The following is a 47,435-nucleotide window of genomic DNA, read 5'->3' as shown; positions in this document are numbered from 1 at the left end:
CTCTGGAGGGGCTCTACGGCCTCTCTACCGGGCTGGCTGCCGTGCGAGCTCATCATGTGGAAGTGATCCAATCGGCCGTGAACCGCCTGGAACACCGCGGTCGCACCCAACTGTTGCTGCCTTTGGATCCCACCTTTGTGTTAAGCGGGGAAAAATCCAGCTAAATCTCATAAGAAATCGTTTACATTTTTTGCAAATCCCTTCGAAAAGTAATGAGCTCAAGAAAATTGAGCTAGCCCAAGCTCTCTAGAAATGGGCAAAGCGCAAACCTTAAGCTATGCCGATATTTCTAGATTGCAGACTTCCATTTGCTCTTATACCAGAGACAGAGAGCTGCGGATCCCAGGGCCATGGATGGATTGCGACACCCCTTTCCCGAATCACGAGAAGTGAGGCTGCGACAACTATTGATTCGAGAGCGCTGGCCGGAAATGCTGAAGGGCTGCCGGGCCTGCATCCATTGGGACGACTTCAAGCGACCCGAATGCTGCGGCGACTGTGGCATTGGCGATCGCCGCAGACAAGAAGCAGAAAACCAGCCCAGCAAATCTTCAGGCATTTAGCTTAATCGGCGGGAAGCCCCGCACTGTATGGGTGAATTGTGTTGGCTCAAGAGCCAATCAGTGTCGCGATGAAAGCCGTTCGTGCTGCAATTGAGGCGAACAAGTTAAATCTCTGGAGAGTTTCTCGCCGTGGATCGCACGGTGGCAGCACACTGAGACCTCTGTACAAACAAGTCTGTGAAGCGTGAAGCCCGCACTCTATCAGAGTTGTGTTTACTCAAGGATGATGAGTGACGGGAGTCGTCACGATTCTCCGTAGTAAAAGGCAATTTCCTTAGGTTTAAGCGGGGCAAAATCTGCCGCCACCAGTTTGGCGTTCAGCACCTCTAAGGGGAAATGTTTGGCCCCGATCCGCACGATCCGAGAACGCATGGTATTGGTCACGCCGCTGCGCTGGCGATTGGCTTCCAGAGCCATCACTTCCTGGTAAAGCGCCAAACGCGCTGCCGGAATGGGCGTACCATCCAAGTCCACGCCGCGGGCAATCGCCGCATCCACCGCATCTGCACCCAGAGTTTCAGGATTCATTGCTTTGGCAACCTAATTTTTATCCTCAGGATAATCGAATACCCGGCGGGGATCAAGGGAAACAGGCAATCCTGACACCCCCTTTCCATCCTGGGCCGTTAACGCACATTGTTGCACCAGCAACAGATTCCGGGCTGTCAGGGCCAGATGGGGGTCCAAGTTGTGCGCCACCGCCCAAGCCACCAGCGCAAACAACACCCGCCCCAACTGCTCGGCATCCGGTTGCTGCACCAACGCCTGCACCTGGGCAATCAGGGTGGTGGCCTTCACCGGGTGGGCATCACCATCTGGGAAATGGGCGGATAGTTTTTGATAGATTTTAGCTGCTGCCATCAGGGCCGGAAAAGTCGCTATATAGTGATGCAATTTTGCCGGTAAGGAATGCCCTTGCTCTTGTTGTTTGATCGCCTCCCAATTTTGCCGCACCACCGCCACATCCTCCACTGCTAATTCACCAAAAACGTGGGGATGGCGGCGAATCAATTTTTCGCTAATGCCATTGGCGACTTCCACGAGGGAAAAGTCTCCCGTCTCTTGGGCAATTTGGGCTTGTAAAACCACTTGCAAAAGCAAATCTCCTAGTTCTTCTTGGATGGCAGTTGCATTACCTGTGCCAATTGCCTGTACTACTTCGTAGGCTTCCTCGATAATGTAGGGGGTTAAACTCGTTGGCGTTTGCGCTAAATCCCAAGGGCAACCCGTTTCTGGGTGGCGTAATTGGGCGACAATATCCACCAGTTGCCGGTAACTTTCTCGCACCGGGTCGGCCAGATACACATGCAGGGGATAATCCCAATCCAGATGAGGCAGTTCCGATTTTTTCCCCGCAAACAGATGGGTTTTCTGATTGAACAAAATTAGGGGTTGTGTGGGGCTGCAATAGGGCAAAAGGGTTTGCAATTCTTGAGCATTGAGAAGATGCAAACATAGGGCTGGCAATTGCAGTGGTTGCCCCTGTTGTAAGCGGTCAACCGATATAATATGGAGGCTGTTCATCGGCGTCCCATTTCCCTTTTCAAACGTTCAAATTCCAGTTCTAATTCCATATTTTGAAATTCTTTTTCGACGGCATCTGGAGTGCTGCTGGTGGTCGGGGAATAGCTGGTCTTGGCCTTTTGCCGTTTGGCTTGAATTTGTGCCAGTAACGTTTCCAATTGTTGGATGCGTTTTTTGGTGACCGTCAATTCTGCCCAGTATTGATGGCCTTGGGTCATTAAAACCTGCTGTCGCATCTTGGCCGCCTCAAGCAAATCTGGTCGTTGCGCCCGTTCTGCCAAACCTAACCGTTCCTGCCAAAGGCGAATCTGTTGGCCTGTTTCTAAAATTTTTTGCTCTAGTGTTTGCATTTCCCCCTGCAATTGTTGCAACAGGTGACGGGTTTGGGTTTCCTGTTCCGCCAGGGTGTCCTGTTCCATCGCAGCGGCAATGTCCGGGTGCGCTTGCAGAAAATCGTCCAATTTGGCCGATAAGTACGCCTCTAAATCATCCCACCAACCCATACCTACCCCCCTTGCCCGATAATATATTTAGTTTAATGGTTGTACCGCACTTGGTTCCAGGGCATGTTTTATCAAGGGAACCATCTGTGGATTCACCAAGCCCAAATGGTGGGAGCAGATGGTCAATTACGGCGTTGCAATGTGGGGATTCAAGGGGGCAAAATCGTCGCCATCACCGATGAGGATCACCGGCAACAGTATCCCTATATCTTAGAGGCAGACGGTTGGGTTCTATTGCCGGGAGTGATTGATCCCCAGGTGCATTTTCGTGAACCTGGCCTAGAGCACAAAGAAGATTTTGTCACGGCCAGTCATGCCTGCGCCAGAGGGGGCGTGACCTCTTTTTTAGAAATGCCCAATACCCGTCCCTTAACCACCGATCAGGCAACCTTAGATGACAAACTATGCCGCGCTGCCCAAAAATCCTTAGTCAATTACGGTTTTTTTATCGGGGCAACCCGGTCAAATTTAGCAGAAATTAACCAGGTAAAGCCGGTCTGTGGCATTAAGGTTTTTATGGGTTCCATGCACGGAGATTTACTCATTGATGATGCGGCGTATTTAGAGCGTATTTTTGCCACCGGAACCCGTTTGATTGCTGTACATGCGGAAAACCAACAGCGGATCAATCAACGTCGCCAAGAATTTGCTGACCGATATCATATCCCGGATATTCACTCAGACATTCAAGATGACATAGCGGCACTCCAGGCAACCGAATTGGCAGTCAATTTATCCATAAAATATCGCCGCAGATTACATATTTTGCACTTATCTACTGCTCTAGAAGTAGAATTTTTACGCACCCACAAAAAGCCCTGGATCACGGCAGAAGTCACCCCGCAACACCTACTGTTGAATCGCTCCGCCTATCACACCTTGGGCACATTGGCGCAGATGAATCCCCCCCTACGCACGGCCCGCGATAATGAGGTTTTGTGGCAAGGACTCCATACGGGTTTGATTGATTTTATGGCTACGGATCATGCGCCCCATACGTTGGCCGAAAAAGCCCGTCCCTATCCCGAATCCCCCTCAGGAATGCCTGGGGTAGAAACCCTGCTACCGTTGATGCTCACCCAGGCAAAACAAGGGAAATGTTCGTTACCACAGGTCATCCATTGGCTATCAACAAATGTGGCAAAAGCCTACGGAATTAGAAATAAAGGGCAAATTGCCATTGGGTATGACGCCGATTTGGTGCTGGTGGATTTAGAGCGTACGCAACCCGTGCGACGGGAAGATTTGCAAACCAAATGTGGGTGGAGTCCCTTCGAAGGTTGGGAATTGACGGGTTGGCCGCAGGTCACCATTGTCGGGGGGCAAATTGTCTATTACCAAGGCCAATTCAACGAGCAGGTGCGCGGCCAGGCTTTGCAATTTTCAGAACCCTAAATCCTAGGGCTTCCCGGCATCCACCAAACAGGCTTGCACATCCTGCAACAACGTCTCTTGATCGAGATTCTGCCCGATGAAGACCAATTGATTTTTGGGGGGAATAGGCCGGTCATCCACATCCAAACTGTAGCGCTTACCGCTGAGTTGAAAGATATAACGGAGGGTGCTGCGGTCAAACCACAAAATCCCCTTCGCCCGAAACACATTCGTTGGCAGTTTGTCCGTTAAAAAGAATTGAAATTTTTCCAGGTGAAACGGTTGCTCGCTTGTAAATGAAACCACCATAAACCCGTCATTTTCTAAGTGATGCGAGTGGTGGTGATGTTCGTGATGCTCGTGGTCGTGGTCATGATGAGCCGATGATTGGGCAGCAGCCATTAAATGGGTATGGGGGGCATCAATTCCCAAAATCAACGGCAGAGGCACTTGCCCATGCACCGTAGTCAAGATGCGGGCGCCGGCTTTCATGTCACAGATGCGCCGGGTCAACTCCTGCACCCGCTCTGGAGAAACCAAATCCACCTTATTCAACAAAATAATATCCCCGTAGGTCAGTTGACTCAAAGCCGCTTCACTGTTGAATAAATCAGGGGCAAACGCTGAAGCATCTACCACCGTTAAAATCGAATCCAAGTGGGTCAAATCCCGCAATTCTGTCCCCAAAAACGTGAGCGCAACCGGCAGGGGATCGGCGACGCCTGTGGTTTCTACGACCAAATAATCAATGCGCTCCTGCCGCTCCAAAACGTTATAAACTGCATCCACCAAACTATCATTAATCGTGCAACAAATACAGCCATTGCTTAGTTCAATCATCCCCTCATCCACCGACACCAAAAGCTGGCTGTCAATGTTAATATCCCCAAATTCATTCACCAATACCGCCACCTTCAAATCCTGCCGGTTCCGCAAAATATGGTTGAGCAACGTGGTTTTGCCACTCCCTAGAAACCCCGTAATAATCGTCACCGGTAACCCCCGCTTGGGCAATTCCAACGCCAAGGGCGCAGACATAGACTGGGCCATCATCCCTCGTTATCCCCCAGAACTGATAATGATTCTCATTGTACCCCTAACGGTTCGGGGTCACCAGACTTTCCCCCTGCAACAGCCGCCGGGCCGCTTCTAGCAGGGTTTCTTCCAGGTACGGTTTGGTAAAGTAGGCATTGGCGCCCAGTTGGATGGCCATTTGCCGGTGCCGTTCCGCCCCCCGCGACGTCAGCATGGCAATCGGCAAATGCTTGAGGTTGGGATCGCGGCGGATTTTCGACAACAGTTCCAGCCCATCCATCCGCGGCATTTCAATATCACAAAACATCAAGTCGCAAGGAAGACCATCCCGCAGCTTTTCCCAAGCTTCCTGCCCGTCCCGCGCCTGCTCCACCCGATAGCCCTTGTTGCTAAAGGTCATCGAGAGCATCTCCCGCACCACAATCGAGTCGTCCACAATCAGCACCGTCGGTTCATCAGTGGTCTCCGGCTCCACCGGGGCAACACCTTGCCACAGCGGCATACTCGGCGGCGGCATTTGCCCCAGCGCCAAATCCACCAACTCCAGGATGTCGGCAATCATCATGATCCGCCCATCCCCCAAAATGGTCGCCCCCGCAATCCCCAGCGGTTTTTTGACCGGCCCGGTCAGTTGCTTGATCACCACTTCCTGCTCGTTCAACACCTGGTCCACCTGGAAGGCCACGTGTCGTCCCAAACTATGCACAATCACGATAGCCATCCCCTCTTGCGCCGTCGCACCACCGTAGATATTCCCCCGGCCAATCAACCGCCCGTAGTGCAACAGTTCGCTCAAAGACCGCAGGGGAATCCGCTGCCCTTGCCAATCCAAGGTCAACTTGCCATCCGCGCCCGTATGAATCATCTCCGGCGTCACATCCACCGGCACATCTGCCACCCCATCCATCGGAAACGCCACCCGCGCATGGCTGACCACACAGGGCAACGACTTGGAAATACTCAGGGTCAAAGGCAGCCGAATGGTAAAGGTCGTTCCTTTGCCCAACTCCGAATCCACCACCACCGTCCCCCGAATTTCCGCCAAATTCTGGCGCACCACATCCAGCCCGACCCCCCGACCGGCAAACTCATCCGCCTGATCCTTGGTACTAAACCCAGGCATAAACAGCAGTTGGTAAATGTCCTGCTTGCTCATGGTGGCCGCCTGCTCCGGCGTAATCAAGCCCCGCTCAATCGCCTTGGCCTTCACCCGATCCGGATTGATCCCCACCCCATCATCGCTGACCGTAATGACCGTTTGGTTCCCCTGATGGGATGCCCGAATCACGATTTTGCCGACCGGCGATTGCCCCGCCGCCTGCCGCTGCGCCGGTAACCCAATCCCATGCACAATCGCGTTGTTCACCAGGTGCGTCATCGGGTCGGTCAGCTTTTCCAGAATCATCTTGTCAATCAGCGTATCCCGCCCCTCAATTTCCAACTTCACCTGCTTCCCGCACTTAAGGGCCACATTCCGCACCGCCCGCGGCAACCGGTCCGTCACCCGCGAAAACGGTTCCATCCGTGCGCTGTTGATCCCCTCCTGCAGCCCCTGGGTAATGCGTTGGAAACTGCGCACCACCTCATCAAACGCTTCCACCATAAACCCAATATCCTGGGCCGCTTCCCGTACCCGCAACACCCGCTCGGCAATCTCCTGCGACAGGGTATGGAAGCCTGTGAAGCGATCCATTTCCAGGGCATCAAATTCTGCCCCCGTACTGTGCTGGGCCCCCCCTGGGCCACTACCGACAACACTGCGCGTCCCACTCCCACGGCCCGCACTCAAAGCCCCTTCCAAAAGCGAACGTTCGTACAAATCCTGCATCCGTTGGCTCAGGTCATTGAGCTGATGCGCCTGATGCAACAAATTCTCCAAAAACTGCCGCAACTGGTTTTGATCCTCGCTGAGGGTATTCCGGGAAACCACCAACTCCCCAATCAGATTGCTGAGATTGTCCAATTGGCGTATGGGCACCCGCATGGTCTGCTCCATGACCGGGGCGCTGGCTGAGGCAGTAATTCGAGGTTCTGGCTCAGATACCGTCGGTCGAGGCGGTGGGGGAGCCGCCGCTGGCTCTTGAGTCTCAAGTCCCAAAGACTTAGCCAGCTCATCCAGATTTTCCGTCACGTCAGGTTGCCCCTCAGCAGGCGTTGTTTCCGTGGTCAGAACCGCTTCCAGGGCGCTCAAATCCTCAGATAAATCCGGCAGTTCCAAATCAGCTAAAGCCAAATCACCACTGGCATCCGTTGGTTCCAGACCCGGCGTCTCAGGAAAATCTAGTTCCGCCAGTTCCGTATCAATTTGCTGCGCCAATTCAGCATCAATGGCAGCCAAATCATCCAAAGCCCCAATTTCGCTGTCCAAAGCTGCCAGCTCTTCTAGCTCGGTTTCCTGCCAGGGGTCGGTATCCGCTTGCTCAGTCGTCGGCGTCTCCGGTTCAGGGTTGGCAAAGGCAGCCAGCGCCGCCTCCCAATCCACCCCCAAATCGCCAACCAACCCTGAATCACCTGAACTCAATTCAGCAGGAATTTCCGGCACATCCGGCAATTCACCTGCAGGTTCTGTCTCAGGAGCAATATCATCAACACCCAATCCACCCAAATCAGCCGCCGTTTCCGCACCCAAATCCAGCGTCGGAATATCCCCCAACTCTTCCCCAAAAGCAAACTCAGCCGCTTCCCCGGTAGCCGCACCCACCTCAAAAGCGGCAGAATCCTCCGCAACCTCACCCAAATCAGCCGCCGTTTCCGCACCCAAATCCAGCGTCGGAATATCCCCCAACTCTTCCCCAAAAGCAAACTCAGCCGCTTCCCCGGTAGCCGCAGCACCCACCGGTTCCGCCGTTTGCCCTTCCTCCGGCACAGCAAATAAATTCGCCAGGTCACCCAATTCTGCCGCCGCTTGCTCCACAGGCAAGGCCGTTTCCGCATCCCCAGCCGCCACCGGCGCTGCTTCCGACCCTAACGAAAACAACTCAGCCAAGGAAGCCAATTCCTCCACTGCACTGGCAAGTGGAGCCGCCGCTTCCCCCGCCGGAACCTCAGCAACCGCTGCCCCCGCCTCCAAATCGGCAAACAACTCCTCCAAATTCAATTCTTCGCCATCCCCGGCCTGAGCAGCCGTAGCCCCCGCCTCCCAGGCCGCCGGAATCCCTTCCCCTTGCACCAAAATCTGCAACAGCGCCTCCAATTGGATAAAATTCGGCTCCTGGTCAATCACCGCCTGCTGCCCCATCTCAAAGGGAATATCCCCTTCCTGCTGCAAATGGTTGACCAGCCCCTCCAACGCCGCTACCCCCTGCCGGAAGCGCTCGACCATTTCCGGGCTAAGTTGCACCCGCCGCGCCACCCCTTGATCCCGCAGAATCTTCAAACAATCCTCTAGCCGCAGCGCCATCTGCTTGACGGCATCCAAACCCAACATCGCCGCGCCCCCTTTGATGGAATGGGCCGCCCGGAACCAACTGGCCACCTCCTCCGCATCCGCCAACGGCTGCGCCATCGCCGTTAGCGCCTGATGCAGAATCGCCAAATGTTCCTGGGTCTCCTGGAGGAAATATTCCAGAATCCGTTTTTGTTTGGCCGCATCCATACCGTATCTCCTATAGGTTTAAAGGGGTTCGGTTGTCCCTAAACGGAACCGTTCAACAGAAGCTTGCAACCCACGGGCAACCTCCGCCAAATTCTGCAACGCCACCGAAACCCGCTGGGCCTCCTGGGACGTCTCTTGCGCCGTCAATTCCACCGACTGCATCACCTGCGTCACATTGCGGGACACCTCCGTTTGCCGTACCGTATCCGCCGTAATCGACTGCACCAGCGTATCAATCTGTTGCGACACCTGAATAATCTCTTCCAACGCCCGCTTGGCCTGTTCCGCCACCCGCGTCCCCCGAATCACCTCCTGGGTACCCTCCTCCATGGCCGTCATCACCAGCCCCGTTTCCCCCTGAATCTGCAACACAATTTGCTCAATTTCCTTGGAAGCACGACTGGTTCGGTCCGCCAACTGCCGCACCTCGTCTGCCACAATCGCAAACCCCCGCCCCGCTTCCCCCGCCTTGGCCGCCTCAATACTGGCATTCAACGCCAACAAGTTCGTCCGCTGGGCAATCTGACCAATCGAGTTCACAATTTTGTTAATCTCCTGCGCCGATTCCGCCAACCGCTTCACCTTACGCGTGGTTTCCGCCACCGACTCGCGAATACTCTGAATCCCCGCCACCGTCTGATCCACCGCTTCCCCACCCCGCAAGGCAGTCTCCGAGGCCGTGCGTGCCACCTGCGCCGCCTCCCGCGCACTCTCGGCCACCCGCTGGATCGAATCGGTCATCATCTGCACCGAATTCAACGTACTGGCCAATTCCTGGGCCTGCCGCAACGCATTCGCCGACAACTCCCGCGCAAAATACTCACTGTCCGCCGCCGCCCGCCCCACCTGCAGGGTCGAGGTTTTCACCTGTTGCACAATCTGGCGGATGTTTTGAATGATGAGGTTAAACGAATCCGCCACCGCCCCCAAAATGTCCGCCGTAACCTCCGCTTGCACCGTCAAATCCCCCCGCGCTGCCCCCTCCACATCATCCAGCAACCGGATCACCTGCCGTTGCAAATCCTCCCGCGAACGCTCTACCTCCTCCGCCGTCTTTTGCAATTCCTGAAACCGCTCCCGCACCTGCTCCAACATCCGATTAAAGGCCAGCGCCGCTTCGGTAAAATCATCCTGGCCCACCACACTCAACGCCGACTGAAATTCACCCCGCCCCAACGCCTCACAACTCAAACGCAATTCCTCAGAAAATTGCCGCACCCGCTGGGCTTTGACCCCGCCGCCCCCATTACCCAAGGCCACCGCTGCACCCCCGCCCAACACGGCAGCCAAAAGCGCCCCCCAAGGACGCTGGGGCACCACCAAAGCCGCCCCCCCGGCGACCACCGCCACCACAGCCCCCACCCACAAGGACTTGGGTAAACCTGAAGACGACTTGCGCACCGGCGTAACCGACACAGGCGGAGCCACCGGAGTCACCGCATTTTTCAAACTCGGACGGGTCGCCACCGTCTCCGGCGTGGACACTGCGCCCAATGTATCCGTCTGCTCCACCGCCGGGTCAGCCGCCTGGCTCCGTGGCCTTCCTCCCGTCAACGGGTCATCCGCAAACACCGCCTCAGCCGCCTGAAAACTAAACAAACCCGGTTCTGTCGCCGGTTCACTCGCCCCCGCCGACTTGGTCACATCCATCAACAGGGTATCCGCCCCCTCCCCTGTCTCCCGTTCCGTCACCCCTGGGGGGTGCGACCTCTGGGAAAACGGCGTATCCATAATCAGCGTGTGATCCCCGCCATACCCATGCTCCGGCTCCTCCGGCATCGCCAAAGGATGTTCCTCTGCCATGGGTTCGCTCACAGGCGTCTCTGTCACAAAGGGATTGACCGCCGCCGCAGCCAGATCCTCTGCCGCTGCCGGTTGCCGAAACACCAGGGTCTCTGGCTGGGCAGGACGTTCCTCTTCCACATCCTGCACCACAAACGGGTTATCCATCCCTTCCCCATTCATTTCCAGCCGCTGTACCGGTGCGGTAAAATCCTCCTGCGTCCCACCGGCCAAACACTGATTCACATCGTTTAGCCCATTGCGCGCATACTCCACCAATTCCGGGTCATTGGTCAACTCCAGCACCCGCTGATAATGCGCCCGCGCCTGGACATAGTCCTGGGTACAAAGATAAATGTGCCCCCGCAACAGATGCAGGTTGGGCATATCATCATATTGCCGCAACAGGGCATCCGCAATCGTAGCCGCCTCAGCATAGTCACCCTTGACGTAGGCATTCGTGGCGCGCTCGTAGTCAACATGATAATTGCTGGTGGCCATTGACCCTGACTCCTTATCAGCGATCCATAGCGGGGTAGTGCATTGGCGACGGCAGGATAGTAACAAAGCTTGAGTGCAACTCTAGGCGAACCTCAGCAATTGCGCCATTTTAGTTATAACTTGTGAACCCCCCCTTCCTCAATAGCCATCTGGAGGTTCCCCCCTTAAACCGCAGCCGACCACACCTGGGGATCCACCAAGGCTTTTGGTGCCAACAACTGCACCACCGCCCCATCCGGCAACGACCATTCCCCCTGCACCAAAGATGGCCCCTGGGCTGGGTTCTCGCCGCTCAACGGGGGACGCAACTGCCGGGGGTCGAGAAATTCCGCCCCCACCACCCGGTCAATCGCCAACCCACAGGCAACCCCCTGCTCTGACACCACAATCACCGACAGTTCTGGCCGGTTGGTATTCAACGGTGGCAACCCCAAAAACATCCCCAAATCGCCGATCCAAATCACCTGCCCCCGCCAGTTGTACGCCCCCATCACCGTGGGCGGCACGTTGGGCACGGCACTGATCCGTTCGGGACTCACCCCCACCACTTCCTGCACCCCCATCGCCGGCAGGGCAAATTCCGCCCCCGAATTCAGAACAAACCGTAGATACAGTTCCCCCTGAACCCTACCCTCGTCAGGACGGCTTTCTCCCCCACCCGCCCCCAAAAAATCGGTTGTCGCATCCACCATCATCCCGATCCCCGCGGCGTTCGCAACAGATGACGCACAGTGCCGAGCAAATCCTGGGGTTCAAACGGCTTGACGATGTAGGCGTCCGCCCCCTGCTTCAAACCCCAATGCTTGTCAAACGTTTCGCCCTTGGAAGAACACATCAACACAGGTATTTGTTTGGTCTGCGGGTTGTCCCGCAACCTCCGCACCAATTCGTAGCCGTTCATGCGGGGCATGACCACATCCATCACCACCACATCGGGAATTTGCCCCCCACGCACCAGTGCCCAGGCCTCGTCCCCATCCTCAGCCGCCAACACCTGAAAGCCATCCTGCTCCAGCAGCGACACAATCATTTCCCGCTGGGTGCGTTGGTCTTCCACAACTAACACGGTTGCCATCGCCTCACCGCCCGCGCCTGCCCCCATTGTACACCGTTTCCCGGCAATCTCAACCCTCCTTGGCAGTCACTTCCACCCATTCATCTACCCGCTGGGGCATGGCCAAAGGCAGGCGCAGCGGCTGCAATTCCTGCAAGGGGCTGGCGGTCTGGGGCAAGGTGTGAACCAAATCCTCCAAAGGCCGCGGAATAACCATAATGGCGTGCAATTCCCCAATCCGACTGGCGGCTTCCATCCCCGCATCAATGGCAATCGTGACATCTGTCACCCGCCCCCGCAAAATCACCGTACACAGACCCGCCCCCAACTGGTCATAACCCACCAGATGCACATCGGCAGCCTTGAGCATGGCATCGGCAGCCCCCACCAGGGCCGGAAAACCCCGGGTCTCCAGCAACCCCACCGCCTGTCCCCGCTCAGGGTCAGGCGTGCCCAGGCGCGCCAAGACGGCCATGCTCGGACTAATCGGCAAAACCCGTTCCAAATCGGGCAGAGGCCGAGGCACCACCAAACTAGAAACGTACTGACCAAAGGCCGTAGCCGTTTCGATGCCCGTTTGCACCGCCAACCGTACCGAAGCAATATCGCCCCGCACCACGGCTGTACAATAGCCGCCGCCGGTTTTTTCGTACCCGACCAAATGCACCCCCGCCGCTTTGAGCATGGTGTCTGCCGTCCCGACCAGCGCGGGAAAACTTTGGGTGGAAACCAACCCCAGCGCCATGGATTCGTAGGGATTGACCGGGGGTTGGGTGCCCAGGGCGAGTTGGTTCTGGGTTTGGGTCGCAGGGGATGTAACCATAAATGACTGTCAGGTCACTAACCCTACTTTAGCGATAAACGGCAAATATCGTCCTGTCCAGGCGCAGCCTCAACCAACTTCTGCTTGGCTTAGAAGTGTTGCATCTTAAAATCTTGAGGGTTTGGGCCCAAATCTGCAGCGAACCTCATGAGACAAAGCTTGAAGCACGCATTCTCATCTATAGCTAAGCATACAAAGGTTGACATGCTGTGGGTCGCTGGGCGTAGCCCCACAATGGCGTAGCCATGAATCTTAAGGCGACAACCTTAACCTACCTAGCTATAACATCCTTCATCCCCTATAACTCAGTATAGGACTTCATTTCTATCCCCTACTTACACCAATAACAAAGATGGCATGGTTGCCTATTCCACAGTGACCGATTTAGCGAGATTACGCGGTTGATCCACATCTAAACCACGATGGGCAGCAATGTAATAAGCAAGTAGTTGTAATGGCATAACGGTCACTAAGGGGGAGAGCAATTCCGGCACTTCGGGGACGGTTAAATTCACCTGAAATAAATCGGGGATTTCTCGATTGGCTACTGTGCCCACCCCAATAATATGCGCTTCCCGGGCGCGGGCTTCTTGCACGTTGCTCAACACTTTATCGTACACACTCCCTGGCATGGCAATTGCAATCACGGGTACGCCTTTATCCAGTAAGGCGATCGGGCCATGTTTCATCTCGCCCGCCGGATAACCTTCGGCGTGAATGTAGCTCACTTCTTTGAGTTTTAAGGCGCCTTCTAGGGCAATCGGAAAATTAATACCGCGGCCCAAATAAATCACATGTTGGACTTCTGTAAATTCATGGGCCAATTGCTCAATAAGGGGGGCTTGGGTTTCTAAAATCCATTCCAGATGGTTGGGGATTTTTTGCAAATTGGCTAAGTATAATTCCAGCTTTTCTTGGCTGAGGATGTGCCGCTGATAGGCCAAGTCAAAAGCCAAAAGATAAAAGGCCACCACCTGAGCCATAAAGGTTTTCGTGGCAGCCACGCCAATTTCTATCCCGGCACGGGTGTCAATCAGATAGGGAACAAGGCGCCCCAAACTGCTTTCCGGACGGTTGGTAATGCCCAGTAACCAGGGGGTGCCCGTAAGGTGGCGAGAAGACGCCAAGCTCAAAGCGGCCAAGGTGTCGGCGGTTTCCCCGGATTGGGTGACGCCAATCGTGAGGGTGTGGGGACGGTAAGGAGGCGGCGCGTAGCGAAATTCGGACGCGTAGTGGACGGTCGTGGGCACCTGCGCCACCTGCTCCAACAGGTATTTGCCCACCAAACCGGCATGCCAACTGGTGCCGCAGGCGACGATTTGAATTTGCTCCAGGCGGGGATACAGCTCCTGCACCGGCCCTAAGGCAATCTGCCCGTCCAACAGATGGGACGCCAACCCCTGGCGCAACACCCCCGGCTGGTCGTGGATTTCCTTGAGCATGTAGTGCTTGAAGCCGCCTTTTTCCACCAGCACGGGGCTCCAGGTTAAGCGTTCGGGATACCGCTGCACCCGCTCGCCGCTGAAGGTGTAAAGTTCCACCCCCAGGGGCGTCAGCCGGGCCAGTTCTCCATTTTCCAGGCTCAAAAACGCCTGGGTATGGTGAATCAAAGCGGTCGTATCGGAAGCGCAAAACAATTCCCCCTGCCCCAACCCCACCACCAAGGGCGCCTGCTGGCGGGCAATGATAATTTCATCCGGAGCATCGGCGGTAATGGCGGCAATGGCAAAAGACCCTTCGAGTTGGGTCACCGTCAGCCGCATGGCTTCCAGGAAACTGTAATTTTTTTGTAAATACCGGCTCAGCAGGTGGGGGATCACTTCCGTATCGGTGTCGGACGTAAACACGCACCCTTGGGCAATCAGTTCCTCCCGCAGGGAACGGTAATTTTCGATGATGCCGTTTTGCACGACTGCCACCCGCCGCCGGTTGTCCACCTGGGGGTGGGCGTTGCGTTCTTCTGGTTTGCCGTGGGTGGCCCAGCGGGTATGACCAATGCCCACATGACTGACCGTGTTGGGCAAACGGGCTTGGAGATTGTGCAGCTTCCCTGAGGCCCGCAGGATGTGGAGTTCGCCGTCGCTGTACCAGGCCAGACCCGCCGAATCGTACCCCCGGTATTCCAGCCGCCGCAACCCTTCCATCAAAATCGGGGTAGCCGACTGTAACCCCACATAACCCACAATGCCGCACATACCTACCCCGCCGGAAAAGACATGTTCAACCACGGCAGGAACGACCAGGTTCTCCCTGCCTGCAACCCTACACCAACCATGGGCTTGCTTGTGACCTATTCCCCACCAGACAGGGAATGCTCCCAAGGTCACCCGGTGAGATGCCTGGTTCTACGGCCACACGTACCGTTTTGGGTTTCCCCACCACAGCCAAAGTGTCCGTCTCCCCAGTCGTGAATTCCCGCATGCCTTTCGGTACAACCTTCGTAATCAGGTCTGTCTTAAATTTTATGCCCTCTATCCCCCTGCCGCAGCGTTAGCCGGGCTTGGTCACGTTGGCGCACCCATTTCTAGGGCGATGCTGCGCACAATGTCCCCGCGGGTGAGAATGCCTACCACCCGCTGTTCCGAATTGACCACCGGCAGGCGGCGAATCCGGTGCTGGTGCATTTTGTGGGCAGCCACCGTCAGGGATTCCTCCGGGCGAATGCTGATGGGGTTGGGGGTCATCACATCTGCGACGGTTGCTCCCAATACCTTGTGCAGTTCTTGCCGGTAATGGTGGGGATTCTCCAGCCAAATCACCGCATCCATAAACCAAAAAAATACCGGTGGGCGCAGCCCCGCTTGGCGTTGCAAGATGTCTTGTGTGGACAAAACCCCCACCAATTGATGCCGTTCGTTTACCACCGGTAGGCCGCTGAATTTGTGTTCCCCCAAGATGGCTATTGCCTCCTCAATCGGGGTTTGCGGGTACACCACCACCGGGTTGGGGGTCATTGCCTCGGCAACGGTTTTGGTCATAGGATGCGCTCGCCTACAGAAATATAGTGGATTTTAGCGCAGGCTACTTCCCCGCGCGGGGAGAAATGGCGGCGGCACGCCGGGGGTTTGCGCGACAACCTGCCGTTCCCGGTCGAATAATATCACTTCGATCCGGAGGGGACGACCGCCGTGCGCCCGCAGGTAGCTCTGGGTGCGCTGTTGTATCTGCGCCAGGAGAATGTCATACAGGGTGCGGACTTTTAAGGGCTGAACCTGTTGGAGATAACGCATGGCCGCTTCCACCGTCGGCTGGGTGAGGAGCTTGTGCAACACCGGCAAGGGCAACCCCGCCCGCAGGCCACAGGCGGTGAGAATTTCCAAGCGGGCATCGGCCAGGTGGTGATGGGTGTGGAAAATGCCCCCTGCCAGTTTCAGCAGTTTGCCGTGATACCCCAACAGCACCAGGGTTTGCACCGGCCATAAGGCTGCTTCTAGCAACAAAGGCCCCAGCCAGTTGCCCGTTTTCACCAGATACTCGCCGGGAATGCCCCAAGCCCGCGCCAAATCTAAACCGTTTTCGCCAATGCAAAAAACCAAAGTGTCGTGTTGACCGGCCTTCTGCCGCAATTCCTGGCGAAATTGGTCAAGTTGCTCCGGGGCGCTCAACGGGTGGGCCATGCCGCTGGTGCCCAGCAGCGCTAAACCTTCGACCACCCCAAAGGCGGCATTAGACGTGCGTTCGGCCAGGCGGCGTCCCTGGGGGAGAATGATGGTGACTGTCAAAGGACGAGACGGACGCAGATGGTGGCGCAGCAAGCGTTGGGCGTAGCGGTAAATCGCCGGTTGGCCGCTTTCTCGGTGCCAGCCCACCCCAAACCCCCCTCGAATCGTCAGGAATTCCTGGTCCTTTTCCCCCGTGCCTGCCCAAGCCGCCACCGCCCACACCGGCGTATTCCGGGTGATATCCAAATTGTCGCCCGGCTGGGAATGGGTCACGGCCAATGCCCCCCCATCCGGCAAAGGAGCCACCTGGTCAATGGGAATGACGGCCGTTTCCGGCGGTTCGAGCAAATCTAACGTGACCGTTTCTAGCGGTTCTTCCGTTTGTAGGAAGTGACATGCGGCCACCGCACTGGCACAGGCAAACACAGGCAGGGTGTAGCCGGATTTAGCTGCCATCGTAGTAGCCCCGGAACTGCGTCAAAACCGCCACCAATTCCTCCAGTTGCGCGGGTGTATGGGTACTGGTCACCGACAGACGCAGGCGACTGGTAGGCACGGTGGGGGGACGAACCACCGCCGCAAACACCCCTGCTTGGAGCAAGGCGGGTTCCAAGGCCTGGGCCATCGCCGCACTGCGCACCGGCAGGATGAAAATGGGGGAGACGCCCCGGGAACGCAAAGGCAACCCCGCCTGGGTCAACCGTTCCTGTAGCGCCTCAATGTTGCGCCACAGTTGGGCTTGCCGTTCCGGTTCCTGCTGGACGATGGCCACGGCCATTGCCGCTGCTGCGGTATCGGGAATGGATAAGCCGGTGCTGTACATCCAGGTGGGGGCACGATGCCGCAGGTATTCCACCAGAGCCGCACTGCCGGCCACATAGCCGCCCATACTGCCGAGGGCTTTGCTGAGATTGCCCACCTGGATCAAGGGCCGCCCCTGACAGCCGGTTGCCTGCACCCAACCTGCCCCCGTCGCCCCGAACACCCCGTTGGCGTGCGCCTCATCCACCAGCACCATGCACTGGTACTGCTCGGCCAAATCCAGCAATTCCGGCAGGGGGCAGAGATCCCCATCCATACTAAAGAGGGTTTCGGTGACGATCAAACAGCGGCGGTACGCGGCGCAATGGGCGGCCAAAAGAGTTTGCAAATGGGCCAGGTCGTTGTGGGGGTAAGGATAGCCCTGCGCTTGGCTCAAGCGGACGCCCTGCTGCAAACAACTGTGACTGAATTGGTCGTAAAAGACCACATCCCGGTGGCCCACCAGCGCCGGAATGGTTCCCAAACAGGCTGCGTAGCCGCTGCTGAACACCAGGGCCTCTTCTGTGCCTTTCCAGCGGGCAATCTCCTGTTCCAACTGCCAATGCAAGGGACGATGCCCACTCAACCAACGGGAACCCGTGCTGCCTACCCCATACGCCTGCATGGCCTGGGTCGCCGCCTGCACCAAGCGGGGGTCACCGGCTAAGCCCAGATAGTCATTGCTGGCGAAATTGAGCACCTGACGGGCCTCGAGCGTCACCATCGCCCCCGGAGGACTGGCAACCGGTTTCAACCGCCGCCGCCAATGGGCGCGGTCCAAAGCCTCCAGGGCGGATGCCAACCAGTTGTAGGCCACCTGCGCCGATGCTTGGGCCATCGCTGTTGCTTCCCCCCGCACCTAGGCCGATGGCGACTCCGCAGTTGGGGGGGGCGGAGCCGGTTTTGCGGCAAACAGTTGCTTGAGGTCCATGCCCGTCGCCGCCCGCACCTGCTCCAACAGGTTCACCAGACCAGTTGCCAGCGCCGCATTGTCCAACACGGTCACCTGCTGCAGATGCACCTGGGGAACCGTCGCCGCCAGGGCTTGCAAAAGGGGTTCCAGTTTTTGCAAAAGGAGAATCTGCCGGGCATGGGCACCCCCCTGTTGCCAGGCAGCTGCCAAGCGTTGCATCCCCGCCACCAACGCCTTGCCGTTTTCGATAATTTGCGCCGCGGCGGCTTCTGCCTGTTCGGTCGCCTGGGCACATTGGGCTGCTGCGGGGGCCACCACGTCTGCCTGGAGTTGTTGGCGCACTTGCTCAATCCGCTCCCGTTGCACCGCCAAATCCGCCTGGGTCCGCACCAGTTTGGCCCCCACCTCCGCCTGGATTTCCGCAATCAGGGCTTCCCGGCGGCTGACCGCATCCCGAATCCGCCGTTGCGCTTCCGCCTGGATAATCTGCATTTCCGCCTCAATCTGGGCAAACCGGGTCAGCCGCGCATTTTCCGCCGCTTGGATCGCCGCTTGGGCCCGGGCTTGGGCTTCGGCAATCCGGGCATCCCGCAACAAATCCGCCCGCTGTTTGCGCCCTAGGGAATCCAAATACCCCACATCATCGGAAATGTTTTGAATCTGCAACGTGTCCAACACCAACCCCAACTTCCCCAAATCTTCTTCCGCCTCGTCTTGCAAACTGCGGACAAACGCCAATTTATCCTGATTCACCTGTTGGGGCGTCAGACTGGCCAAAACCCCCCGCAAATTCCCCTCTAGGGTTTCTTTGGCAATCCGGCGAATTTCCTCCCGATTTTTGCCCAACAACCGCTCAATGGCATTGTGGATAATGGGTTCTTCCCCGGCAATTTTGATATTCGCCACCCCTTCAACCCGCAGGGGAATGCCCCCTTTGGAGTAGGCGCCCGTAACTTTGAGTTCAATAATTAAGTTCGTCAAATCCAAACGCAAAACCCGCTCAAACAGGGGCAGCCGCAGACTGCTTCCCCCTTTAACCAGCCGATAGCCCACCCGCCGGTTCAAGGCGGGCACCCAACGAGTTGTCCCTGCAAAAATCAATACTTCGTTGGGCTGGCAAATGTAATACAAATTGCGGATGGCTGTGGTGATAATGACCAGCGCAATGATGGCAATAACCAGAAATTCCATAGCTGCCACCCCCAGGCGCGCCAAAGCTGCTTTTATGATACTGGTTCTTGGGCAACCACCTCGCCAACCACAATAATGGCCGGTGCGGTCACCCCCGCGGCCACCACCTGGTCGGAAATCGTTGCCAGCATCCCGTACACCCGCCGTTCCTGGGGCCAGGTGCCCCACTGCACCACACAGACCGGGGTGGTGGGAGCCCGTCCCCCCGCCATCAAGGCCGCCGCAATCTGCGCCAACCGGTGCATCCCCATATAGATCACCAACGTATCGGCAGCCTGCGCCAACCGGTGCCAATCCACCGCCGGTCGGGATTTGTCCACCGCCTCATGGCCCGTAACCAGAACCACACTGGAACTCACCAGGCGGTGGGTCAAGGGCAACCCCACCGCCAACCCAGCGCTGATCCCCGGCACCACCTGCACCGGAATCCCTGCCTGCCGCAACCCCGCCAACTCTTCCCCGCCCCGCCCAAAGATAAAGGGGTCCCCGGCCTTGAGCCGCACGACCGTTTGGTACTCCTGGGCTTTCGCCACCAGCAACGCCGTAATTTCCGCCTGCGGCCAACTGTGCCAGCCCCGATACTTGCCCACAAAAATCCGCTCCGCCTGGGGGTTGATCATCGCCAGAATGGCCGGGCTGACCAGGGCATCATACAGCACTACATCGGCCAACTCCAAAAGGGTTTTCCCCTTAAGAGTCAGCAAACCGGGGTCCCCTGGCCCTGCCCCCACCAGATAAACCGTGCCTGTCATGCCCCCAACACCCAGCAGCGAACAGGGAATTCCTATGATAGGGCAATTTGCTCCTGGGAGAAAACCGCCAGGGCCATCCGCTCACCGTTTTAGTCGGTAAAAGTCACGAACCCCTTGGCAATTACCTTTCCTTGCCATGGGGGGGGAGAAACCCGCACCCAAGATGGCTCGGAACCTGCGACAGCCCCGGCCATCCCAGCCTGCCGCCGACCCTATTGCAAAGCCCGCAAGAGCGCCACAAGGCCCTTGCCGGTCAGCAACTCCAACACCAACAGGGACACAAACCCAATCATTGCCAAGCGCCCATTCAACCGCTCGGCATACTCCGTAAACCCCACCCGCGCTTCCTCATCCACGTACATCCTGGGTTCAATGGCAAAATTATTCAACCGCCCCCCATCCTCCACGGTGTAACTGCGCGGACGCACGACTTCCGGTTGACTCGTCATGGTAAAACTCCTGAACTTTCACGTATGGTATCACTTTATCACGAATGTTAACTTTTGTAAAATTTTGGCCCGCCGGGGTACCGGCGCAAAAAAAGCCAGCGGCTTGGGCCACTGGCCGGAAGATTCATGGCCGTATCGGGCAGGGGTTATTTGCCTTCCGAGAAGTCGGCATCAATCACCTCCCCGTCACTGCTGCCGGGCGCTTGGGTGCTGGTGCTACTCCCTGCCTGTTGGTAGAGGTTGGTGTTGACGGTGTGTAGGGTTTGCTGCAGGTCGTTGCTGAGGGTTTTGATCCGCTCCCAGTTTTCCTGGTTGATGGCGTCGCGCAGGTCCTTGACCAGGGTCTCGATTTTGTTTTTGTCCGCTGCCGGGAGTTTGTCCCCCAGGTCCTTGAGTTGCCGCTCGGCTTGGTAGGCCAGGGAATCGGCCTGGTTTTTCATGTCCACCCGCTCCCGGCGCTCCCGGTCCGCCGCCGCATTCATTTCCGCCTCCCGCACCATCCGTTCCACCTCTTCCTTCGACAGGGTTGAGGAACCGGAAATGGTAATCGATTGCGCCTTCCCGGAGGCCTTGTCCCGGGCCGTGACGTTCAAAATCCCGTTGGCATCAATGTCAAAGGTGACCTCGATTTGCGGTACACCCCGCGGCGCTGGCGGAATACCATCCAACCGGAAGGTCCCCAGACTCTTGTTGTCCCGGGCAAACTCCCGCTCCCCTTGCAGGACGTGAATTTCCACGTTGGTTTGGTTGTCCACCGCCGTCGAGAAGATTTCCGTCTTTTTGGTGGGAATGGTGGTGTTGCGGGGAATCATCTTGGTCATCACACCGCCAAGGGTTTCCACCCCCAACGACAAGGGCGTGACATCCAACAGGAGAATGTCCTTGACCTCCCCAGAGAGCACCCCGGCTTGCACCGCAGCCCCCACCGCCACCACTTCATCCGGGTTGACGCTCTGGTTGGGTTCCTTACCCAGCATCTGCCGCACCAACCGCTGTATGGCCGGAATCCGGGTCGAACCCCCCACCAACACCACCTCGTCAATTTTGCTCCGATCCAACTTGGCATCCTGCAGGGCCTGCTCCACCGGCACCTTGCACCGGTCAATGAGATCGGCGCACAGCTCCTCAAACTTGGCCCGCGTCAGGGTCATCTCCAGGTGTTTGGGGCCGTCTTGGGTCGCTGTGATAAAGGGCAGGTTGATATCGGTTTGGGTGACGCTCGACAGCTCAATCTTGGCCTTTTCCGCCGCCTCCGTCAGCCGCTGCAGCGCCTGCTTGTCCTTGCGCAGGTCAATGCCCTCCTTGGCCAAAAAGTCCTGCGCCATCCAGTCCACAATCTTCTTGTCAAAATCGTCCCCGCCCAGGTGGGTGTCCCCGGAGGTGGCCAGCACCTCAAACACCCCGTCGCCGACCTCCAAAATGGACACGTCAAACGTCCCACCCCCTAGGTCAAAGACCAAGATGGTTTCATTCGACTTTTTGTCCAACCCGTAGGCCAACGATGCCGCCGTCGGTTCATTGATAATCCGCAGCACCTCCAACCCGGCAATTTTCCCCGCGTCCTTAGTCGCCTGCCGCTGGGAGTCGTTGAAATAGGCCGGCACCGTAATCACCGCCTGGGTCACCGGTTCCCCCAAATACTTACTCGCATCGTCGGCCAACTTCCTAAGCACCTGGGCCGAGATTTCCTCCGGGGCAAACTGCTTGCCCAACACCGGGCATTCTAGCTTGACATTGCCATTACTATCCCGCAGCACCTTGTAGGGGACCTGCTTGGCTTCGCCCGTCACTTCATCGTACTTACGCCCGATAAACCGCTTCACCGAATAAAACGTATTATCCGGGTTAATGACCGCCTGGCGTTTGGCAATTTGCCCCACCAGACGGTCGCCGTTTTTGGTGTAAGCCACAATCGAGGGCGTGGTGCGAAACCCCTCGGCGTTGGCGATCACGACGGGTTGCCCCCCTTCCATCACCGCCACGACAGAATTGGTGGTCCCTAAATCAATCCCTACGACTTTAGCCATGAATCCCTACCACTCCTAAAAACGCAAAATTTCGGCGGTATAACCCCCGCACTTCCTATGATGGGCAAGGAACAGGCGGCTTAAAAGGTGGGGTTCCCGAACTTAGCGCCGTTGCTGAAACGCCTCCACAATGTCCATATAGGCCAATTGCCCCTGCACCGGCACCAAATCCAGCAGGGGAATTTGCCGCCGCCCGCCGCCAATATCCACCATGATCTCCCGCAACAGACCCAGGGCATCCTCCTCCCGCACCGGTCCCTTTTGCGCCTGCTCGTAGAGGCGTTGGGCCAGGATTTTGTCCAGCCGCGCCTCCCGCAAGTACAAGTGCCAGCGGGCAATGTCCATATAGACCCGGTCGCCCAGCTCCGCCGCCAGCCGTTCGATCACCTCGGTCGCCTGCGGGTCAACCGCCATCGTCGCCCTTACCCTACCGTCCCTTCCAACTTCAGACTCAACAGGCGGTCTGCCTCCACCGCAAATTCCAGCGGCAATTGGTTAAACACATCCCGGCAAAAACCGCTGATCATCATCGCCACCGCCTCTTCCGTCCCCAGCCCCCGCTGCTGGCAATAGAACAACTGCTCCTCCCCAATTTTTGAGGTTGAGGCCTCGTGCTCTACCCGCGCCGTGGGATTGTGCACCTGGATCACCGGCAAGGTATGGGCCTGGGAATGATGCCCGATCAGCAGGGAATCACACTGGGTATAGTTGCGCGCCCCTTCTGCCTTCGGGTTCACCCGCACCAGCCCCCGGTAAGTGTTGCACGAATGCCCCGCTGAAATCCCCTTCGAGACAATCCGGGAACGGGTGTGCCGCCCCACATGCACCATCTTACTCCCCGTGTCCGCCTGCTGGTAGTGGTTGGTCAAGGCCACCGAGTAAAACTCTCCTACCGCATGGTCCCCCACCAGCACACAACTGGGGTATTTCCACGTGATCGCCGACCCGGTTTCCACCTGCGTCCAGGAAATCTTGGAATGGGCACCCTGGCACAGCCCCCGCTTGGTGACGAAATTATAAATGCCCCCCTTGCCGTCCTTGTCGCCCGCATACCAATTCTGCACCGTCGAATACTTAATTTCAGCGTTGTCCAACGCCACCAATTCCACCACCGCCGCGTGCAGTTGGTTGGTGTCATACATCGGCGCCGTACAGCCTTCCAAATAACTCACATAGCTGTCCCGGTCGGCAATGATCAACGTCCGCTCAAACTGCCCTACCTCCCCATTATTGATGCGGAAATAGGTGGACAACTCCAAAGGACAGCGCACCCCCGGCGGAATATACACAAACGAACCGTCGCTAAATACGGCAGAATTCAACGCCGCATAATAATTGTCCCCAATCGGCACCACCGAACCCAGATACTTTTTCACCAAATCCGGGTATTCTTGCAGCGCCTCCGACATGGAGCAAAAAATAATTCCCAACTTGGCCAAATCCTTCTTAAACGTGGTGGCTACCGACACACTGTCAAAAATTGCATCCACCGCCACATTCGCCAGCCGTTTCTGCTCCGACAGCGGAATCCCCAACTTCTCAAAAGTCGCCAGTACCTCCGGGTCCACTTCCTCCAAACTGTCCAGTTTCTTCTTCGGCTTCGGCGCGGAATAGTAAATGATGTTTTGGTAATCAATCGGTGGATAATGCACCTGCGCCCAGGTGGGAACCGGCATCGTCAACCAATGGCGGTACGCCCGCAGACGAAATTCCAGCATAAATTCCGGCTCCCGCTTCTTGGCCGAAATCAGCCGGATCACCTCCTCATTCAACCCCCGCGGGATCACCTCCGCCTCAACCGGCGTGACAAAACCATACTCGTAGGGACGACTCACCAAATGATCCAGGGCGGATTCCTTGGCAGGTAACGGCGTAGATACCATAGGCGCTCTGCAACTTAGGAGTTTCGCAACGTTGGTGTTGCTTTAGTTTTGATTATAGACGAATTTAGCAACTTGCGCCGCTCTAAAGTTACCCTACAATAAAAATAAATCGGTAACGTATGGCACCGACTACGGTGGGGGGTGAGCCTGTGGCACCGATGGGGCAAACATCCACCAAGCAAGATATATTAATGCATTTGTTGCGGCAGGGGCAGGCGACGGCCCAGGATTTGGCCGAGCAGTTGCGGGTGACGCCGCAGGCGATTCGGCGGCATTTGAAGGATTTGCAGCAGGAGGGTTTGATCCAGTATGTGGCGCGGGGGGGGGCGATGGGGCGGCCCCAACACCATTACACCCTCAGCCGCAAGGGGCGCGCCCAGTTTCCCAACCGCTATGGCGAGTTTGCGGTGGATTTGTTAGCGACGCTGCGGCGCACCTTGGGGCAGGAGCAGTTGGGGCAGATTTTGGCGCAACAGTGGCAGGCCAAGGCCTTGGCGTACCGGGAAGCCCTGGGGGAGGGGGATTTGGCGACGCGGTTGCAGCGGTTGGTGCAGTTGCGCCGTTCGGAGGGGTACATGGCGGAATGTCAAGCCCTGCCCCAGGGGTTTATGGTCACGGAACACACCTGCGCCATTGCGGCGGTGGCAGAAACCTTTCCCCGTGTGTGCGACTACGAACTGGAGTTGTTTGCGACGGCCTTGCCGGATTGCACGGTGGAGCGCACCCATTGGATCGTGGATGGGCAACACCAGTGCGGTTATTTGGTGCGCCCCCGTTCCTAGGCGTTTACTTCGCTGCTGCCAGGGTGTAGGGTTGCCCCAACTGCTGGAGATGTCGCACCAACAAACTCAAAAATAGGCCCACGTCGGTCACCACCCCCACCGATTCCAAAGAACCCCGGTCGGCCAATTTGGTCACCACCGCCGGGTTGATATCCACGCAGATCAGTTTCACCCCCGCGGGCGTCATATTCCCCACCCCAATTGCGTGCAGCATGGTAGCAAGCATCAGGATCATATCTGCCCCCCGCAGCAGTTCGGCGTATTCGGCCTGGGCTTGGATGAGGTCCATGCGGGTTTCCGGCAGCGGGCCATCATCCCGAATCGAACCGGCCAGGCAAAACGGCACCCCCTTGCGGATACATTCATAAAAAACGCCCGACGTAATCACCCCGGCCTCCACCGCCGCCTTGATACTGCCGTAGCGCCGGATGAGGTTAATGGTTTTCAAATGGTGCCGATGGCCGCCTTTGACCGCCCTTCCCCTGGCCAAATCCACCCCTAACGACGTGCCGTAGAGACTTTGCTCCAGGTCATGCACAGCAATCGCATTGCCCCCCAACAGGACCTGCACATAACCCTCGCGAATCAGGGTTGCCAAATGGGGACCCCCCCCGGTGTGAATTGTCACCGGTCCGGCCACCACCACCGTTTTGCCGCCCCGCTCCCGGATACGGCGCAACTCCCAGGCGATTTCCTCCACCACCAGCTCCACCCGTCGCTCGCTGGAGACCCCCGACTCCATAAAGCCGAATTCCTGGCCCCGCTCCTGGCTGGGTTTGTGCAAGGTGCGAATGCCATCTACACCGCAGACCACCGCATCCCCCACCTGCAAATCCCGGAGCAACCGACAGGTCGCCCCTGTGGCCGTCACCACAATCACCCCGTCCATGCGCTGGTTTTGCACCCGCCACCACCGCCCTTGGTGGTAAACCTCCGTCGGGTAAATCGTCGTCACATAAAAATCCTCCGGCGCCACCCCCGGCTGGGTCACCAATTCCAACCGCACGGGTGTTTCCGGTGCATCCACAAGACGGGCGCCCAGGTCAATCAAATTGTTCAAGATACTGTCTAAAAGGGCTTCGGTCGGGGCCGACACCCACAGATGAATCAAGGATGGGTCAGGCCGATGGGCACCCAGTTGAAACTGCTCAATCTGGAAGCTGCCCCCCCCATCCACAATCCGGTCCAAGGCTTCCGTCAACAAATTGCTGTCCACCAAATGCCCGTGGAGCGCGACCAACCGCTTGGCCACCCCCGCCACCGCCGGCACTTGCGGCACCGGTTCATCCAGGCGCAAGGTCAGGCATTTGGCTGCGCCCCCCGCTTTGAGAAACTCGCTCAAATCCGTCGTGATCACGCGAAAACCCAATTGTTGCAGCCGCTGTTGCAGTTCCCTGCTCATGAAATTGGCAATAATGACCCGCTCAATTTCCACCGCATTACAGGCAAACCCCAGGGCGTCTGCTTCACTGACGGGAATCCGTTTTTCCGGGGGAATTTTGCGCTCAATCAAGTGATTGGAATAGGTATCAAATGCCGGTGGGTAATAGAGCAAATAACCATCACTCAAGGGACAAAAACAGGTGTCGAGGTGATAAAAACGCTTATCGATCAAATGCAATGACAAAACTTCGAGGGACAACCATTTTGCCAAGTAGGGATGGGCTTCCAACATGGAGCGAAACCCATAGCCGCACCACAGCCACCCCTGCCCCCGGTCCAACAGGGCATCCCCGGCCCCTTCAAACGCAATCCCGGCGGGCAATTCCAACACCTGATACCCCTGAGCCACAAACCAATCCCGGAAATAGGGCTGTTCTCCCTGCCGCTGGGGGTAATAGAACTGGCTGAGCACCACCGTTTGATTGACGACCAACCCCGCATTGGCGGTAAACACCATATCCGGCCAACCGGGTGCGGGCGTGAGGCATTCGACCTGGGCGTACTGGCTGAGCAGTTGATACAGTTTTTGCCACTGTTCCTGTGCCCGTGGGTGCGACGAACGCTGGACATTACCTTCCATCCAAGGATTAATCACATAATTCACCTGATAGTAATCGGGCGGGCACATCAGATAGCGCAAACGATTCATAAAGACTTAACAAATCCTCACGCAGGACAGTCCCCATTCTAGCCTCAGGATTGCCCCCACCGTTCCGTTCACCCAGAACATTTCTGCACTTGCCAAGAGAGACTTTTTGGTATTGAAAAATACAGATGAACAGACGCCGATGTGGGTAGTGCAGGGGTTGCCCCCCAACCGGTGGCAATGCCCGTGCGGTCTGCTAGCGTAGTGACCGTCGGGGGGGGGATGACAACGATGTTACCCGTAGCCTGGCGACCGGTACTGGCGATTGCCCTGGGGGCGGTGTTGGGGGCTTGGAGCCGCTACTACGGCGAAATGGGCATCAGTTACTTGTGGGGGAGCGACACACCCCTGGCAACGTTGGTGGTGAATCTGACCGGTTGTGGGGCGATGGGGTTTGCAACGCGGGTGTGTTTTGCCCCACGCGTACACCCAGAAATACGTCTCCTGTGGCTCACGGGATTTATGGGTTCCTACACCACGTTTTCCGGTTATGAACTCGACAGTATCCATTTGCGGGCGGCGCCGCTTTGGGGTGCGGACATCCTCTACTGGGCAGGCAGTATTCTGGGGGGCTGGCTGTGCCTGGAACTCGGTCAGGGGTTGGCCGGGCGTTACTTGGATGGCCGTAGGCATGACCCGCCACCGCCAAACAAACAGGAATAAAAAATAACAAAACGGATACACCGGTGCCGGCGATTGCCCCAACCCAGCACCCTCATTTTTTAATAAATTCAACAAAACGTAATAAATCAACACCTTTGGGAATGCCCAGCCGCGGGAGTTCGTACAATGGGAAGTGGAAGATGGTTCGCGACGGGGGCATGGGTTATGCAAGGGGGAATTCGGGTGGGTGCGCTGTTTGGAATTCCCCTGTATCTCGACCCGTCGTGGTTTGTGATTCTGGTGCTGGTTGCCTGGGGGAATGGGTGGCGCTGGCAGCGGTCCTACCCGGATTGGCCGGCCAGTTGGAGTTGGGGGGTGGGGTTGCTGCTGGCGCTGGGGCTCTTTGGCTCGGTGCTGTTGCATGAATTGGGGCACAGTTTGGTGGCCAAGGCGCAAGGGGTGAAGGTGCGCTCCATTACCCTGTTTTTGTTTGGGGGGGTGGCGACGTTGGAGCGGGAGTCCCGTACCCCGCTGCAGGCGCTGTGGGTGGCGATGGCGGGGCCAGCGGTGAGTTTGGGGCTGGCGATGGGGTTGATGGCCTTGACCCGGCAGTTGGGGGGGCTGGATTCGCCCTGGGGACGCCTGACCCAGGAGTTGATGGCGATGAATTGGGTGCTGGGCATTTTTAATCTCATCCCCGGTTTGCCCTTGGATGGGGGACAGGTGCTCAAAGCCTGTATCTGGCAGGTGACGGGCAGTCCCTTTCGGGGGGTGCAGTGGGCGGCCCTCTTTGGCTGGGTCTTGGGCATTGTGGCCGTGTTTTTGGGCATGTTGGCCTTTTTAGGCGGGGCGGCGGGAGGGCTGTGGCTGGCCTTGATCGGCTGGTTTATGGCCGGTAATGCCCAGACCTATCGCCAGTACAGCATCCTGCAAGAAATTCTCCTCAAGACGCAGGTGCGTGAGGTGATGAGCCGGGACTTTCGCGTGTTGCGGGCGGAATTGTCCCTGCGGGATTTTGTGGATTTGTACTGCTTGCCTGCCCGGGAACCGGAGATTTATTTTGCCGAGGCGGATGGCCGTTACTTGGGTTTGGTAGACAGTGGGCGGCTGACGCAAATTGAACGCAGCCAATGGCCCCATCTATCTTTGGCGGCGATTGTCATTCCCCTGGATGAATTGCCCAGCATCCGCGAGCAGGAGAGTCTGGCGCAGGCAATCGTCACCCTGGGGGATACCCACAGTTGGTTGCTGGTGCGCTCACCGGTGGGGGGGGTGCAGGGCTTGGTGCTGCGGGGCAATGTCCTAAGGCCGCTGGCGCCTTTTTTGGGGTTGAGTGCGGTGGACCTGGAGCGGGCCAACCGGGAGGGGCGTTACCCCCAGGGTTTGCATCTGGTGCCGTTGGCGCAAAAGGCGCTGGAGTTGGCGGCCACCCTCCCGGAACTGCACTCCTAGGCCACCCAACAGCGGGCCACGTGTTCGGCTAGGTCCACCACCCGTTGGGAATAGCCCCATTCGTTGTCGTACCAGGCCACCACTTTGACCAGGGTGCCGTCCATGACCATCGTCAGGGCCGCATCCACAATCGAAGAGGCGTTCGTGCCCCGGTAGTCGCTAGAGACCAGGGGTTCTTCGTTGTACTCCAAAATGCCTTTGAGGGGGCCTTCGCTGGCCTGTTTCAGAACAGCGTTGACTTCCTCGGCAATGGTGGGCTTGCGGACTTCCACCACCAAATCGGCCAGGGACACGTTGGGGGTGGGCACTCGGAAGGCAATGCCGTTGAGCTTACCGTTGAGTTCGGGCAACACCAAACCGACCGCCTTGGCTGCGCCGGTGGAGGTGGGGACGATGTTGATGGCGGCTGCCCGCGCCCGCCGCAAGTCCCGGTGGCTGGCATCCAAAAGCCGTTGGTCGCCCGTGTAGCTGTGGGTGGTGGTCATCATGCCCTTGACGATGCCGAAGTGTTCGTGGAGGACTTTGACCACGGGGGCCAGACAGTTGGTGGTGCAACTGGCGTTGCTGATCAGGTGGTGTTCGTGGTGGTTGTACTCCTGGTGGTTGACCCCCACGACAAAGGTGGCGATTCCGGGTCCTTTGCCCGGCGCGGTGATCATGACCTTTTTGGCCCCGGCTTTGAGGTGTTTGGCTGCACCTTTGTCATCGACAAAGACGCCGGTGGCTTCGATGACCAGGTCAATGCCCAATTCGCCCCAGGGTAGGTTTTCCGGGTTGCGGTCTGAGTAGCACTTGCAGACTTTGCCATTGACCGTGATGGAATTTTCATCGCTGGTAATCTCGGCGTCCCACCGCCCCAACATGGAGTCGTATTTCAATAGGTGGGCGTTGGTTTTGGGGTCGGAAGTGTCGTTGATGGCGACAACCTCTATCCCAGTGGTCGCCCGTCCCATCCAACAGCGCAGAAAGTTGCGCCCGATGCGGCCAAAGCCATTAATTGCAACCTTAATCACGGTAGTCCTCAACGGTGATGATGGCGTGAATTTGCCCTACATCTTACCACCGTTTGGGCTTGCGTACCGGGGAGCAAGCCGGGCGTTCCCTCCCTGTCGGATTCCTGGTATGATCGGCCCTGAACCTCCTTTGTGGTGTTGTAAGGAGTGCAGATGCCGCCCCAGCGCCTGGATTTTTCTGGCCGACCGTTTCATTTTATCGGCATTGGGGGGATCGGCATGTCGGCTTTGGCCTATATCTTGGCGCGGCGGGGGTTGCCGGTGTCGGGTTCGGATGTGTCGCCCAATGGGATCAGCGCCCGTTTGGAAGGTCTGGGGGTGCGGGTGACGCCCCAAGACGGTTCGGGGCTGCGGGCTTGGGGGGCCATCTTGCCCCAGGTGATTTGTTCGACGGCCATTAGCGATGCCAACGGGGAATATCAGTTGGCGCGGGCCTTGGGCTGTCCGATGTTCCACCGTTCGGAGGTGTTGGCGGCGCTGGCGCAGGAGTACGAGAGTATTTTGGTGGCGGGCACGCACGGCAAGACGACCACCAGTGGGCTGATCGGCCATGTGCTGGTGCAGGCGGGGTACGACCCGACGATTGTGATCGGTGGGGAGGTGAGTACCTGGGGGGGAAATGCCCGCCTGGGACAGGGGCGGTTTCTGGTGGCGGAAGCGGACGAATCGGATGGAACGCTGGTGAATTTGCAGGGGCAGGTGGGGGTGATTACCAATATCGAACTGGACCACACCAACCACTTTGCCTCTCTGAGCCAGGTGGTGCGGACGTTTCGCACGTTTGCCCAGCACTGTGGGGTGATGGTTATGGGTGCGGATTGTGCCACGGCGGCGCAGTTGGCGCAGGAGTTGACCAGGCCGGTTGTGACCTATGGGTTGACGGCTGCGGCGACCTACCGGGCAACGGGGGTGCAGTATGCGCCCACGGGGATTACGGCGCAGGTGTGGGAGCAGGAGGTGCTTTTGGGAACGTTGACTTTGCCCTTGCTTGGGGAGCACAATCTGCAAAACGCGCTGGCGGCGGTGGCGGTCTGTCGAGCGGTGGGGGTGCCGTTTTCCCAGGTTCAACAGGCGGTGATGACGTTTACGGGGGCGCGGCGGCGGTTTGAACTGCGGGGGCAAGGAGGGGGCATTGCGTTTTATGACGACTACGCCCATCATCCCAGCGAAATTCGGGCGACGTTGAAGGCGGCGCGGCAGCGGTGGCCCCAGGGGGAACGGCGGTTGGTGGTGGTGTTTCAACCCCATCGCTATAGCCGCACGGCCAGTTTGCTGGCGGATTTTGGCCCGGTGTTTGGGGAGGCGGATGTGGTGGTGACGGTGGATATTTATGGGGCGGGGGAGGCCAATCCCACGGGGCTAACCGGTGAGGATGTGGCCCGGCAGGTGCGGCGTTACCATCCGGCGGTGCTGTATGCCCCGACGTTGACGGCGGTGGAGCATTGTCTGCAGGAATTGCTGCAACCGGGGGATGCGGTGCTGTTTTTGGGCGCCGGGAACTTGAACCGGGTGATTCCTCGCCTGCTGGATTTTTATCAACGGCAGGACTCCCTGGCGGTGGGATGACGGGGACCCTCCTGGGGCAGGCACAGGTGGTATTGGCGCCTTGGACCACCTATCGGGTGGGGGGGCCAGCCCAGTGGTTGGCGTTGCCCCGCTCCCAGGGGGAATTGCAGCAGGTGCTTCAGTGGGCTGCGGCGCAAGATTTGCCAGTGACGGTCATTGGGGCGGGGTCCAACCTGCTGGTCAGCGACCGCGGGGTGCCGGGGCTGGTGGTGTGTACCCGCTATCTGCGGGGGGTGCAATGGCATGCGGAAAGTGGGCAAGTAACGGCAGCGGCAGGAGTCCCCTTGCCCCAGTTGGCCTGGGAGGCAGCCCGCCGCGGTTGGCAGGGGTTGGCCTGGGCGGTGGGGATTCCCGGCACGGTGGGGGGGGCGGTGGTGATGAATGCGGGGGCGCAAGGAGGTTGTACGGCGGAGGTGCTGGTGTCGGTGCAGGTGTGGCAGGCCGGTCGGGTGGTCACCTATCGCCCCGCCGATTTGGCCTATGCCTACCGTGCGTCGCGGCTCCAGTCCCTGCCAGGGGTAGTCTTGGCCGCCCGCTGGCAATGTTGTCCTGGGCACGACCCCAGGCAACTCCTGCACCAGACCAGCGCTTATCTCCAGCACCGGCGGCGTACCCAGCCCTACCATTTGCCCAGTTGCGGCAGTGTGTTTCGCAACCCCCCCCAGCACCCCGCCGGTTGGTTGATCGAACGCAGCGGCCTCAAGGGTTATCAGATTGGCCAAGCCCAGGTATCGCCTTTGCACGCCAATTTCATCGTGAATTTGGGGGGGGCCACGGCCCAAGACATCTATGCGCTGATCCACCACGTGCAACGGGTGGTGGCCGAACGGTGGGACATTCTCTTGCACCCGGAGGTGAAATTTCTGGGGGAATTTAACCCGGTCTGAGGGATTCGACCGCCGTCTGGCTGTCGGGAAATTGATGGCGGTACAGTTGGGCATAGCGCCCGCCGTGGCGCAGCAATTCCGTATGGGTGCCCATCTCGGTAATTTGCCCTTGTTCAAGCACCACGATCCGGTCGGCCCGCTGCACGGTCGAGAGCCGGTGGGCAATAATCAGCACCGTCCGCCCCTGCATCAACCGTTCCAAAGCTTCTTGCACCAACCGCTCCGATTCCGCATCCAGAGCGGAAGTGGCTTCATCGAGAATGAGAATCTTGGGATTTTGCAGCACCGCCCGGGCGATGGCAATCCGTTGCCGCTGGCCGCCGGATAGATTCACGCCCCGCTCTCCGACCCACGTGTGATACCCCTGGGGCAGCGCCGCAATAAACCCGTGGGCATTGGCCACCCGCGCCGCCTGTTCTACCGCCCCCAAATCCCAGTTCGTCTGCCCAAAGGCAATGTTTTGGGCAATCGTACCGGAAAACAAAACCGTTTCCTGGGGCACCATGCCAATCTGGCGGCGCAAACTCTTGAGGGTCACCGTGCGAATGTCCACCCCATCAATCCGCACGGTTCCCACCTGCGGGTCGTAAAACCGGGGCAACAACTGCGCCAGGGTACTTTTGCCCGCCCCCGACGGCCCCACCAAGGCCACCGTTTCCCCCGGCTGGATCACCAGGTCAATGCCCCGCAGCACGGGTCGCCCCGGCTGGTAATAGAACACCACCCCCTGGTAGGCCACCTGCCCGGCGACTACCGTCAAAGGCTGCGCCGTCGGGGATTCCTGCACCTGGGGCGTCAGCGCCAACAGTTCCCACAGCCGCTCCAGGGATGCCTGCCCCTGCTTGTACTCGTTGTAATTGCTGGTGGTAATCGTAATCGGGTCAAACAACAACGCCACCGCCGCTGCAAACGCCACAAATTCCCCTGCGGTCAGCCAGCCCTGCTGAATCTGCACACTGCCCAGCCAAAACAAAAACAGGACACTCATGGCCTCCAAAAAGCCCACCACCGGGAACTGCACCGCCTTTAACCGTTCTGCCCCCAACCGCGCCCGCCGATTCTGTTCTGCCGCCTGGGCAAATCGCCGCAGCGCCTCATCCTCCGCCGCCATCGCCCGCACCAAGCGCATCCCTGCCAACACCTCGGTCAACAAGGCGGCAATATCCGCCACCTTGGCCTGACTCCGCTGCGACAGTAGGAGCAACCGCTGCCCAAACCAACCGATCAACAACGTCATCAGCGGTGCCACAATGACTGTTGCCAGCGTCAGCGTCCAATTCAAAAACACCATATACCCCAGCACCGCCACCAACTGGAGCACCGAGGGCACAAACTGGTGGAACAACTTATGCACCAATTCCCCCACCCGGTCCACATCCTCCGTCAGCCGGTAACTCAAATCGCCCGTGCGGGACTGCTCAAAAAAAGCAATGTCCAGCTTGTGGAGATGTTGGTACACCCGACAGCGCAAATCCATCGTCAGGCGCAACGCCACATCTGCCATCAGGGTATCTTGGCCGTACTGAAACAACCCCCGCACCACAAAAAACAGCATCACCAACCCACTGATCCGGGTAATTGCCTGCACATTGCCACTACCCACCATCGGGGCCAGTACCCCTGCCAAATGCGCCAACACCGGCATAGACAGCACAAAACCCAACGTACAGACCGACGCCAGACAAATGCGCCAGCGGTACGGATACAAATAGGGCAAAAGACGTCGTAGGGAAGTCGCCACCATCGCCCACTCCCAATGATGTAGGACTTACCCTAACACGGCGTGACCACCCCCAAATAAAAAGGGGGTTGCACGACATCACCCCCTCCCTTTACTCAGGCAAACGAAGTACCATACACCAAGGTTTGCCCAGACCCTACTCCCTTCCCCCCGCCGTTCCCACCAGCATGCCCCGTGATCCCTAATTCCAGGTAACCCTGCCCGTCAGATTGGCTCTCGCACCTTCACTTTAGGGGTTCTACCCAACTGCAAGGTCAAGTCCACTTGATGATAAAAATTACTAATCACTTAACTTGCCAATGGGGCTGGCGCTCCATCTGTAAAAATACGGGAAAACGGGATTTATTGCAGATTTCTGGCCGTTTTTCTGCGGGAAAAACCGGCAAAACTGCGATAATCATTCCCTATCACCCCCCTGGCGCGGGGGTCAAAGGTCGCCATCGCCATCAGGGTCTTGTTGACACGCCCACTAAAGCCGGGGGATGCTGACGCAGTCCACAAACGGACGCGCAAAGGTGCTGTCAAGACACCCCTACACCGTTCCTTAAGGCAAAACCTTAATTCTGCTTACCCGTGGTACGGAGCTACCAAGCAATCCTGCGGTGACACGCTGCGGCTCGGCAGCCCATCGCCTGGTGTTCCGGCGAAATTTGGGTTACACTCTCAGCCAGTGAATCTGTTTTAGGGGATGACCATGCCAACGACCGGGGTGGCTGCAGCGGACGTTACGGGGGTGCTCATTGCCGTTTTGTTGAGTTTGGCGGTCATCTATCTGGCCAGTCGGGTGGGCGGCGAATTGTGCGCCCGGTTTGACTTGCCGCCAGTATTGGGGGAATTGTTGGCAGGTGCGTTGGTGGGGGTTTCGATTTTGCATCTGTTGGTTTTTCCGGAAGGGGAGGTGACTGCGGCGGATTCCCTGGTGATGCAGGTGGTGCAGTCGTTTTTGCATTTGTCCCCGCCGGTGTGGGAAGCCACGTTTGCGGCCCAAGGTGAGGTGGTGTCGGTGCTGGCGGAATTGGGGGTGATTGTGCTCCTGTTTGAGATTGGGCTGGAATCCAATCTGCAAGAACTGCTGCGGGTGGGAACCCAAGCGGCGCTGGTGGCGGTGATTGGGGTGACGGTGCCGTTTGCGGCGGGTACGCTGGGGTTGATTTATCTGTTTCATGTGCCGACGATTGCGGCGATTTTTGCCGGGGCTGCTTTGACGGCCACCAGTATTGGCATTACGGCGAAGGTGTTGGCGGAGTTGCAGCAGTTGAGTTCCGCCGAGGGACAGGTGATTCTGGGCGCTGCGGTTTTGGATGATGTTTTGGGGATTATTATTCTGGCGGTGGTGGCAAGTTTGGTGAAAACCGGTGAGGTGGAAATTGGCCGGGTAGGGTATTTGATTGTGGGTGCTGCCGTTTTTCTGGTGGGTTCGGTGCTGGTGGGACGGCTGCTCAGCCCGTGGTTTGTGGGGCTGGTGAACAATATGAAGACCCGCGGCAGTTTGTTGCTGATGTCGTTGCTCCTGATGCTGGTCTTGGCGGTGATTGGGGCGGCCATCCAGTTGGAGGCGATTTTGGGGGCGTTTACGGCGGGGTTGATTCTTTCGGAAACGGACAAACAGCAGGATTTGGAAGAACAGGTGATGCCCTTGGCGGACTTTTTCGTGCCGATTTTCTTTGTCTGTGTCGGGGCGAAAACGGATTTCAGCGTGTTTAACCCGGCGATCCCGGCCAATCGGGAAGGACTGGTGCTGGCGGGTTTTTTGGTGCTGGTGGCCATGGTGGGTAAGGTAGCCAGTGGGCTGGGGGTTGGTTGGGGCGGCGAAAAACTCAACCGGTTGGCAGTCGGGGTGGGGATGATCCCGCGTGGGGAGGTAGGGCTGGTGTTTGCGGCGGCGGGCGCCAGCAGTGGTGCGTTGAACGAAGCCCTGGATGCGGGGATTGTGGTGATGGTGATTTTGACCACCTTCTTGGCGCCGCCCCTGTTGCGGTTGGTGTTTCCCAGCCGCAGTGCTGCCCCCGTGCTGACGCCCGACCCCCATGGCTGACCCGGCGCCTTTATCCGAGTACGACCGTTTGCAAACCTGGTTGGTGCGGGTCACGCTCCTACTTAGCGGCGGGGCGTTTGTCCTGTGTGGGTGGGTGTATGGCCTAACCGTGGCCGTGAGCTATCTGCTGGGGGCGCTGGTGGGCTTGCTCTATCTGCAGTTGCTGGCGCGCAGTGTGCGGCGGCTGGGGCAGGAGCGCCGCAACCCGTTTGGGTCTGCCCGGTTGTTGCTGGTGGTGGCGCTATTTATCCTGGTGGTGCGCTGGCCGAGTCTGCGCCTCCTGCCTGCTATCTTGGGTTTTTTGACCTATAAACTCACCATCTTGCTGTACACACTCCATACGGTGTTAGCGGGAGGAGGAGAGCGCCCAACTGGGGGAACTGCCCTGAAGGACCAACCCCCGCAACCACCGGCTGATGAACCGCTCGCTCCAACGGCGGACAACGTACTGGGCGAACTGGCGCGTCTCCGGGCGGAGCAGCATTTGGGAGAGGAGGGGTAAAAACCGGCGCGGTTCAAAGCCGGGCAAGCTCTGGAGGATGCGCCATAGGGAACCCAAATGCTCCCAACTGGCGGGGGGAGTAGGTGCCGGTTGACCGTTGGGCAAAAATTGCTGCCACATGCTCTGCCCCCACTGGTCCAAACCCAACGCCAATTCTTCGGCCAATTTTTCCCGGATGAAACGCCCCCGCTCCGAAAACAGGAAATCCCCCACCTGCACGATCACCTTTTCCAGGTCAAAGTCCTCGCTGTTGGCCGCATTTTTGAGCAAATTCTCCAGGCGATTCCAACGAAAAGTGCCGTCTTTGAAAAGCAAATCCCGCAGGGATTGGCGCAATTCGGGTGCCGGGTCGGTCAGCAAGCGTTTGGCTACGTAGGGATAGGCCACGCTCAACACCTTAAAGCTGGGGTCAATCGTGATGGCAATCCCTTCCAAGGTCACTAAAGAACGGATGATCAAGGCGTAGTAGGCAGGCACTTGGAAGGGGTATTCGTACATCAGGCGGGAGAGGCGGTCGGTGATGTTTTTGATATTCAGTTGGGACACGCTGGCGCCCAGCGCCCCCGCAGGCCCCAAAATTTCCGTAAACGCCTGATGCAAGGCCGGTTTAATGGGGGTCAAATCCGTCTCCGGCGTCAAAAATCCCAAATGCACGTAGTCCAATGCCAGAGCTTCGTAATCCCGGTTGACCATGTGGACAATGGCGGTGATCAACCCATAGCGTTGCTGGGGATTGACGTAGCTCATCATGCCGAAATCCAAATAGGCCAACCGCCCACCCGGCATCGCCAGCAAATTCCCCGGATGCGGGTCAGCATGGAAAAACCCATGTTCGAGCAATTGCCGCAGGGAACACTGCACCCCAATGGCCACCATGCGTTTGGTATCCAAACCCGCTGCCACCATTTTTTCCACATCGGTTAGTTTGATCCCGTTGATCCACTCCATGGTCAGTACCCGCCGCCGGGTCAAGTTCCAATAGATTTTCGGCACATAAATATCAGGAAGATGACCGTACAACTGGGCAAATTTCTCCGCATTTAACCCTTCCTGGGTGTAGTCCATTTCCTCGTACAAGCGGGTGGCAAATTCATCCAAAATCGCCACCAAATCGCTGCGAATCCGTTTGAACCGGCTTTTTACCCAGGCCATCAGGTGGCGCAGGATGTAAATGTCCAAACTGATCTGCTCCACCAGCCCTGGTCGTTGTACCTTCACCGCCACCTCTTCGCCGCTGGGGAGCCGCCCCTTATATACCTGCCCCAAACTGGCCGCCGCCACCGGCTGGGGCGACAATTCCGCAAAAATCTGCGCCGGCGGTTGCCCCAACTCCTCCTCGATAAACCGATAGGCCACCGCATTGGGAAAAGGCGGCAACTGGTCCTGCAACAGGGTCAACTCCTCCAAATAGACCGGCGGCACCAGGTCAGGCCGGGTGGACAAGGCCTGGCCAATTTTGATCGCCGCAGGCCCCAAATCCGTCAGCAACTGGCGAAATTCCCTAGCCCGCTGGGCCGCCCGCGCCTGGGATTGCCCCGTCAGCCGGTCGAGGACCAACCGCAGGAAAAAGCCCAACAACGGCCAAAGAATCGCTATGGCCCGCCCCCACACCCGCAGCCTTTGGGCATCGTACACCTGGGCAATCGCCACCGGGTCATACTGCTGGCCCCGTGCCACCCCCGTTCCCGGTAGTAACGCCGTTTCCATCCCCCGCTCCCCCATTTGTAACGGATTGTAACAATCATAGCCCCTGCGCTGCCCACCTGGGCCGCCGATTTCGGGATGCTAGCGGTGAAATTGCCCGCTAACGGTACAATAAAACCCGTTACCGCGCAGCAGGTGCTATGATTTCCAGCAACGATTTTCGTCCCGGCGTCACCATCGAACTGGATGGGAGTATTTGGCGGGTAGTGGAATTTTTGCACGTCAAACCCGGGAAAGGTTCGGCCTTTGTGCGTACCAAACTCAAGAATGTCCAGACGGGGGCCTCCCTAGAGCGCACCTTCCGGGCCGGGGAAATGGTGCCCCAGGCGATTTTAGAAAAACGCACCATGCAACACACCTACAAAGACGGGGAGCAATACGTCTTTATGGACATGGAATCCTACGAGGAGCGCCGCTGTTCGCCCCAGGAAGTCGGCGACCGTGCTAAATACCTCAAAGAGGGCATGGAGGTCAACATCGTCACCTGGAACGACCAAATTTTAGAAATTGAACTGCCCAATACCGTGGTGCTTACGGTGGTGGAAACCGACCCCGGCGTGCGGGGGGATACGGCCACCGGTGGCACAAAACCCGCTGTTTTGGAAACAGGGGCACAGATTCAAGTACCCTTATTTATCAACGCCGGTGAACGCATCCGGGTAGATACCCGCACCGACAGTTACCTGGGACGGGAATAACCGTGGAATTGACCTTCCAACAACTCCAGGAATTGCTCCTGACCCTGCAACAGACCAACATCACCAGCTTTCGGCTCAAAAGCGAGGCCTTTGAACTCACCTTAGAACAGGCCAAAGGGCCGGTGGGACCGGGGGTTGCGCCGGCGGTCGCACCGGTAGTACCCCCAGGGGAAAAACCGCCCCCCGAACCCAAAGACCCCAAAAAAGGGGTGGACGTGACCGCCATGATGGTGGGTACATTTTATGCCGCGCCGGCGCCGGGAGAACCTCCTTTTGTGCGCGTGGGCGACCGGGTGCAGGCGGGGCAAACCCTAGGCATTGTCGAAGCCATGAAAACCATGAATGAAGTGGAAGCCCCCGTCAGCGGGGAAATTCTGGAAATCCTGGTCGAAAACGGCCAACCCATCGAATTTGGGCAGGTGTTGATGCGGCTCAACCCGGAATAACTCCCCAGCAGACCGCCCCCACGTAGTTCTGCCCCAGGCTAAACCCCTCCCACTGCGCCTGCCAGCCCCCCGGCAACCCCATCGCCCCCGGCTGCGACGTATCCAACTCCCGCAAACGCCCCAACAGCCCCCGCAACCCCGTCCCCAGGGCCTTGGCGTAGGCTTCCTTGGCCACCCACAACTGCAAAAACCCCCGTTCCCCCAGCCCCCCGGTTTGCCAATGCTGCCGTTCTGCGGGCGTCGCATAGCGGGCCACCAACCGCTCCAGACGGGGCAAAGGGCGCACCTGCTCCACATCCACCCCCACCGCCATCCCCTCCCCCAGCGCACACACCCACACCCCGCCGCTGTGTGACACATTAAAGTGCAGCCGATGACCGGGCAGCGACCACTTGCCCCCCGCCTGCCTGACCAGGGGAACCGCCGCCGGCGCCATCCCCAACCCATGCCCCAACCACACCCGCAACAACCCCCGGCTAAGCAGCAATTCCTGTCGCCGCGCCTCGGCCGACACCCGCTGCATGTCCTGCCAATCCTCCGCCCCCAGACAGCCCGCCAGCTGGGGCCAACCCTCTCTGGGCACCGCCGCAATATCCACGTAATACAGACGCACCTCCTGGCAGGCCAGAGCCAGCGGCTGGAATAGAGAGAACAGCTCAGCGCCGGCCACCCCTGCCCCCTATTGATTCATCTTTTCCAAAACCGCCACCGAAGAAGGCGACGACCGGGAGAGGTAATTAAAAATCCAGAACTTAATCGCCGCGTCCAGAATCACCGGCACCGTCGCAATAAACGTGTAAATCGCCGACCGATTGGGCGTAATCCCAAAATGGTGCGACAGCGTTTCCAGCAGCACCTCCCACCCCTCCACCGAGTGAAACCCCACAAACAAATCCGTCACCAGAATAAAAATAAATACTTTGGTCGGGTCATTCAGACTGCGGAAGAATCGGTCAATAAACCCCCACAAAATCGGAAATTGCCCCCGTCCCAGACGCGCCACCACCAAAAAGGCCAATAACCCACTCAAATCCGCCAACAAATTGGCCAACCCATCCACTGCCCGATAGGCATGCTTGCGAAAAATTTCCAACGCCTTTTCCTGGAGCGTTTCCTCCCGTTTGGTAGAAAATTCCGGGTTAAGGCCAAGCAGATGGGTAAATTCCATCAATTCCTTATACCGCACGAATTCTTCAATCGCCTCCTGGCGAATCTCCCCCCGCAAAAAAGGCCGGGCATGCTCCGGATTCACACTGACAAACCGGTCTAGTAGTGGCGTGAAAATGATATTTTTGGTGAGAATTTGGGTGAGCAAGGGCACGGTCAAGAGAACCACCAAAAAACGAATCGCCGTGCGCCCCTGTTGCCGGAACAAACGGATTTCTTGCACCACTTGTTCCTCATAGCCCGGTTGCAATTCCCGGCTAATTTCCAACACGGTTGCCATAAAGGAACCACTGTCCTGGTTGGCCCGGCGAGAGGCTGCGGTTTGGCTGGTCGGCACCCCCTCGTGGGACGAAATACTGGCGGATGGTTGGGCCTGCTGACGATAGGGGCTGACTCTCTGTTCAATAAAGGCCAATTTCTGCAAAATCTGCTGTTCTTCTTCCCAGGGTAATTCGCTGTAATCTGCCAAAAAATTCAACGCCCGAAACTGCACCATATGCAGGCGAATGGTGAGCAATTGACGGTCTAAAATTCCCTGCAAATAACGGGCTTTGGCCGGGTCATTGGGAAATTGCAAAGGCAGCGGGTGACCGTAACGTTCCTCCAATGTTTTGAGCCGCTGGGCTGCCCGATAGGCCCGCTCCAGATGATGGAGTGCGCGGCGCAGTAACCAACCCTGCCAGCCGCCAGGCTGCTTTTGCGCAGTAGTTGCCATGCTCAAGAAACTGCATATCGCCCTGATGGTGCCGCTATTTTAACGCAGTATTCCCGCGGTTAACCACAGGCCCATTGGCCATGAAACCCCAAGGGAACAAGGTGCGGCAAACGCAATTGACAACAGGGGCCATCTGTAAATTGGGAAGCCGGAAAAATCCACAGTTCGCTTTGCGCCTCATGACTGTTAAAAATTAAATTCATATTAAATTCATCAATGTATCAAATCATCCCCAGCGGGAGCAGTTTCCAGCCGTCACCCATCCACGCCACTGTCCCAGCCTAACAAAACGTTGTGTTGCCCGGACCCACAAGAATAAAGCAATTTTCCAGAACCATTTCCAACGCCGGCCCTAGGACAATCTGCAGCCATGGGGCAAGAAAAACAAGAAAAATAGGTGCAAACTTTAGATACCAGAGCGCTTTTTGCCGGGTGACGATACTCCATCGCTGCACTGTTGCCCATATGATGCTTGACTACTCAGGATCGCTAATTTTTTTTGCGCGCAATTCCGGGGCTATCTCCTTGACACATCATGTCCACCATAGGGTTGGGGTTGCGGAACCCCCCCACTCCCAGCCCTGGTAATATAAAGTTTTTCTAAGTGTTGCGGCCAATATCTAACAATTCATAACAGTTTATCACCAGAGCAAACCTAGCCTTTAGAATTTTTAGTGCAGCACTGTTTTGGGTAATTTGCTATGACTGCCGCACCGACTGTGATTATCACCGGCACATCGTCTGGGGTGGGATTGTATGCTACGAAAGCCCTGATCAAGCGGGGGTGGTTTGTCGTCTGTGCCTGCCGGGATCACGCCAAAATGACCCAGGCCGCCCAAGCGTTGCATCTGAATCCAGAGCAGTACACCATCTTGCATTTAGACCTAGCTTCGCTGCAAAGTGTGCGCCAATTTGTCCAAGAATTCCGCAATTTACACCGTCCCTTGCGGGCGTTGGTCTGCAATGCTGCGGTGTATATGCCCCTGCTCAAAGAACCCTTGCGCAGTGCCGACGGTTACGAGTTGAGTGTGGCGACCAACCATTTGGGGCATTTTCTTTTGTCCTTACTTTTGCTGGACGATTTACGCAACAGTCCCGAACCGGACCGGCGGTTGGTGGTGCTCGGCACCGTCACGGCCAATTCGGCAGAATTCGGGGGCAGAATTCCCATTCCCGCACCGGCGGATTTGGGGGATTTGGCGGGGTTGGAGGCGGGCTTCAAAGCCCCGATTGCCATGATTGACGGCAAACGGTTCAAACCAGGCAAAGCCTACAAAGACAGCAAGTTGTGCAATATGATCATGGTGCGGGAGTTGCATCGGCGTTATCACGACAGCACTGGCATTGTCTTTAGTTCCCTGTACCCTGGGTGTGTGGCCGATACGCCGCTATTTCGCCACAGTCATCCCCTATTTCAAAAAATATTTCCCTGGTTCCAGAAATACATTACCGGTGGGTACGTCTCGCAGGAATTGGCCGGAGAACGGGTAGCGCAGGTGGTGGCCGATCCCGCTTTTCGCGAATCCGGGGTGCACTGGAGTTGGGGCAATCGGCAGCGCAAAGACGGCAAGCCGTTTATCCAAAAGCTATCGGCCCAGGCGACGGACCAAAAACGGGCGGAACGGCTCTGGGATTTGAGCGCCCGGTTGGTGGGGTTAACCTAGGGGCGGCAAATCCTTGTACTCAAGGATCAGGGTTTCCTGGTGGTGGATGTCCTTGGGCTGGGGGGGGTTGCTTGGCGGCGTCTGGGGCGGGACGGAGGTCTGTTCCCAGCCGATGACCAGGGTTTCTTCCGGGGGCTTCCGGGGCCGGCGTTGGTTGGGAGAGGCCGCAGGTTGGGGTGGCGTGGTTAGCTGGCGGTGCGGGATAATCACATTTTTCATCCAATACTCAATTGTCTGTCGCTGGAGCCACCCATGCGCCACAATAATATCGCCGAACCTTTTTCCGGTGCGTCGTTGTTCTGCCAGCGCTAAATCCACCTGGGACTGCTCTAGCAAACCCGCTTCCACAAGGTATTCGCCGATCGGTTTACCCATACCTGTACGTGCGCGTTCATCACTAGTTTCAGTATAATCACTGACACTGGCTGCCACAACGGAAACCGGGGCGGAAATTGATGAATTTTCGTACCACCCCGGAACGGTCAAGTTCTTCTGTATCTTTGCGTTAAGATTTGATGAATTATTTTGCCGAACATGGCTGTTGGCGCTGAATCGGCGGGAAGCCCCGCATCTGTGTTCCGTAGGTGGCGTAGGCCATAGTGTGTTGACTGCAAAGTCGGGATGAAAGCTGTTCGTGCGACTATTGGTGAAGCGTGAAGTTCGTACGCTATCTGATGAGTTGTGTTTACTCAACAAAGAGGAGGGTCGGGAGGCGTTCACGACCATGTACGGAGCAAGCAATTGATAAGGCCATCTTCCAGGTGGCGGAGTCTTTGCCAACGGGGGGGAGCAATAGGTTGGACCAGTACAGTGTACATCCCCAGGCGATTGCCCGCAAGGATGTCGGTCAGGCGTCGGTCACCGATCAGGGCGGTTTGCTCTGGGAGGAGGTTCATCCCCTGCAGGGCCTGGCGGAGTTTGCGGCGGGAGGGCTTGCCTGCGCCACAGATGTAGGGGCAGTCCAATTGGGCGGCAATGTCCCCAATCCGGGATACCAGCAGGTTATTGCTCACCAGCCAGACGGGGCCGAGGGTTTTGAGCTGGTTGATCCAGGCGATGACCGCCGGCGAGATGGTCTGTTCGTGGGCCGGAACCAGGGTATCGTCCACATCCAACACAATACCCCGCACTGCTTGGGCTTGCAGTACCGTGACATCCAAATCCGTCACCGGGCCAGGGTGGTCAAGACAGGGGCGCAACAGGTCAAGCCAGGGCATGGCCATATCCCTTGCTAAACTATAGGCGAACCGAGTGTGAGGATAACACTATGCTGTCGTCACTTGTGGCTCGCTCATCCCCGGTTCCTGCCCCCGGCCCTCGGAGTACGTTGGTGCAGAGTTTTGCCTATGCCGGCCAGGGCTTGCACTATGCTTGGATGAGCCAACGGAATTTCCGCATTCATCTGGGTATGGCTACGGTGGCGTTGGTCTGGAGTGCGGGTGTGCATTTGCCCCTGGCCCAAACCGCCGTAATTGTCTTGACCATTGGGCTGGTGTTGGCGCTGGAATTGGTCAATACGGCGCTGGAAGCGGTTGTGGATTTGACGGTCGGGCAGACGTACCATGAGCTGGCGCGCATCGCCAAGGACTGCGCCGCCGCTGCCGTGCTGGTGACTGCCTTGGCGGCGGTGGGGGTAGCCGGGTTATTGCTCGTCCCGGCGTCGCTGGTCTGTTGGGGGCAGGGCTAATCGGCAGGCATCAAGCGCCATTGCCACCAGAGCAATCCCCCTGCAACGGCCACTTTGAGCAGTTCCAGGCCAAAGTAACCGCCATGCAAAAGGTTCATCGTGGCCGGAACCGTGGGGGTCTGCATTTCTTGCTCCAACCAATCGAGGGGGAGGCTGGTCGCGCCCATCCAAGGGGTCAGGACATAGGTATAAATCAGGACAATCCCCACCAACACACCGGCCAACAGTAGCCCCGGCCAGTACCGCTGGGGTTGCGCCAGGGTTTGCGCCAGGACACTGGTCATGACCAAGGCCGCACAGAGCAACTCCGCATGGTTGAACCAACTAAACAGGAGATAACCAACGCTGGCAAAACCCGGCTGGTGCATTAGGCCACCCCAGTACAGCCCAGGCATGACCAGTACATCCAGCACCAACGTCGCGCCCAGCCAAAACATCAAGGTCAAACTCACCACCAGCGGCCAGTAGTTCGGGGAGGTAAACAGACGTGGAGTCATGGAAAATCAGGACCATCCCAGCTAGAGATCACTTTTATTCTCAGGCGTCCATCCGGGTTTGCCTAGATTTTGTAAAGCCCCCGTCGTTAAAATTACCCCTTGTTCACAGTGTTTTGAATTTTTAATACTTTCTTCAACTTTATTTGAGCGGTGGGCGTCCCGCACCGACCAGGTTCACCCGCTGGCGGCTTAAGATAGATTTAAGATAGATAAAGTGGTCATGATGAAGACATGGGGGAGAAAAGACGATGACCGAACCGAAACCGATCAGTCCCAGTCCGCAGCCGGTGGGCACGTTATCGCCTGCGCCGGAACCGGCAGGGGCCTTAGTCAAACCCACAAAGTTGGTGATGGGGCGACCGGTAGCCTCCAATCAGATTGATCCTCCGGTGGCCGATTTAATGGGTTATTTAGACTAGGCGGTCCATGCCGTACACCACCTGCGAGTTGATCCAGATTCTGGAGCAGGAGTTGCAGGCCAATTGGCGGGGGCAGCGTTGGCTGCCTTCAGTGCGGGAGCGGGTGGGGCACGCGGTGATTGCCTTGGCGATTCCCCCGGAACGGTTGAGCATGGTGTTTGCGTTTGAGGATTTCCGGGCGCAGGTGCATGAATACCAGCGTACCCAGGGGGTTTCTGGGATTATTTGGCGTACCTGTCGGTTTCGCGGGGGAGAATTGGCGGTGCCGGAAGTCCACAGCCAGTTGTGTGCGATTGCGGGGGACAAGGAGCGGTTGATGGCCGCCAAAGAGGCGGTACGGGATTTTTGGTGGCGCTATACCCAAGGGTTGAACTATTGGTGGGTGTATCCAGATACCCGTCCGGTCACGCCTGCGGAATTGACCCAAGCATTAGAGCGCGCGGAATGGTTGGAACTGGATGCCACCCGCACAGAACTGTATTTGGGGTTGTGTTGGGGTGACCCAAAGGAGTACCGCTATCAGTGGGCACGGCCTGCTTCTGGGTGCGACCGGGTGGTGGCGGCCCAGGCCTTACCCCAGGCCATCAAGGTTTAGGTGCTAAAGGGCGCTTTGGGAAGGGTTAGTCTCTGGTCAGGGATTTATTGAACCAGACTGAGAATATCGTATAAGCATGGTCAGATATGTAAAACCCGGAGAAGCGGCATTTTTTCTTGAGAAATATATTCCGCACTTCAAGGATACCTTTGCATAGGTTCAAAGCAGGCGTGTGGCACTCTGCAACAGAAGTTCATAAATTCACGTCCGGCAAAAGGCCTAATGAGAATATTTCTTTGTTATGTAGCAATTTCAGACCAGTTTACGACATTCGTCTTTACCTGCAAACCCTGTCCGAGAAGGGGATACGGTGATGACCAATGCCTCAAAGTGTGGCATTTTCTTGTGAAACGAGAAGGCAGCGCCTCAGTGAGCATGCGTATCATGAGATGCACATTTTGGCATAAACCCTCAAAATCTTAAGATGGAACAGGGTTCAATCATACTAACGGTTTACCATAATCTACTGACCTGTTGGTTTTCCCCCTTACGCAAAGGGTCGAAAAGTTCCGCAAGTGTCCCTAAAAAAAATAGGTAGGGGTCATTTTCAATAGGTGTAAACTACCTCTGACTAAAGTCGGAGGCTTCTCGTAGCCTTGCAGTTATAGTCATTTCAAACAAGTTTGCGACATGCGCCTTTACCTGAAAACCCTGTCCTGGAAGGGGATACAGTGATGACCAGTGCCTCAAAGTGTTGCATTTTCCTGTGAAACGACTATACTCAACGGGACACCGGAGCAG

The 47,435-nt window shown here is 57.6% G+C and carries 42 protein-coding genes and 1 pseudogene; 14 read left to right on the top strand and 29 right to left on the bottom strand.

Features of this window, described 5'->3' with window-relative positions:
- Positions 1 to 806 precede the first annotated feature (806 nt).
- Genes ACWISF_RS08505 through ACWISF_RS08495 form a run of 3 tightly spaced genes read right to left on the bottom strand, consistent with a single transcriptional unit; the run spans position 807 to position 2,590 of the window.
- A complete protein-coding gene (locus ACWISF_RS08505) occupies positions 807 to 1,091 on the bottom strand; it encodes a small RNA NsiR4-regulated ssr1528 family protein (protein WP_448381156.1) in 285 nt (94 codons plus the stop codon).
- A gap of 12 nt (positions 1,092 to 1,103) precedes the next feature.
- Complete coding sequence (gene mazG, locus ACWISF_RS08500; RefSeq protein WP_448381155.1) at positions 1,104 to 2,087, bottom strand: nucleoside triphosphate pyrophosphohydrolase; 984 nt, start codon at positions 2,085 to 2,087, stop codon at positions 1,104 to 1,106.
- Entirely contained in the window at positions 2,084 to 2,590 is a 507-nt protein-coding gene (locus tag ACWISF_RS08495) for a hypothetical protein (protein ID WP_448381154.1), read from the bottom strand. Before ACWISF_RS08495 ends, mazG begins: the two co-directional genes overlap by 4 nt.
- A 63-nt stretch (positions 2,591 to 2,653) precedes the next feature.
- On the opposite strand from ACWISF_RS08495, the gene ACWISF_RS08490 reads away from it, so the two are divergent.
- Positions 2,654 to 3,985, top strand: a complete 1,332-nt coding sequence (locus ACWISF_RS08490; protein WP_448381153.1) for a dihydroorotase — start codon at positions 2,654 to 2,656, stop codon at positions 3,983 to 3,985.
- Positions 3,986 to 3,988: 3 nt separating this feature from the next.
- Here the strand turns inward: ACWISF_RS08490 and ACWISF_RS08485 are convergent, their stop codons facing one another.
- The 16 genes from ACWISF_RS08485 to sufB all read right to left on the bottom strand — a co-directional run bounded on the left by ACWISF_RS08485 (position 3,989) and on the right by sufB (position 24,432).
- Positions 3,989 to 5,017, bottom strand: coding sequence for a CobW family GTP-binding protein (locus ACWISF_RS08485; protein WP_448381152.1), 1,029 nt, complete (start codon positions 5,015 to 5,017; stop codon positions 3,989 to 3,991).
- Between the two features lie 43 nt (positions 5,018 to 5,060).
- Positions 5,061 to 8,594 carry a response regulator gene (locus ACWISF_RS08480; protein WP_448381151.1) on the bottom strand — a complete coding sequence of 1,178 codons (3,534 nt, stop codon included), beginning with the start codon at positions 8,592 to 8,594 and terminating at the stop codon, positions 5,061 to 5,063.
- A gap of 18 nt (positions 8,595 to 8,612) precedes the next feature.
- Positions 8,613 to 10,877, bottom strand: a complete 2,265-nt coding sequence (locus ACWISF_RS08475) for a methyl-accepting chemotaxis protein (RefSeq protein ID WP_448381150.1) — start codon at positions 10,875 to 10,877, stop codon at positions 8,613 to 8,615.
- 164 nt (positions 10,878 to 11,041) lie between these two features.
- A complete protein-coding gene (locus ACWISF_RS08470) occupies positions 11,042 to 11,572 on the bottom strand; it encodes a chemotaxis protein CheW (protein ID WP_448381149.1) in 531 nt (176 codons plus the stop codon).
- The gene (locus tag ACWISF_RS08465) at positions 11,569 to 11,952 is read right to left on the bottom strand and encodes a response regulator transcription factor (protein ID WP_448381148.1); all 384 of its coding nucleotides are present in this window, start codon (positions 11,950 to 11,952) and stop codon (positions 11,569 to 11,571) included. Before ACWISF_RS08465 ends, ACWISF_RS08470 begins: the two co-directional genes overlap by 4 nt.
- A gap of 49 nt (positions 11,953 to 12,001) precedes the next feature.
- Entirely contained in the window at positions 12,002 to 12,676 is a 675-nt protein-coding gene (locus ACWISF_RS08460) for a carbon dioxide-concentrating mechanism protein (RefSeq protein WP_448381159.1), read from the bottom strand.
- Positions 12,677 to 13,119: 443 nt separating this feature from the next.
- On the bottom strand, positions 13,120 to 14,949 hold the full coding sequence (gene glmS, locus ACWISF_RS08455) for a glutamine--fructose-6-phosphate transaminase (isomerizing) (protein WP_448381158.1): 1,830 nt from the start codon (positions 14,947 to 14,949) through the stop codon (positions 13,120 to 13,122).
- Between the two features lie 309 nt (positions 14,950 to 15,258).
- Positions 15,259 to 15,732 carry a CBS domain-containing protein gene (locus ACWISF_RS08450; protein WP_448381147.1) on the bottom strand — a complete coding sequence of 158 codons (474 nt, stop codon included), beginning with the start codon at positions 15,730 to 15,732 and terminating at the stop codon, positions 15,259 to 15,261.
- Between the two features lie 33 nt (positions 15,733 to 15,765).
- Complete coding sequence (gene cbiD, locus ACWISF_RS08445; RefSeq protein WP_448381146.1) at positions 15,766 to 16,872, bottom strand: cobalt-precorrin-5B (C(1))-methyltransferase CbiD; 1,107 nt, start codon at positions 16,870 to 16,872, stop codon at positions 15,766 to 15,768.
- Entirely contained in the window at positions 16,862 to 18,055 is a 1,194-nt protein-coding gene (locus ACWISF_RS08440) for an aminotransferase class I/II-fold pyridoxal phosphate-dependent enzyme (RefSeq protein WP_448381145.1), read from the bottom strand. The genes cbiD and ACWISF_RS08440 overlap by 11 nt, the downstream gene beginning before the upstream one ends.
- A gap of 21 nt (positions 18,056 to 18,076) precedes the next feature.
- The gene (locus ACWISF_RS08435) at positions 18,077 to 19,321 is read right to left on the bottom strand and encodes a flotillin family protein (protein ID WP_448381144.1); all 1,245 of its coding nucleotides are present in this window, start codon (positions 19,319 to 19,321) and stop codon (positions 18,077 to 18,079) included.
- 32 nt (positions 19,322 to 19,353) lie between these two features.
- A complete protein-coding gene (gene cobA, locus ACWISF_RS08430) occupies positions 19,354 to 20,073 on the bottom strand; it encodes a uroporphyrinogen-III C-methyltransferase (protein WP_448381143.1) in 720 nt (239 codons plus the stop codon).
- A gap of 212 nt (positions 20,074 to 20,285) precedes the next feature.
- Positions 20,286 to 20,501, bottom strand: coding sequence for a chlorophyll a/b-binding protein (locus tag ACWISF_RS08425; protein WP_448381157.1), 216 nt, complete (start codon positions 20,499 to 20,501; stop codon positions 20,286 to 20,288).
- 167 nt (positions 20,502 to 20,668) lie between these two features.
- The gene (dnaK, locus tag ACWISF_RS08420) at positions 20,669 to 22,549 is read right to left on the bottom strand and encodes a molecular chaperone DnaK (RefSeq protein ID WP_448381142.1); all 1,881 of its coding nucleotides are present in this window, start codon (positions 22,547 to 22,549) and stop codon (positions 20,669 to 20,671) included.
- Positions 22,550 to 22,651: 102 nt separating this feature from the next.
- Positions 22,652 to 22,963, bottom strand: coding sequence for a DUF3181 family protein (locus ACWISF_RS08415; RefSeq protein ID WP_448381141.1), 312 nt, complete (start codon positions 22,961 to 22,963; stop codon positions 22,652 to 22,654).
- Between the two features lie 8 nt (positions 22,964 to 22,971).
- Positions 22,972 to 24,432: a Fe-S cluster assembly protein SufB gene (gene sufB / locus ACWISF_RS08410; RefSeq protein WP_448381140.1), complete on the bottom strand. Its 1,461-nt coding sequence runs from the start codon at positions 24,430 to 24,432 to the stop codon at positions 22,972 to 22,974.
- A 119-nt stretch (positions 24,433 to 24,551) separates the two neighbouring features.
- On the opposite strand from sufB, the gene sufR reads away from it, so the two are divergent.
- On the top strand, positions 24,552 to 25,214 hold the full coding sequence (gene sufR / locus ACWISF_RS08405; protein ID WP_448381139.1) for an iron-sulfur cluster biosynthesis transcriptional regulator SufR: 663 nt from the start codon (positions 24,552 to 24,554) through the stop codon (positions 25,212 to 25,214).
- 4 nt (positions 25,215 to 25,218) lie between these two features.
- Here the strand turns inward: sufR and argZ are convergent, their stop codons facing one another.
- Positions 25,219 to 27,306, bottom strand: a complete 2,088-nt coding sequence (gene argZ, locus ACWISF_RS08400) for a bifunctional arginine dihydrolase/ornithine cyclodeaminase (protein ID WP_448381138.1) — start codon at positions 27,304 to 27,306, stop codon at positions 25,219 to 25,221.
- Between the two features lie 183 nt (positions 27,307 to 27,489).
- On the opposite strand from argZ, the gene ACWISF_RS08395 reads away from it, so the two are divergent.
- Both ACWISF_RS08395 and ACWISF_RS08390 read left to right on the top strand, forming a co-directional pair.
- Positions 27,490 to 27,966 carry a fluoride efflux transporter FluC gene (locus ACWISF_RS08395; protein ID WP_448381137.1) on the top strand — a complete coding sequence of 159 codons (477 nt, stop codon included), beginning with the start codon at positions 27,490 to 27,492 and terminating at the stop codon, positions 27,964 to 27,966.
- A gap of 165 nt (positions 27,967 to 28,131) precedes the next feature.
- Entirely contained in the window at positions 28,132 to 29,358 is a 1,227-nt protein-coding gene (locus ACWISF_RS08390) for a site-2 protease family protein (protein ID WP_448381136.1), read from the top strand.
- Here ACWISF_RS08390 and ACWISF_RS08385 read toward each other — a convergent pair.
- Positions 29,355 to 30,371, bottom strand: coding sequence for a type I glyceraldehyde-3-phosphate dehydrogenase (locus ACWISF_RS08385; protein ID WP_448381135.1), 1,017 nt, complete (start codon positions 30,369 to 30,371; stop codon positions 29,355 to 29,357). The two genes, ACWISF_RS08390 and ACWISF_RS08385, sit on opposite strands and share 4 nt — an antisense overlap.
- A 153-nt stretch (positions 30,372 to 30,524) precedes the next feature.
- Here ACWISF_RS08385 and murC point away from each other — a divergent pair, with 153 nt between their 5' ends.
- Together murC and murB are read left to right on the top strand one after the other, a co-directional pair.
- Complete coding sequence (gene murC, locus ACWISF_RS08380) at positions 30,525 to 31,937, top strand: UDP-N-acetylmuramate--L-alanine ligase (RefSeq protein WP_448381134.1); 1,413 nt, start codon at positions 30,525 to 30,527, stop codon at positions 31,935 to 31,937.
- Entirely contained in the window at positions 31,934 to 32,824 is an 891-nt protein-coding gene (gene murB, locus ACWISF_RS08375) for a UDP-N-acetylmuramate dehydrogenase (RefSeq protein WP_448381133.1), read from the top strand. The genes murC and murB overlap by 4 nt, the downstream gene beginning before the upstream one ends.
- On the opposite strand, the gene ACWISF_RS08370 is transcribed toward murB, so the two are convergent.
- Positions 32,811 to 34,568, bottom strand: a complete 1,758-nt coding sequence (locus ACWISF_RS08370; protein ID WP_448381132.1) for an ABC transporter ATP-binding protein — start codon at positions 34,566 to 34,568, stop codon at positions 32,811 to 32,813. The two genes, murB and ACWISF_RS08370, sit on opposite strands and share 14 nt — an antisense overlap.
- Positions 34,569 to 35,259: 691 nt before the next feature.
- Between ACWISF_RS08370 and ACWISF_RS08365 the strand changes: the two genes are divergently transcribed.
- Together ACWISF_RS08365 and ACWISF_RS08360 are read left to right on the top strand one after the other, a co-directional pair.
- Positions 35,260 to 36,600, top strand: a complete 1,341-nt coding sequence (locus tag ACWISF_RS08365) for a cation:proton antiporter (RefSeq protein ID WP_448381131.1) — start codon at positions 35,260 to 35,262, stop codon at positions 36,598 to 36,600.
- Positions 36,593 to 36,919 (top strand): annotated as a pseudogene (locus tag ACWISF_RS08360) (ATP synthase subunit I); the annotation flags it as partial. The gene ACWISF_RS08365 and the pseudogene ACWISF_RS08360, both read left to right, overlap by 8 nt.
- 27 nt (positions 36,920 to 36,946) lie before the next feature.
- Here the strand turns inward: ACWISF_RS08360 and ACWISF_RS08355 are convergent.
- Positions 36,947 to 38,809: an ABC1 kinase family protein gene (locus tag ACWISF_RS08355; RefSeq protein WP_448381130.1), complete on the bottom strand. Its 1,863-nt coding sequence runs from the start codon at positions 38,807 to 38,809 to the stop codon at positions 36,947 to 36,949.
- A gap of 137 nt (positions 38,810 to 38,946) precedes the next feature.
- Between ACWISF_RS08355 and efp the strand changes: the two genes are divergently transcribed.
- Together efp and accB are read left to right on the top strand one after the other, a co-directional pair.
- Complete coding sequence (efp, locus tag ACWISF_RS08350; protein ID WP_448381129.1) at positions 38,947 to 39,504, top strand: elongation factor P; 558 nt, start codon at positions 38,947 to 38,949, stop codon at positions 39,502 to 39,504.
- A gap of 2 nt (positions 39,505 to 39,506) precedes the next feature.
- Complete coding sequence (gene accB / locus ACWISF_RS08345) at positions 39,507 to 39,950, top strand: acetyl-CoA carboxylase biotin carboxyl carrier protein (RefSeq protein ID WP_448381128.1); 444 nt, start codon at positions 39,507 to 39,509, stop codon at positions 39,948 to 39,950.
- Here the strand turns inward: accB and ACWISF_RS08340 are convergent.
- Genes ACWISF_RS08340 through ACWISF_RS08330 form a run of 3 tightly spaced genes read right to left on the bottom strand, consistent with a single transcriptional unit; the run spans position 39,937 to position 42,035 of the window.
- On the bottom strand, positions 39,937 to 40,620 hold the full coding sequence (locus tag ACWISF_RS08340) for a 4'-phosphopantetheinyl transferase family protein (RefSeq protein WP_448381127.1): 684 nt from the start codon (positions 40,618 to 40,620) through the stop codon (positions 39,937 to 39,939). The genes accB and ACWISF_RS08340 overlap by 14 nt on opposite strands.
- A gap of 9 nt (positions 40,621 to 40,629) precedes the next feature.
- Entirely contained in the window at positions 40,630 to 41,832 is a 1,203-nt protein-coding gene (locus tag ACWISF_RS08335; RefSeq protein ID WP_448381126.1) for a CemA family protein, read from the bottom strand.
- A gap of 59 nt (positions 41,833 to 41,891) precedes the next feature.
- Complete coding sequence (locus ACWISF_RS08330) at positions 41,892 to 42,035, bottom strand: carotenoid oxygenase family protein (RefSeq protein WP_448381125.1); 144 nt, start codon at positions 42,033 to 42,035, stop codon at positions 41,892 to 41,894.
- 498 nt (positions 42,036 to 42,533) lie between these two features.
- Here ACWISF_RS08330 and ACWISF_RS08325 point away from each other — a divergent pair, with 498 nt between their 5' ends.
- Positions 42,534 to 43,496, top strand: a complete 963-nt coding sequence (locus ACWISF_RS08325; RefSeq protein WP_448381124.1) for a protochlorophyllide reductase — start codon at positions 42,534 to 42,536, stop codon at positions 43,494 to 43,496.
- Here the strand turns inward: ACWISF_RS08325 and ACWISF_RS08320 are convergent.
- Positions 43,488 to 43,871, bottom strand: coding sequence for a hypothetical protein (locus ACWISF_RS08320; RefSeq protein WP_448381123.1), 384 nt, complete (start codon positions 43,869 to 43,871; stop codon positions 43,488 to 43,490). The genes ACWISF_RS08325 and ACWISF_RS08320 overlap by 9 nt on opposite strands.
- Before the next feature lie 341 nt (positions 43,872 to 44,212).
- A complete protein-coding gene (locus ACWISF_RS08315) occupies positions 44,213 to 44,713 on the bottom strand; it encodes a YqeG family HAD IIIA-type phosphatase (protein ID WP_448381122.1) in 501 nt (166 codons plus the stop codon).
- Positions 44,714 to 44,778: 65 nt separating this feature from the next.
- On the opposite strand from ACWISF_RS08315, the gene ACWISF_RS08310 reads away from it, so the two are divergent.
- Positions 44,779 to 45,183 (top strand): diacylglycerol kinase, encoded by a 405-nt coding sequence (locus ACWISF_RS08310; RefSeq protein WP_448381121.1) that lies wholly within the window; start codon positions 44,779 to 44,781, stop codon positions 45,181 to 45,183.
- Here the strand turns inward: ACWISF_RS08310 and ACWISF_RS08305 are convergent.
- A complete protein-coding gene (locus tag ACWISF_RS08305) occupies positions 45,180 to 45,680 on the bottom strand; it encodes a hypothetical protein (protein WP_448381120.1) in 501 nt (166 codons plus the stop codon). The two genes, ACWISF_RS08310 and ACWISF_RS08305, sit on opposite strands and share 4 nt — an antisense overlap.
- Positions 45,681 to 45,928: 248 nt before the next feature.
- Here ACWISF_RS08305 and ACWISF_RS08300 point away from each other — a divergent pair, with 248 nt between their 5' ends.
- Positions 45,929 to 46,099, top strand: a complete 171-nt coding sequence (locus ACWISF_RS08300; RefSeq protein WP_448381119.1) for a hypothetical protein — start codon at positions 45,929 to 45,931, stop codon at positions 46,097 to 46,099.
- Positions 46,100 to 46,106: 7 nt separating this feature from the next.
- Positions 46,107 to 46,694: a hypothetical protein gene (locus ACWISF_RS08295; protein ID WP_448381118.1), complete on the top strand. Its 588-nt coding sequence runs from the start codon at positions 46,107 to 46,109 to the stop codon at positions 46,692 to 46,694.
- Positions 46,695 to 47,435: the final 741 nt, after the last annotated feature.

Source organism: Gloeomargarita sp. (assembly GCF_053491055.1).
Note: the sequence above shows the minus strand (reverse complement) of the source record. Positions and strands in the feature narration are given on the sequence as shown.

Excerpts from the sequence above, each read along its gene's own strand:
- ACWISF_RS08470 (WP_448381149.1), bottom strand. The coding sequence starts at position 11,572 with ATGATGGTGGATGCGACAACCGATTTTTTGGGGGCGGGTGGGGGAGAA.
- ACWISF_RS08330 (WP_448381125.1), bottom strand. The coding sequence starts at position 42,035 with ATGAATTTAATTTTTAACAGTCATGAGGCGCAAAGCGAACTGTGGATT.
- ACWISF_RS08320 (WP_448381123.1), bottom strand. The coding sequence starts at position 43,871 with ATGGGTAAACCGATCGGCGAATACCTTGTGGAAGCGGGTTTGCTAGAG.
- ACWISF_RS08440 (WP_448381145.1), bottom strand. The coding sequence starts at position 18,055 with ATGGCCCAAGCATCGGCGCAGGTGGCCTACAACTGGTTGGCATCCGCC.
- ACWISF_RS08495 (WP_448381154.1), bottom strand. The coding sequence starts at position 2,590 with ATGGGTTGGTGGGATGATTTAGAGGCGTACTTATCGGCCAAATTGGAC.
- ACWISF_RS08355 (WP_448381130.1), bottom strand. The coding sequence starts at position 38,809 with ATGGAAACGGCGTTACTACCGGGAACGGGGGTGGCACGGGGCCAGCAG.
- efp (WP_448381129.1), top strand. The coding sequence starts at position 38,947 with ATGATTTCCAGCAACGATTTTCGTCCCGGCGTCACCATCGAACTGGAT.
- sufB (WP_448381140.1), bottom strand. The coding sequence starts at position 24,432 with ATGGTATCTACGCCGTTACCTGCCAAGGAATCCGCCCTGGATCATTTG.
- argZ (WP_448381138.1), bottom strand. The coding sequence starts at position 27,306 with ATGAATCGTTTGCGCTATCTGATGTGCCCGCCCGATTACTATCAGGTG.
- murC (WP_448381134.1), top strand. The coding sequence starts at position 30,525 with ATGCCGCCCCAGCGCCTGGATTTTTCTGGCCGACCGTTTCATTTTATC.
- cbiD (WP_448381146.1), bottom strand. The coding sequence starts at position 16,872 with ATGGCAGCTAAATCCGGCTACACCCTGCCTGTGTTTGCCTGTGCCAGT.
- ACWISF_RS08485 (WP_448381152.1), bottom strand. The coding sequence starts at position 5,017 with ATGATGGCCCAGTCTATGTCTGCGCCCTTGGCGTTGGAATTGCCCAAG.
- ACWISF_RS08325 (WP_448381124.1), top strand. The coding sequence starts at position 42,534 with ATGACTGCCGCACCGACTGTGATTATCACCGGCACATCGTCTGGGGTG.
- glmS (WP_448381158.1), bottom strand. The coding sequence starts at position 14,949 with ATGTGCGGCATTGTGGGTTATGTGGGGTTACAGTCGGCTACCCCGATT.
- ACWISF_RS08295 (WP_448381118.1), top strand. The coding sequence starts at position 46,107 with ATGCCGTACACCACCTGCGAGTTGATCCAGATTCTGGAGCAGGAGTTG.
- ACWISF_RS08335 (WP_448381126.1), bottom strand. The coding sequence starts at position 41,832 with ATGGCAACTACTGCGCAAAAGCAGCCTGGCGGCTGGCAGGGTTGGTTA.
- ACWISF_RS08475 (WP_448381150.1), bottom strand. The coding sequence starts at position 10,877 with ATGGCCACCAGCAATTATCATGTTGACTACGAGCGCGCCACGAATGCC.
- ACWISF_RS08490 (WP_448381153.1), top strand. The coding sequence starts at position 2,654 with ATGTTTTATCAAGGGAACCATCTGTGGATTCACCAAGCCCAAATGGTG.
- ACWISF_RS08480 (WP_448381151.1), bottom strand. The coding sequence starts at position 8,594 with ATGGATGCGGCCAAACAAAAACGGATTCTGGAATATTTCCTCCAGGAG.
- cobA (WP_448381143.1), bottom strand. The coding sequence starts at position 20,073 with ATGACAGGCACGGTTTATCTGGTGGGGGCAGGGCCAGGGGACCCCGGT.
- ACWISF_RS08450 (WP_448381147.1), bottom strand. The coding sequence starts at position 15,732 with ATGACCAAAACCGTTGCCGAGGCAATGACCCCCAACCCGGTGGTGGTG.
- ACWISF_RS08505 (WP_448381156.1), bottom strand. The coding sequence starts at position 1,091 with ATGAATCCTGAAACTCTGGGTGCAGATGCGGTGGATGCGGCGATTGCC.
- ACWISF_RS08460 (WP_448381159.1), bottom strand. The coding sequence starts at position 12,676 with ATGGCGCTGGGGTTGGTTTCCACCCAAAGTTTTCCCGCGCTGGTCGGG.
- ACWISF_RS08370 (WP_448381132.1), bottom strand. The coding sequence starts at position 34,568 with ATGGTGGCGACTTCCCTACGACGTCTTTTGCCCTATTTGTATCCGTAC.
- mazG (WP_448381155.1), bottom strand. The coding sequence starts at position 2,087 with ATGAACAGCCTCCATATTATATCGGTTGACCGCTTACAACAGGGGCAA.
- ACWISF_RS08365 (WP_448381131.1), top strand. The coding sequence starts at position 35,260 with ATGCCAACGACCGGGGTGGCTGCAGCGGACGTTACGGGGGTGCTCATT.
- ACWISF_RS08435 (WP_448381144.1), bottom strand. The coding sequence starts at position 19,321 with ATGGAATTTCTGGTTATTGCCATCATTGCGCTGGTCATTATCACCACA.
- ACWISF_RS08315 (WP_448381122.1), bottom strand. The coding sequence starts at position 44,713 with ATGCCCTGGCTTGACCTGTTGCGCCCCTGTCTTGACCACCCTGGCCCG.
- sufR (WP_448381139.1), top strand. The coding sequence starts at position 24,552 with ATGGCACCGACTACGGTGGGGGGTGAGCCTGTGGCACCGATGGGGCAA.
- ACWISF_RS08415 (WP_448381141.1), bottom strand. The coding sequence starts at position 22,963 with ATGGCGGTTGACCCGCAGGCGACCGAGGTGATCGAACGGCTGGCGGCG.
- ACWISF_RS08390 (WP_448381136.1), top strand. The coding sequence starts at position 28,132 with ATGCAAGGGGGAATTCGGGTGGGTGCGCTGTTTGGAATTCCCCTGTAT.
- murB (WP_448381133.1), top strand. The coding sequence starts at position 31,934 with ATGACGGGGACCCTCCTGGGGCAGGCACAGGTGGTATTGGCGCCTTGG.
- ACWISF_RS08300 (WP_448381119.1), top strand. The coding sequence starts at position 45,929 with ATGACCGAACCGAAACCGATCAGTCCCAGTCCGCAGCCGGTGGGCACG.
- ACWISF_RS08465 (WP_448381148.1), bottom strand. The coding sequence starts at position 11,952 with ATGGCAACCGTGTTAGTTGTGGAAGACCAACGCACCCAGCGGGAAATG.
- dnaK (WP_448381142.1), bottom strand. The coding sequence starts at position 22,549 with ATGGCTAAAGTCGTAGGGATTGATTTAGGGACCACCAATTCTGTCGTG.
- ACWISF_RS08305 (WP_448381120.1), bottom strand. The coding sequence starts at position 45,680 with ATGACTCCACGTCTGTTTACCTCCCCGAACTACTGGCCGCTGGTGGTG.